The following is a 57,671-nucleotide window of genomic DNA, read 5'->3' as shown; positions in this document are numbered from 1 at the left end:
GGCCTCATCAAAATGAAAAACACCCGATCCAGTTACTCCTTGATAACTGAAAGTTGCTTTGGCTGAGTGTTCATCTAGGTGTTCCCACTTTACGTACGAACTCAGCGCTGCGGAGGGAAACCAAACCATCTCAGCTAAGTAGCGCTGTAGTGTGGCTTGATCAATTTTCTTATCCTCTTTGGCATCAGCTACGGGAATTAAGGATTGTATTTTAATAAGCATCTCCCCTTTTCCCTCTTTGTATTGATCTCTGCCTGCCACGCTCATCAAGGCATTCATATCCATGTTCATCTTCCAATGAAAAGACGGTGGTTCAATCGAAAAATACTGATCGGCTTTTCCATAGTTCCATTCAGACTGATCAGGCTTTAATCGAAGTTGAAGTTCCTGAACGAGGTAAACATTGGAAGCTCTTTTCTTACCCACCACCCCACTATTCATAAGCCATTTTTTAACGGCAGGCGGCAAGACTGAAACATCGGCCGGCCTCACTAAATTCTGATCCAGAAATTGGGTTTGATCGAACAACTCAGCCCTTTCCAAACCAAGCCTCTTCTGAAAACTGAAATCAGCATAGCCGAGTATCGTGGGTATTAGAATGAGAAGATTGAGCACTGTACCATACTTCGCATCCGACCAAAACCAGAAAACGAGAACCTGGGAAACAACTAAAGCGAAGAAGGAGATAATCCACCACCGCTCTGAGGACATCAGAAAAGCTATCGCCGTAGCGAGAAGTAAGCCAAAAGCAAGTAACCAGAATAGGCCTAAACCTTTTGTAATCGGTTGCTTTAACGCCTCGAATTCAGCGAATCCAAAGGCCTTGAGAAATCCGAATAAATGGATCGAGGCGTGGATAATGAGGAGTATGATAAATACTATTCGCATGGGTAAGTGAGAATTACTTCGCTCCTGGTTCTTGCCGATCAGACGGGTTTAGATTTGGCCTTCCACATTTCATAGTCGTCCAAAATCTTAATGAGCACATTCACCATCAGATTAATCAATGATTCTCTAATTCCCCCATTGGGTGAAATGCTGCCATGGGCCAGGGAATTCCGGTCTATTTGCCTTACATATTGGATCGTGTCGAAGGGAATAATTGGCCTTCCATCCGAGTTTAACTTTTCCATTTTTTTGGTGATTCCACCGAGTGTAATCGAGGAATCGCTCTTTTTGACTTCTCCAGCCTCAATGAGCATATTCTTGAGAATTCGCTCAATGGTCGGGGGAATGGAACGTAAGGTCAGGATGTCCCATTTTCGCTCCAAAAGATTTGTACAAATGTCTTGAAGGGGTTCCAGTTGATCTCCAACCATTTCCCGATTTTTTTCCGCCCTATCCTGCAGTTCCTTGACAACCGTTTTATCGGCGGAATTGAAGTACTCGTGGCCTGAAAGCTCAAAAGTGATTAGGTTTTCCAGCACACTCCGCAATACACTGGGAGATTCATCCAGCACACGTAGCACTATTTCTTTTCCATAATCAGTTAAAGAGGTTTCGTAAACATCGTCAGCCATGGTAAACACCTGAATTCCATCCAACTCAGGCGGTGTAGCTCTCATATCCTCGGTTCGATCCACTGTATTGGCCAATTGAAACTGTTCCAACCGATTCAGGTAATACATATTCGGATCGAACTTCCTTAGGTCATACATTTCCTCTCCGATATCTAAGTAGGATTTCCCCTCAGCCATAAAAGCCTTTAAAAACTCCTTGCTCATGTGCCATGGATTGGCATTAAATGCCGTATTGCGCTCGGGCACGTTCAAGTAATTCTCAAGCATCAATAAGAAAACAGTCCCGCTTGACAGAGAAAGAGATTTAAAGAACTTTCCCAGGGGTGATATTCTCCACCGCTCTCCATTCCAGCTAAACAGTGAATTCTCTATCCCGTAATGCAATTCTTCCCAGGGGCTGGGTAAATCCAAGTGAGTCAAATTGACTTTTGCATCCAGACTCTTTACCTCCCCGCTGGTATGAACACCCATATTGATTGGCCGCCACGATAGATGTCCCGGATAGTTCTTCACGACGTACTCCAGTACATATTGAGTGCACTCTTCCACCAGTTTTGCATCCGATTCATAAGTAACACCAACCGAAAGCAGCTTGTAAAGAATGCGCCGAACAATATCCTCCAATCTATTGGATAGAATTTCATTCTGGACAATTCGGTCGCCCTTTTCCTTTTTGCCGGCTTCTTCGAGTAGAATTTGCTTGGCCTTTTTTAAAAGTGGGTAGGAAACGGCCACATCAATATCAAAGGATTCATGGGGAAATTTCTCAAGTTGATTGAGGGTTTGATGAAGTCGGGAGGTAAGTGGGGTGATCATGGTGGCAATTTATCCATTTCGATCAAAATAGATCGGAACATTGACCCATCTTTTGAAAGAATAATTGTCAGGTTATGGCAAGCTGTGCCTTCATTCTTCACTGGTGAACAACCCTATAAAACGATCCTTCACCAATTCAATGCTTCCATCGATAACTGGTCCCAGGTATTCCCCGACAGATTCGGCCACCTGTCCCCCGGCATCATCGGCAATTTTGGAACCGAGTTTTTTGAATGCACCTTTCAACACTCCTTTGAAGGAGGCGTCGGACTCTACACCCATTTCGATGAACGCGGCCCGAATTCCCGCTTTGGATTCTTCAGGGAGGTAGGATTCAAACAAGGAGGTAAACGCATCGGTGGTTAACCTCACCAATTCGGGTGAAAAGGATCCATCGGTAATGTGATTCAAGCCTTTTAACTTGGCCCTCAGGTGATCGATCAAAAAGGGATTATCAATTTCAATTCCGATTTTGTCGTTGTTTTTATCGGGGAGAAATATGGGCTTTTTGAGCAGTTCCTTTAACTCCTGATCGAGTTCAGCTTTACTGGTTTGTCTGAGTTTGGATTCGTACAACAGATTTCTCGCCTTTGCACGGGTTACGCGGAGCTCAGATACCAATTCATAGATCTTGGGATTCCGATCAAAAATGCCCAGCTTTTGCAATTTGATAAAGAGCAGAATATCAAAATCCCGTTTGGAAATGGAGCCGTAAGCCGGAGTTAAATAGTCCTGCAGCAGTTCTTGGAAAGCTTCTTTTACTTCTTCGGCATCCAGCTCGTTCAGCCTGTTTATGATTTCGCTCATAGCGTTTGGAGATACAGTTTAGTCTGATCCGAAATTAACCAAAACCGATTGAAGTTTTACGATGGATTTACGCCCGCTATTACTTGCTCTAAATTCTCCTTGGAATAATTGGAATCAATCACCTTCCTTAAGGAATCAAAGGCATCCATTGCGGCTTCAACGACTTCCTCATATTTATCGGGATGCTGTTCTCCCCAAGCGTCAAGGGCCTGCTTAAATATGGCCCACTTCGGGTAAGCCTGCTCCCGGTAGCCGAAATAAAAATTCAAACAGGTTTTGGGAATCGTTCCATGCTGGACAAGTTTTTTGGTAATGACCCGAGCTCCTAAGGTTGAGCCTTCGATTACATAAAGATATCCCCAAAAAACGGCTGGAGTGGACAAGGCCATTTTTGAATCGGGCACTACCCTCTTGGCTCCCAATCCACCGTTTTGAATATCAGCATCCAACCAGGGAATCTTTTTCCGAGTGGCCAGATCATCCATTAAACCAGCCATTTCCTCCATCGAATTCATGGCCCGTTCAATAGGCCCCAAAAAGGATTTCCAGCACTGAAGAATCAGCAGGTATTCGGCTAAGGTTAAATCCGGCGAAAGCAAGTTCCTTAGCCCTTCGCATTTTTCAATCTCTCGATGAGATTTCGCGGTTCGTTCTTTTAAAACTTCAGACAGTAACATCATGTATTCCAAAATGATAATCCTTCAAAAACAATTCGAGCCATTCACGATTTTCGTCCTTCACAATGGATCGGGCTGGCGAATGGGTAGCGTGATGACTTTTGTATTCCCTAACCAAATCATGATCAATGCCAGAATGAGCAAGAGGATAATTGGGCGTATAAATCTGGTTGGTTGTATAGGTCAAAAAGTCATTGTACATGGCTCGCACCTCATCCATCGCTTCCAGTGTGGCTTTAGAGAATACCGACTGCGGAGAGGCGATTTCCGAAAACCATTCCGGGTAACTTTTCTGTTCCGGAAATTGGGGAGCCCAGGACTGCCTCAAATGGACCAAATCGGCCACCGCCCGATTGTCGGTCAGGTAGGATACATCCATCACAATGACATGCAGATTGTTCATCACACAAACCCATTCAGAAGCAAAAACGGGCAGCTGTTCAGGAGAAGCCGTAGGATAGATCATGATGGTGGCGATATCGATGATGGCCGAGCGAAACCGGGCATACTTCAAGCTGGCCTTACCCTTGGCGGATAGCCATCCCTGGCTCTCTACTTGAATTTCCTTGGGCCCTGGGTTCAGGAGTTGAAAACTATACTCCCCGGGGCGCATCTCGGGCTCCCAATCAAAAAGCAAGGATGTATGGCTCATCGTATCCTCAAGGGCCCAATTGAAATGATTCTTCATCCTATCCATGTTTTATCGGCCAGGTAAACCAAAATTCTGATCCATGCCCGACTTTTGAATTTAATCCAACTTCGCCACCAGCCTTTTCTACTAATTTCTTCACGATGGCCAATCCAACACCAGTACTATCGGTGCGGTTGGATTGATTGGCTGTTTCAAACAGCGTAAAGAGCTTTTCATGATACATTTCTGGAATTCCCGGACCATCATCGGAAACGGCCATTTTGAGCACCTGACTATCTACCGGCTGCACTATAAGCTCAATTTTACCGAAAGACTTATCGTGATACTTAATGGCATTGCTCAAGAGGTTAGTCAAAATCTGCCCCAATTGAATGTAGCTGCATTTCAGATCTGGGTAGTAATCGGGTAGAATCACCTGAAAACTTCTGGGCTTACTCAGGGAAAGCATTATTTCATCGATTAGATCTCTCAGGTTAAACTCGGTTATATCCTCATTCACCCGATCGGCTCGGGAGTAATCCAAAATACCCGAAATCAAATCTCCCATTCTTTGGCTCTGCTGTTTCACCAATTCAAACAGCTCCATAACTCCATCGCTCAACTCATCCCGATTTCCGTTTTCAATCAGCTCCAACAAACCAACAATACTGGTTAAGGGTGACTTTAGATCGTGCGAAACCACATGAGCAAACTGATCGAGCTGAGCATTTTTGTCGGCCAAAGCCTGGTTCAATTCCTCAAGCTTAATGTTCTTTTTAGCCAATTGACGCTGCATATTGGCCATTTCATTATTAAGTAGCGTTAAGCGATCAAAGGATTCCTGAGCAACGGGGTAAACCTCGGATAGTCTTCCATTTTCTTCACCATTTTGATGGGACATCAATCCTATACTCGGGTCTAAATTCAACCAAGAGCTAAGCCCATTTTTTGACTGCCAGCGACTTTGGGCAGCCACCAGAATATACCCTTGTCGATGAGTTCCCCCGAAAAAAACAAAGAGGCCAGACGAGATTCAAACTGCATATTGATTTCCCAACCTTCCACCTGTCCCTCATTTTTGAGGGTCGTGAGAAAAGACAGCATCTTTTTCATGCTGTAAGAATCCGCCATTTCTAATACGGTTTTGTGATACACTCCCTGCTCAAAATCGTTTCGGTGCACATTCAAAATGCATCCATTTTCATCAATCAACAAGACCAGGTAATGACCGTTGTTTCTTTTCATGATTCCAGTAATCGTGAAGCTTGTTTGTGGACCTCCAGTACGGACCCTACTGTGGCATCTGCACCAATCCGCGACCACAATTCGGGATCTTTGGTAAAAGGATAACCTCCCACCAAAATTTTCAGGGTCGGAAACTTATACCGAACGGCTTCGATGAGCTGAACGGCATTTTTGATATGCGGTGTAAGGGTAACTGAAAGGGCCAGGATATGTGCCTTGTTTCTACTTATCGATTCAAGGATGGCCTCATGCGGAACGTTGGCCCCAATGTAATAGGTATTCCACCCTTCCATTTCGAGAAAATCGGCCACCATTCGAATTCCCATTTCATGCAACTCACTTCCTACACAGGTGGCCACCACATTATTGCCATTGGAAGAGGCTGACATGATTTGGGGAAACAACAGCGACATAATCATTTGAGTAGTTGCCGTGCAATAATGCTCCTGGGCTACGGACAGCTCATTCTGTTCCCATAACCGACCGATTTCGTATTGCGCTGATTGAAAAATATCGATGTATACGTCCCGCACAGGCATGCCCTTGTGCACCAAATCCAGGATATAGTTACTGGCTTTGGTTCGATCACCTTCCAGGAGAATTTCCAAATATTTCTCAGCCTCTGGGATAAGCATGGATGATGATTCTTTCTGATTTTTCTGTTGGGCTGCAACCAGATTTTGAATGCCCGCATCCAACATAGCCGTCATACTCGGATTGTCGGGATTCAGGACCATTCGCAGGGTAGCCATAAAACGAATAATGGTTAGTGCCTCTATTCCCAAACTGCCCAAAGTAGACTTGAGCCAATTGGTGTATTCGATAAACAGAATTTCACTCTGGGCCTGAAATGCCTGATCCAAAAATGCCAAATGCTTTTCGGCATCGTTTACCATGTGCTCCTTGTACTTGAGGGCCGCGTGCTTGTCCAACCCATCAAACAACCGAATGTGAATCTGGGCAATTTGTTCGGCTTTGGAGGAGGCCGTATTCCACTCGACGAACTGATTTTTAACCAGCGCTCGTGTGGCTCTTCTGAGTACCTCCTTGTCTTCTGTGGGCATAAAAACCTGAAGACTCACAAGCATGCGCACCAAAGCTATTTTCTTGACGCCAATAGCCTCCAACAAATGACGGTGCCAATTCAAAAACAGTTCAAATAGGGAATCCTCTTTTTGGGCTCTGGACCGGTGCAGAAAATGAAGGATAAAATCTAAGTCCGATTTAATTTTGGCGGTATGATCCACATGAGCCGCTGGGTCAATATCGCTAAACAATCGAACATGGAAGTCAAAAGCCTGGGCCACTCGCTCAACATCCTTTTCTGCCCCATTGACGATTAAATGGGATAATGCCGAAAGACGTGGCCCAAAGTTCTCATCCAGGTTTATCGCTCCCATTTCCTGACAGAGCTGAAGCAACCGAAAAAAGGCCTCCTCTTCAATTTCCAGGGTACGCAGCAACTCGAGCTGCCAAATCAAAAAAGAATAGAAGTCATCTCCTCCCTTTCGGTTGTAGCGAAGAAGGAATTCAATATCGTTTAGCAAACCACGCTTGAAGGCGCTCCCCTTCCATTCGGGATACCGCTCAAGGTAGTTGAGGTAGATCTCGTGAATCATTTTCCAGGCATTTAATGCACGCGAAATATGTATAACAACATGTTGTTATCTCCTGCCAAGACACTGGACGAGATTTGACAAACAGAGCAACCTCTTAATAGAGATCGGTGTTTTCAACAAGAAGAATACAGTTTAGTTTAGTTTGACTCTAAATTAACCAATCGGATAATTCGATTCCACAAAATCTTCTCAAATGCACTTCTTACTTACCAAAACCTTACGTAAGTTCTTCCCATCGGAATATCCAACAGCTAAAGCAGCCTCCTGATACGAGACTCCCTGATCCAGAAGAACTTGTGCTTCTTTTATCTTAAGCTGAAGCAGATATTGGTAAGGCGATTTCCCGAAAATGGCTTTAAATGTCCTCAGAAAATGGAACTTGGACAAGCTGCTGTTTTGAGCGAGGGTATCCAGGTCAATACTTCCAAATTTGTGATCGTGAATGTAGTCTCTGGCCTTGAGAATTCGTCGGTATAATTCTTCCCGGGTTTGCTTTTTCACGGAAACTACCCGTTGCAAACTGGATTCTACCTCCATTTGGTCACTCACCATATGTTCGGCTAAGTTTAGGTAGAAGTCCAACCACCAGGATTCGTCTTTTGGGGTGGAGTCTTCCAGGTGATGAATGGATTGGTTTAAATAGTGGGTTAAGCCATTTCCCAAATCCAGCCGAAATACCCGGGAGGTAAAATGATAGCTTCCCTCGGGTTTCGGAGAAAATTCCAATTGCTGATCCAGGGAAGTTTTCCGATGAAAATACACCTCCTCAATAAGATCCATTGGAGGGTAAATGCAAACACCACTCGTATTCTCCCTGGAATGGACCTGAGTCTCCAGAGCCTCCCCCCGATTCACCAATAACACCTGACCCGATTGCACCTTATAAGCCTGCGATCCCACCTGATACTTTTCAGCGCCATTGCGCACAATTTTCAAGGAGAGTGGTGAAGCAGCATCGCTTTTCTCAAAACGATTCAGATTGGAGCGAACAAATCGACCTTCGCCAAACCCCAAAACGGGGCCTTGCTGCAGGTTTTGTATGGAACCGATTAAACTCATAGCCGCTAAGATCCTGCAAGATAGTGCACCCGCCCAGCAATCTAACCAGGCTATTGTACGATTGGCTTTCTCAGCGGTTGACTGGTTAATTAGCAATTATTACCCCATTGAAAAAGCGCCTTATTCGGTCTTTTGTTGCAAAATCAGATGGATGAGATTAACCGTTTTTGCTCTTCTTACGATTCTGAGCTTCCAACTGAACGCTCAGTTTCACACGCTCACGATGCCCAAGCCGAGTCCGGCAGCCAGTATGACCCAGCAGGTGGGAGTTACTTTCGTAAAAATCAGCTACCACAGTCCTTCCACCTATGGACGAGAAGTGTGGACGAATCCGGGAACCATTCCCCAAAACGGAGATCCCATCCCGTGGCGAGCCGGCGCCAATGAAAACACGACCATTAGTTTTGATACCGATGTAAAAATTGAAGGGCAAACCCTAAAAGCCGGTTCTTATGGTTTTCACATTATTCCCAATGGCCATGAGCACACCTTACTCTTTGCCCGACCCGATAACCTCTGGGGCAGTTATTACCTGGATGTAGATAATGATGTAGTTCTACGGGTAACGGTAAAAGATACCGCATCCGACTTTCACGAATACTTGACCTACGCGGTGGTAAAACGTCAGGAAAACAGTTGTCAATTTGCCCTCAAGTGGGCCGACCGTATGATTCCCTTCACCGTTTCGGTAGATCTACCGGCAACGGCGGTTGAAAAATGGCGCTACGAGCTCAACGGCACCAACACCTACCAATGGGAAGCCTGGAACGATGCCGCTGCTTGGTGTGTAAGTCACCAGACCAACCTGGAAGAAGCTCTAACCTGGGTCAACCGTTCCATTAATGGCGGCTACGGTGGATTTGCCGGCCACCTGAGTTTTGTGAATCTGAGTACCAAAATTGAAATTCTGGATGCCTTGGGAAGAACCGATGAACTGGAAGAAATTCTCCAGGGATTGGGCGACGAAGACTTCACCGCCGACGAAGCTCACTACATGGGAGCCACACTCCTCAAATTAAAGCAGGATCAAATAGCGGCCGATCTGATGAGCCAAGGACTCAAGCAACATCCGGAAGATTGGGGAATGATGCTTTACCGCGGAGTGGCCCATTATTTTTTGGGAAATCAAAAGACAGCTAACAAAGCCCTCGATCTGTGCGAAACTCATTGCCCGGAACAGTTTAAACCCAGACTGGATGCCATTCGCGGTCAAATGAAGGAAGGCAACTACCAATTCCCACAACGCAAATCCTAAAATCATGAAACGTACTATCCTCACTCTATTTGTTCTCACGGCATTCCTTCAACTTTCTTGTCAAACCTCGGATTTGAGGCGAAAAACATCATTGGGAGTCATGTTGGAATTGGTCAACGACTCCCTTGCAGCTGTCCATAAAACCACACCAGGAAAAGGGCTTTACATCCGCTCAGTGGTAGACGGGTCAACGGCCGAAGGAATGAAAATAAAAGCGGGCGACATCATTACGGAACTCAATGAAGCTCCCATCAATACCATTCAGGATATACTTTCTGAAGTCGGAAAATACCGGGCCGGAGATCAATTGGTGGTTAAACTTTACCGCGGCGGAAAACTCAAAACAGTAAAGGGGAAGGCAGTGGCCCGGCCCCAGGAGCAATCCGAAATAGCCGATGTTCATTATGGATCAGTCGAATATGAAGGTAATCGTTTACGCACGATGTTACATGTACCCAAGGGCAAAGAAAAACCTCCTGTGGTTTTCTTTATTCAAGGGTATCCCTGTCAGTCTGTGGATCTGGCCTTTGCCCAGGAAAGCCCAACGCGCAAAATGGTGGACCAATGGGTAAAGGCCGGCTTTGCTGTATACCGCATCGAAAAACCAGGCATGGGAGATAGCGACAGTAAAAAAAGCTGCCTGGAACTCAACTTTGAGGAAGAGATCGAAACCTTTAGAAACGGGTACAAGGACTTGGAATCAAATCCCAAAATTGACCCGGATAACATTTTCATTTTCGGTCATTCTATTGGCGGAATCATTGCCCCAATTTTGGGATCGGAGTTCAAGCCCAAAGGCATCATTACCTACGGAACCGTGATCAACACCTGGTTTGAATACATGCAGGAACTGACCCGGGTGCAAGGAGTTTACTTCAACAGCCCGGATTCGGTGGTGGAAATGGACATTCGAAACGCCACGCCTTTCTGGTATGAAATGTTGGTGGCTCAAAAATCGAACGAAGAAATTTTGAAGAATGCCGAAATCCGCCAGATGCTGGAAGCCGAAGGAAGCCTTAAAAGCTTTGAGCAAGGGCAATTTATTCATCGCCATTATACCTATTGGTCGGGTATTCAAAATTTGAATCTCACCCGCTATTGGTCACAGGTTGAATCCCAGGTTTTGGCGCTGTATGGTGAGTTCGACATTCAGGCTCTCCATGCAAACCATATCTACGCCATTGAAAGAACGGTGAATCACAGTCATCCGGGTAAGGCAAAAGCAGAGGTAATTCGGGGAGCGGATCACGGATTTGTACGATTCGAATCGATGGAAGCCAATGTGCAGACCCTAAACAAGGGTCAGTATGGTATCTACTCCCGCCAGCATTACCACGAAGGAGTGGCCCAAAGCACCATCCAATGGATGCAATCCCATTTAAAATAGAGTAGCCGAAACCAGCCTCTTTTATTATACCGGATAATAGACCACGAAACCCTTCCTGTTTCAGAAAGGGTTTCGCTGGTTTTCGAGTTTATTCATCGAATTACCCGAAGGGCTCCCACTTATAAAAAGTTCTCTCTATTTTACAGCTTCGGTAACCTGTAAGGAGTACATCTGCATGAGTTGATCCAGCTTAGCTTCCAACTCGTCAAATTGATTTTGTTGCTCCGCATTTGCCTGAACCAATTCTTTGTTTTTGGCTTCCAACTCTTGAATAGCTTTAACCAATACAGGCACTAATTCGGCATAATTCACTCCACGGGTCTGGGCGGAATCCTCTCCAACAATCACCACCTCCGGAATAAGCTGCTCCAATTCCTGGGCGATAAATCCAATTTTATCTTCGGTTCGCGCAGTGTCTTTCCAGTTGTAGGAAACGGCACGCATTTCCAGGACGGTAGACAGGCCATATTCCAAGGGTCGGATGTTTTTCTTTAGGCGTACATCGGAGGTTTGAATGGTTCCGTTAGTCGCATACACAGCCGCCCAGCGAGCATTGGTGGCTCCCAAACTTTGGGTATTTGCCGTTTTGGGAACTAAGTCACCATCCACCATTAACTTCCCATGAATGGTCAATTCATTGGTTAAAAAATCACCATAAATAAGCGGAGAATTGGTATTGGTATTATCGATATACAACTTGTTGCTGATGTTGGTTGCTGTATTTCCACCGGCCTGATCTCCAATAAAAACATTGGAATGCCCGGTGGTCACTTTTAACCCGGTAGCCCGACCCAATCCAACATTGTAGTTTCCAGTTACTAAATTGGATAGGGATCCTTGTCCCAGAGCACTGTTATTGCTCCCAGTAGTGATATCGTAGAAGACAAAAGCTCCAATTCCCGAATTCAAATTACCAGAGGTTAAGTTATGGGTCGTTTGATTACCTACTACGGAGTTAAAATCACCCGAAGTTGCCTTGGTAAACGAGGCTGTTCCAATGATCGTATTTCGATCGCCCCTGTCCATGGTTGTACCTGTTGAGGAGCCAATGATTACATTATCCTCGGCACCCGGCAAAATGGCATCTCCAACATCCACTCCAATAAAAATATTGTCCCAATTGTTTCCCTCTTCGAGAGCGTTTCCGTCCATTCTCCATTTTTCGTCTCCTTCAACGGTAAATCGAATCAGGTCCTCATCGATGGCTTTTTCCACTTCAATTTTGGTATCGTTATCGGTATCACTGATGTTATCACCACCCCCACCGCTGGGTAGGGTTACGGAGCCGCCACCTTTGCTTAGGGAAAGGGAAGTTCCGGAAATACTTAAAGTTTGAATCTCGTTGGTCATGCTGCTGTCTCCATCAAAAATGGAATCGTTGGGCAAGGTTACGGATCCGCCGTTGGTCAGGGAAATCACGTTATTAGCCATACTCAAGGACTGAATTTCATTAGTAGCGCTGCTGTCTCCATCGTATACTTTGTCGGCCGGAACATTGGTTAGGGAGTTGTAATTCCCATCAAATCCCGGAGGAAGTACAACCGATCCGCCATCTGTCAAATAGATGGTATCCTTAGTTATACTGAGGGTCTGCAACTCATTGGTCAAGCTGCTATCTCCGTCAAACACCAAGTCTCTTGAAAGTACCACGGAGCCTCCTTGGCTGAGGTACAAGGTGTCGTTGGAAACGCTCAACATCTGCAATTCATTTACCTGGCTGCTATCGCCATCGTATACCTTATCGTTGGTCACATTTTCGGCATGTAGGGCGAAGGGTACGGACACCAGTGGGCTCACGCCCAAAACGGTATAATTGGTTCCACCGGAAAAATCTACTGCGGTTTGTAAAACAAAGGCTCCATTGCTCCAATCCACGGTGGAAAGGTCGTCGGAGGTTGTTCCTGTTCCGATTCGTAGCGTGGCTAAGCCAAAGGCGTTGGTGGTTACGTTGTGTTCTTCTTCATAAACAGCTACACCATTGGTATCCGGTTCGAAAATCTTGATTTGTACACCTACGTTGGAATTGGCTTCTACCGTTCCAGCAGCGGTGCGTACTACAAATTGATAATTGATCTCCTGAGGAGATTGTGCTTTCAGGGCTATCCCCCAAAAAGCAAGGCAAGGGCAAGGAAAAATTGAATGTAAGTTCTCATCTTAATGGGTTTTAACTAATTGAAAGTTGACAGGTTCGGCTGATCCTTTGGTCCAAACGCTGCCTATATAAGTTCCAGGTTTCCAGTTGAGGGTTTCGATTGAATTTTGGTTTTCGAAGGAGTCGTTAAACACCTCCACTCCGAGCATGCTTCTGATCTGAATGCGCTCAATAGCAGCATCGCTTTTAAAGGTCAGCCTACTCGAAAAAGGATTGGGGTAAGCCATGATGGCGCTTAGTTCAGCTTCTTTTGCGTCAATGGCCGTGATGACCAATTCGGGCTGTAACACCCCGGTGGTAAAAGTCCCTGATCCACCTGAATAGGTTTCGATAAGGGGCTCTCCCAGGGCGTATTCAAAAACGTGATTGGATGTTTTCCAGGTAGCTCCAGCACTGGATACGGTTTCCTGGGAATACCCAACTAAGGAGACCAACAGGCTCAAGAAGCAAAGGCTTCCCCAATGGGCCAGTCTACCTTGGATTCGTTTATACTTCATAATCAATGGGTTTTGGAATTTGAAAACAAGGCTAACACAATGCTTAACCTTCTCCGCATTTATGTCCTGAACCAAGATGGTGATGAGACGGAACCGGGTGATTCAGGAATGAAGTTCATTTCCCTATTTCGTTCCCCAAAATGACTCGTTCGACCCATTTTTTTTCAGTTCTGGCCATTTTGTGCTTTCTTCGTTAGATGCCAAAAGCCCTCCTTTCCCTTGCCGGAATCCTCATCTTTTGTAGTCAGTTGGCTGTGGGGCGGGACTATTTCAAGTATGTAGATAGCCTGGAAATGGCTATGGTCGATACCAACTTTAACGATACCTCGGATTATCACCGTCTTTTTCAATTTCACGATATCCTTACCCGGGAAGATATCATGGTGCCTATTCACCCCATCTCTCAACACTATGTGGTACAACTCGAAAAAGCCCGGGACAAGGCCGAAACAGATTTCCCCACCTACCTCTCCCGGGTCAATTTTTACCTCTTTCGAATCCACTACCTGAATTCTATTCTGGAAACCCCTTTTTCGCTTGGAAAGGACTTGGTGAAAATTGAAAGCGATCTGGATTTTGAACGGAAACTGATCATTTTTGAAGCACTGATCGAAGTGTACAAAAGCTATGGCAGAAATCAGGAAGTGATTGCCTTATTAAAATCTCGGCATAGGCTCCTGAAGTACCACGAAAAACAGGTCGACTATCTTTCCGATTACATGGATCTGGGGAATGCTTATTACAGCGAAGGAAACTATGAGTTAGCCCGGGATTATTACAAAAAAGTCGCCCGAAATTACATTGATAAGGAGGCCTGGTATCATGCCAGCACCTATTACAACAATGTAGGCCTCACCTTTCGGGAAATGGGTCAAGTAGATAGTGCTACCTACTACTTTCAACAGGCCATCGAATTTGTAGATCGGGTAGATAGCATTCCCTTTGGGCACTACAAACCAGAAGGTTACAAAACCTATTTCCGGAACCTGATTCTGGCCAATATGCATTTGATGGGCTGGCAGGAAAAACCCTACTCCTTTGTGCTTAACATCTTGGAGGATGAATTGGCTTCGGCCATCTACGTCAAGGAATACAACATTCAGGTTTCGTCCATGAGAAAACTGGCCGATTTTTACCTGTATCACGGCAAGGTGGACAACGCTTTGATTATGGTTCAATCCTTAGATTCTCTGGTGGGTAAATGGGATTTTAAGGATCAGCATGCTGCGGTTCTCGAATTGTATGGAAAATGTAAACTGGCCCAAGGCAAAACAGCTGAAGCCTACGGTTATTTTCAGAAGTCGAATCACATTAGCGACTCATTGAATCGGGAGAAAGGCCGCCAGCAGCTCATTTTTGCGGCAGCCGAATTTCAAACCCAGAAAAAAGAAGAAGAACTCCAGATTCAGAAGCTGCAAGTAAACAACCTCGACCTTCAAGTCAAATCCGATCAAACCCGGCAACGCTTGCTTATCGTTATTGTGTGTCTTCTGGTAGCGGTGAGTTTGCTGATTCTCTTCTTTTTTAGAAAAGTAAAAACAGCCAACAAGATTATTGCCGAACAAAACGAGCGAACCAAAGCGGATCTCAAAACCAAAGAATTGCTGCTCAAAGAGGTAAATCACCGGGTCAAGAACAACCTTCAGGTGGTTTCCGGATTGCTACAAAAACAGGCCGGCTTGGCTCCCGACAAAGTCAAATCCTACCTCGAAGTCAGCCAGCAGCGATTGGAATCCATTGCATTGATCCACAAAAGCTTGTACGAGAATGAAGAATTTCAATACATCTCCTTTCAGCGACTGGCCGTGGAATTGGTTCGCCAAATAGAAAGTGTAAATCAACGACCTGACCAAAACATTTCCATCAACGCTGATATCGACGATATTGAATTGCACATTGATGTGGCTACTCCCCTGTCCCTCATTTTTAATGAATTGGTAAGCAATACCTACAAGCATGCCTTTAAGGGCAGAACCGAAGGTGAGATTTCGGTAGCGCTCAAAAAAGGGAAAGATGGAAAACACCTGTTGACCGTAGAAGATAACGGAATTGGACTAGATCCGAACTTAGACATCAATCAATCCAAATCACTGGGCATGACCCTGATCAAAGGACTTTCCTGGCAAATTCATGGACAGTTTAGCTATCAGAGCAAACCTGGAGAAACCCGATTTGAAGTAACCTTTTAAAAGAGCCCATGAAAAACATAAGTATACTCATCGTAGAAGACGAATTCATTACCTCCGACCTCATCAAGGATGAATTGCTACGGATGGGTTATCAGGTTTCAGGTCAGGCTCGAAGCGCTGAAGAAGCCCTGCATATTCTGGGCAAGAACGATACCGATGTTTGTATGCTCGACATCAACATCCATGGAGATATGGACGGTATCGAATTGGCGCAACAGGTTCGAAAATTACACCGGATGCCCATCATCTTTCTCACCGCTTACAACGATAAAAAAACCATCGAACGGGCGGCCCAACAGATGCCTTCTGCCTACCTGATCAAGCCCTTTAAAAATTCGGAGATCTACGCAGCCTTGGAAATTGCCATCCAAACTTTTCAGGAACAAATCACTTCGGAAACCGAAAATGGACAACCCCGTGTAGAGACTTCTTCCGAAGGCCTTCAGGAAACCTTATTTGTAAAAAAGGACGATTACTTTTCGAAGATTCAGGCCGATGATATCTTGTTTGTGAAGTCCTCTATGAAATACCTGGAAATCTATACCGAAGAGAGTAAATACTTGGTCAGAAAGACCTTTTTGCAACTTCTGGAAATGCTCCCGAAATCCAAGTTTATCCAACCGCACCGGTCCTACCTGGTTAACCTCAGTCATATCGACAAAGTGGGTTCGATGCACCTTCTCATTAATGGAAATGAAATCCCGATAAGCAGTTCAAAAAAGGAAGAGATTTACCAGCATTTTAACTTGCTGAAGTAGGTTGATGATGGTTTAATCCTAACACAAATTGGTAAGCGGATTCGCTACTCAATTCTTTACCGCATTGACGGCCTACTTACCAGGTGGCAGCACTTTCAAATCTCATCTCCAAACACCTCCTTTCGCACCTGTAAATACAGCTCAGATCCTTTAGGTTCTATAAAAGTTCGCACCTCAGGGTTCTTGTCTTTTATAAATCTGAGGAAGTCCAAGTAATCATATCCGGACACTCCAGGATTCACCTCCAATTTAAATTGTGACTGTTCATCTTGGAATACAAAAACAGACCTACTACCTCTTGAAGATTGAAAATAGTGAACCTCCATTAGTTGATCGTAAGAAAACCGCTGTTTGATAGAACCACGCTTGAATTTCCTTTCCACACCATCGGAATAAAAACTAAGCTCGAAAGCAGATGAGCGTATTTTCCTGACTCCGAAAACCATCAATCCAATCAGTGCCATGATCACCAAGCTCACGCAGAGAATATCTAACCCAGAAAAAGGCAGATAAATAACTACTGGCACCAATAAAAAGAGTAGCACCAAAAGGTCCCCATTTTGACCACCGTTCGTCACTTTATACAATGGATCACTCAAAATAGATTTCGATTAGAATGAAACACCTGAAAATTTAAAATGATCATTTAAAATTCAAGATCACCCCCGCTGACTCCACTCATCCCGAATTCGCATCATCTTAATCAGGTAGGGAATCAAGGCAACCAACTCCAGACGCACGGTAAATTCGAAGCCCAAGGTGGGGAACATAAAAGGCAGGATGATCATAGACACTGTGCAAATGGCAATTCCCAAAACGGCGTCCACCATGGCCAGGTTCACCGCCCAATTCTTTTCCGTCCAAAGTCCAAATGAAACCGCCCCTTTGATGGCGAATAAGCCAATAACCATTAAACCAATGAGTGATAACGGATCGGTCGTTTCAAATCCATACAGTGCCAGGTTAAATTCCATTCCCAACAAGCCCAAAATGAAGCCAGCTGGAGCAATGAAGCCAAACACCATAAAAATCCACAGGAATATTTTTATCCAGAGGGGTAATAGCTTTCTACGTCGTTCGGAGGAGGTGGTAAAGTCGCTGTCTAATACTTCAGGTTCGGTCATCATGAGGGGTTTACATTAAACTCGGAAAGTTTATTAGCCGCAAATTATAAAAATTCTGCCTCCCCTAAATAGCTTTGAAATCCTCCTGGGTTAAGCCCGCATTAAATTGAATATTGGACCAGGTCACTTCAATCCAGGGTTGATCATTGATTTCGGCCTCCCAGGTAGATTTTTTGTACCGCCGTTTACTGGGAATCCATAAACCATCTACTTCTTCGTATTCGAGCTGCATCAAAAGCGGTTTTTCCATCACCCCATAATCCACCACAGTAAAGAGAAACTGATCCACCAAACCACTTTTTTGATTGAGGTAGATTTGGTAAATATCCGTGGGTTTATCCGATGGAAAATCAAAGGAAATGGCCACCACATCGTATAGCTGTCCTTCGATTTGTTTTTCACCCAGGTAGTCATACTTCAGTCCAGGGTCTAATAGTTTTTGGAACATGGTAAACCAGTAGAAATTCGTAGGTCGTTTGAATGCTACTCCCTCTAAAGCCGAACTATCTTCAAGTAGTTCACCCTCATGTTTTAACCAGAACTCTTCACCATCATAAGCTTGCTCAATCGTTCCCTCCAATTTGGCCAGGGTACGATCATGCCGCTCATAGATACCATAGGATAGCTCGCCATCAAAAATGTATTTCTCGGTTGACACATCCGATTGACCGGTGGGTGAAAGGTAGGTACAGGTATAAACCACATCCTTTAGACCACGTAGCTTTTCATAATTTCCCACTCGCTGCGAGAGTTCGTAGACCAATTCATGGCCCTTGTTTTGAAAGGAGATTTCCGGAGTTTGAACTTCTTCCTGCTCCGGCTGATTCTCCTCAGCACAAGACCAGAGCAACAAACTTCCTAGGAGAAGGACCAAAAGATTGAACTTCATGTTATCGATTTAACTGGGGCTCGTGATGGGTTACATCTCCAATCAAAAGGAGAATGAAACTCCATGAGGTTGCCCTGATTTATCAAGGCCTGCAATGTATTTTGCATTGGGGGTTTTAAGTGTTGTTTGGGAGACAATTGGGGGTAACGAAATTATGGCTTAGGCTTATTGCTATAGTAAAATCCATTTAAACACGAGTTGGTTAAATCACTTTTGTAAATTCAAAATTTTGGTCAAAATAAGAAGACATCTCCATAAGGTAAACCCAATAATACACAATCCAATAATGTTAAAAAAGAAGGTATATTGGGTATAATTTGACGGTAAAAACGACTTCAAACCAAACCCAATGACTGAGATGAAAATTAAAGATTTAATGCAATTTTTCAATATCCCAATTGTCTGAAAATAAAGATCAGACACAAAAAACAACTGAAACAATGAATTATCTTCATCGTAATTATCCTTAGAGAGACTTGATGCGCTTTTAAAAGTTATTAAAACGGTTAATAACGTTAATATGAAACCTGCACTGGTGAGACCTACACTCGCAATATCAGATGTCATGGAAATCGATCTTTCCTTATCTATAAGTTCGATAAGACAATTGTCGTACAAAAAATAGACAAACACCGTTACTCCTGAACTAAACAAGTAATCCCAAAAAACAGGTCGTCTAAAGTATAAATCCAATATCGTCATTACAGAGAATTCATAAACCTGTCAAACCCCTCTTCAATTAATTCATACCAATGAACACGTTTCGTAAGCTCGTCAAGATCAACATCTTCCAAGGTTATTGTTTCTTTTCCTTTTAGAAGATTAAACACTTCTTCATTTCCATCCTTATCCTCATAACGGACGACAAAATTGTTGAAGCAATCAATATTGAAAGGTCTAGTTTTAAACTTCTTTAAAAGGCTTAAAACCATCGAATTTGCATCCTTATTCAATTCAGAACTTCTAATCCCTTTTCCTTGTGTTTGAAACAAGGCTTCAAGCTTAATATATTTTGGTTTCAATCGATTTCCAATTGTGTTGATGCCAGTAAAATAACTCCCAACAATATCCTTATCCATTTGGGCAATCTTGCTGGGCTGAATCTTTATATCAATGTTCAGGACATTCTTCAACTCGGCAAGAGTATTATCAATTTTATTGGACATATACATATCCACATCCGTTGCTTTAGATAATTTCAACATATCACGAGCCACATTTCGAAAATAAAATTCAATGTCTGAAATCCTTGGTCCGTGGTAATTGAACTCAACGCAAAGTACTGCAGTCGATCTACTGTAATCAATAAAAAAATGAGTTTCTTCTGCTATTGATCCAATAGTATCAATTGGAACCAATTCAAATTTATTTACCGGTTTAATTTTTGGAGCTCTACCAGATCTAAGAAGAGCCATTGAGCATCGAATACGATTTTCTTTGTGCATAAAAACGGCACTTGTCAAAAACAACTCTCTCGAGCCATCGCCATTCCCTCTATTCTTATCAATCAAATGGCCATTTCCATTTAATAATTCCTTTGTTAAATAGGTAATCACTCCTCTAAGTATACTATTACTATTTTCATTTGAGCTTAAATGCTTGTAGGGGGTAAACTTCAAGGAGAAGAAATGAAAATGTAGTGTTTCTTGTCTCATCTAAATGATTTATTGTCCTTTCCGACCTTTAAAATCCTTGTTGTTGAGCAATGCCAAAAGTAATTAAGCAATTACTCAAAGAATTTGGCAAAGGGGAGTACACAGTTTAGTTCAAGCCTAAATTAACCCATCCACCCGTAACAATCAACCTATTCAGAGATCCTGATTTTAAATTATGCCTCCAACCCTCCCAACCATTCCCAAACCCAATTCACCACCAATCCCCTTTTTTCCTATTTTGCGGCCCAATTAAAATTTCGTAACCTACTCACTCTAAACGATGAAAACATCATTGCACCTTTCAATCTTTACTCTTTCTGCTCTTGCTTTTATCCTCGTATTAACGGGTTGCGAGAAACCTGATGTTGAACCTACGGTGGCTATTAAAAATGTGCCTACAAACGTGAAAACGGGTGATGTAATCCAGTTTTACAATGACTGCAAGGATGTGGAAACTTACTTGTGGGACTTTGGTGTGGAATCGGGGTCGCCGGATGTAAAGACTTCTACTTTGGCAGATCCTACTCAGATGTATACTACCCCAGGGCACAAAATCGTAACGCTCACAGGAACGAGCAAGGATGGAATTTCGGAATCGGTTCAAATCGGGTTTTCGGTTCAGCAATCGGATCCGGTATCGATAAGTGTTTCGGAGATTGTCATTTTTGGAAATCCCCTACATGTAGATTGGAACACAACGACTCCTGATATCTACCTGAAAATGGTTCAGCTGGACACAGCCAAAGTACTCTATACAACGGAAATTAAGAAAGACTGCATCATGAACAGGGAATACTCTTTCAACACCTCATCGGCTCCTCCCTTCCTCTATTCCCTTTCTTCGGAAAAATACCAGATTGAGGTTTGGGAAAGTAAAACTGGAAGTCCAGACTCGATGATTGATGCCTTTAAAATCAATGGGATCCAATTTACCACTGGAATACGCTTAAACACTCAGTACTCGTCTAAAGCACATCACGTAACTGCCAAGTACGATTACAAGATGAACTACAACTATTAAGATCGAACCTTCTTGAGCCGAAGTTACCCAAAAGAGACCCCCTAAAAATACGTACGTAAACCCGGGTAAATACGGTTCCCAGGCAATCAAAACCCACTCAAACACTTAATAGACAGTTCATTTATCCAATACTTCTATTTCCAAAGACTGGAATTGAGCTGCTGGTGAAAGGTATTTATATACGATTTATTTACCGGTGTCTGCTTGATTTTCAATGCGTTTAAATTCCTCCTCTGAGGTATTTGCAAGCCAGATGTATTTTCCAGTATTTCTACGGGTAAAAAAATTAGAGGTGGACTGTAGATTTGGCCCCGCTTAAGCAAAACTTATAGATGCAATTAACCCCTGCCAAACTGTTAACTATTAAAGTTCCATTTCTATTATTTGCATCGCGAATAGTGTGACAGCAGGCGCTATAACTGAACAAGATGAATACACTTGACTTTTCACGTTTAACCCTTTTTGCCCTTGCTCTATTAATGACTGTTGCCAGTTGTAAAAAAGAGGATGATCCAGAACCGATTGAACCTACCGTTGGAATCAAATCCATGGAAACAACCTACTACACAGGAGACACGATTCAATTTTTAAACAACTGCACAGATGTGGTTACCTACCTCTGGGATTTTGGAGTACCGGACAGTTCTGGAGATGTAAAATCATCGTCAGAAGCCAATCCTAAGCAGGTTTACACAACAGCCGGAAGCAGAACTGTCACGCTCAGAGGCACCAGTAAAGACGGAGTTTCAAGAACGGCTTTAGTAGGTTTGACCATTAAGCAAAAAGCACCAACTTCCCTGGCCATTACCCAAGTCGTGCTCAAGGCCAAATCCGATAGTGTTGATTGGAACACTACCAAACCTGACGTTTACCTGAAAATAGTTCAACTGGACAATACGACGGATCTATACACCTCCGCTGTGGTTAGTGACTGCGCCGCTGGAACGGATATTAATTTCTCCATTAACCTAACATCGCCTTTGCTCTACCCCATGCCACTGAACAAGTATCAAATGCAAGTATGGCAAAAGAATGTGGGTGCCGCAGATTCAATGGTTGATGCATTCCATTTGGCCGAAGGCTTTTTTACGGATAAGCAGCCCCTGGGCACAAACTACTATTCCATTGGACGCAAACTAAGTTGCAAAATGGATTTCACTTTGAATTACTAATCGCGGTAAATAGCAAAAACTAAGGCTTTGGATAGAGGGTACGGTCGTTCTGGAAAAGGAATTGCCCCCCCTTTATCTTCTAAAGCCGCCTTCCGAATGAATTACTTGGCCAGTAATCCACTCTCCTTCTTCGCTTACCAAAAAGCCGATTAGGTTAGCTGTGTCTTTGGGCGTTCCAATTCTTCCAGTCGGGAAGCGTTCTTTAATTTCTTCTCTGAGGTCATCGTCCATCCACCCGGTGTCATTGGGTCCAGGATTAACTGCATTGATGGTGATTCCCTTAGCGGCAATCTCGCTCGAAAGGGTTTGAGTGAGGGTTTCAATGGCGCTCTTGGTCATCGCGTAGGCAATTTCATTGGGCATTTTTCCCAACGATTGCCCCGATGTAAGGTTTACGATACGTCCCCCATTTTCAAACTCAAACCGTTTGATAAACTCTACAATCAACAAGGAGGTTGCTTTCACATTCAGCTTGTAATGATTGTCCATTTCCAAGGCGTTAATATTCTCAATGGAAGTGGGCGTACTGTAAGTCGCGTTATTGATCAAAACGGAAGGAGTTCCCATCTTTTGCTGGACACTTCGGTATAGCACATCGATGGCCACATCATCGGTTAAGTCCAGCTCAAGTTTTTCACAGCGGACGCCGAGATCACAGATTTCCTGCTGAATGATTTCGGGTTCATTTTCTTCAACACCCCAGGGCATTTGATCGTCGTATTCCCGCCAATACGTGAAGAAAATATCAAATCCTTGCCTGGCTAATTCCAGACAAATTGTTCTCCCCATTCCCTTAGTTCGGCTGGCTCCAGTAACGATTGCTATCCTGTTCACTGTCTCCCTTGATTTGGCCTCAAGATTAATACATTTTAGGTCTCAGAAAAAGAAATCGACCTGAATTTAGCCGCAAAAAAAGGGGAGCAAAATGAGCAAATACGCGCAGCGCTCTGAAGACCAGAAACATTGGACCCCGAATTTTTTTTGAAAGATTTTTTACCCTACGCTTTGGGATCGAGGTAATAGATAATCTCGAGAAAATAACCGGCTCCTTCCTGATCACCATCGAACCATTCTTTGAGGATTCCTCCCACCGTAATAGGGCCTTTAGGCAGAGTATCAGTGCCCTTGGAATGAGCAACCATCACTTCGTAGGAGCCTTCAAGCTCCACGTTGTAAACCTGGTATTCGTCCAACATCGGAATGAGGGAAAAAGTAGTAACATCCCCAGTGATTATAGGAAACATCATAAATCCTTCAAACATGGATTTGGAATCTACCATTTGAGGCACTCCGTTAATCTTTGCCAGGGAAGAGAGTTCGACCTCATCGGCAGAATTCTCGGCATTCAAATCATGAACGGCAAACTTGGTGTAAGTCTGCTGGAGTGATTCATCCAAACTGGATAGAATAGCTTCTTTATCCTCAACTGATAGTTGAGCAAGCGACATGTCCAAAAACAACATCATCTGTTGCTTATCCTGAAAAATGCCACTGGCCTTTCCCAATTCAGCTGGCGTAATGACTCCATCGTGGGCTTGGGTCCACAGGTTGTAAAATCGACCTCCGTTGTCTAAAACTTCCAGGGCTTCTTCTCGGGATTTAAAGGGCTCAATCTTCTTCATAACAGCATTCTTTTCCGGCTCACTTTTTTCACCAGGTTAGGTGCTGGTAAAGGTAGTCTCCAATCGCTAAAACGGGGTCAAAAAAAAGCCCGATTTTTCAACCAGGCTCTACTCTTTTCAGAATCTATTTAAACGCTTTCGAAGCTCCTTAAAAAGCAAAGGTTCCCACTGCTTTCTCACTTCCTTCCCAGAGGACCTGAATGTTGTCTTCGCTGGACAAAAAATCTTCGGGTTCCAAATGCACAGGAAATCCTTTCCACCCAGACTCTGGCCCAAAAAAGTCTCCTGATTGAGCCTCCGGATCCAAGGTAGCTCTTATGATTCCAGTTGCACCATCTTCCGCCGATTGAGCCATGTCTTTGAATTCGGAACGCATTTCCATTCCACCATTCTCAGCCGTAGTCAACTGCAAATTGGTAATGGCAAACCCGGGATGGGCAAGCAGAACGCGAACCTGATCCGAACCAGCCTCTTCCAACTTCTGCTTCAATCCGTAAGTAAATACAGCATTGGCCAACTTGGTTTGGTGATAACGTTCCCATCTCGGACCCTGGAAATTGTTGTTTTCCTCATCTGTTCCATCACCCCCTAAGTTGCCTCCATTTTTTTCAAAGTATTTCATTTCTAACGGGCCTCCCAATCGGGCCATGGAAGAGTGATTGATAATACGTCCACCATTACCAGCTTTGAGTAAAGGAAAAAGCTCTTTGGTAATCAAAAAGTGAGACAAAACGTTGGTTTGAATTTGAACGTCGTATCCGTCTCCAGTCGCTTGATCATTTAAGGCCATCACCCCAGCATTGTTAACCAAGGCATCGATCTTATCGTACTTCGAGCGAATGGCATCCATGGCCTCTTGTACGCTGGCAAAATTTTGAAGGTCGCAATCCACGGCCTCGAATTTTCCCTTGGGTACTTCTTCTTGCAATTTGGCCAAAGCTTCCGCCGATCGTTGGCTTGGGCGGTTAAGTAAAATGATGGCTGCTCCTTTTTTAGCCACTTCACGAGCACAGATATATCCTGTGCCACTGGTGGTTCCGGTAATGGCCACCACTTTTCCGGTCATATCCTGGCCATGCTTTTCCAGCACAGAATCCAGGTGTTGGGTTTCTAATTGAATTGTCATGTTCTTGTTTTGTTAGGTAAATAAGCCATTCAAAATTCGGAAGTTGCCGCCCCTTCGCCATTCACATTTCGCAGAAGGACTAACACAAAATGCAGAAGCTCAATTCATCGAGCGATATTGAACGGGAGTTTGCCCGGTTTTGGACTTAAAAACCCGGGTAAAATAATGGGGGTAGTTAAATCCTAAATCATAAGCAATTTCACTCACCGACAACTCTGTTCCAAGCAACATGTTCTTGGCCCGCTCTATCAAAAAATCATTGATGTGATCCTTGGGAGCTCTTCCGGTTTCCTTTTTGATCAAATCACTAAAATAGTGCTGTGAGAGGTTCGCTTTTTCGGCAAATTCCTGAATCGAAGGAGTGACCAGTCGCGACCGGTTTCCTTGTTTGTAATAGGCCTTTAAGTCTTTTTCAAATTGAGTCACCACATCCTTGTGTTGACTGGTACGGGTATTGAATTGTCGTTCGTAAAACCGCAAGGAGTAGTTAAGCAACAATTCCAGGTTGGATACGATAACCCGCTGGCTGTGATTATCGATTCGTTGCTCGTATTCGTTCTTAATCTTTTCGACACAATCCGTAATCACCTGCTCCTCCTCTTCCGAAAGGTGAAGCGCTTCGTATACGTCGTAGTTGAAGAAGGAGTATTCATCAATAATATCAGCGAGGTGGGTATTTCGAATCAAGTCGGGATGGAAATGAAGTAACCATCCGTTAAGGTCTCCTTTCTTTACCGGGCTGTGGTTGGTATAAACCTGACCGGGCGCAGAAAAGACCAGAACACCCTCGGCAAAATCAAAAGAATTTCTTCCGTATTCAATGCCGCAACTTTTGTCCTTAACCGATACCATGTACAGGTCAACTGCGGTTTTGGAACCAACCTGATCTTCGGTTACTTCAAAGTGGGAGAGATCGAGCCAGGAAATTAAAGGGTGTACAGGTTTCGGATAACCCAATTTTTGATGGGCTTCGCTTAAGGTTGTCACCCGTTGAATATCTGATTTCATAGAGGTTTGATTTGCCTTTACAAACTTCTACAAGTTAGCACTTTCAGGCTTGCACAAAACGCGGATAGACTAACAATAAATGCGGAAGCCGCTTCCGCTAAAGGAGGTGCAAGATAGATTCTACTCCTTCCAATCTTGGAGTTGGTCAATATAGAGATAGCTTTCCACAAACTCCCGATGTTCCTGGCTGGTCATTTTTTCCAGCAGTTTTAAGGCGGAAATATAACTGGCTAAGTTTCCATTGGAAGAGCTAAATTTTCCATCTTCCACGAAGGATATTAAACGGTCATTCTGCACCTTCAATTTCGGATAGTCTTTTTGCAATTGCTCTCCGCCTCCTATCCAAGTGACTATCTTATGTCCATCGGCCACTCCCGACTTCCCAATGAGTTGCGCTCCGGCACAGTTACTAACCATATGGTCAGCTTCCTGATTCTTGACTCGAATAAAATCGATGATATTCTGATTGTTCACCTGAGCATGCATGTCGTAAGCGCTCGGCACAAAGAGGGCGGTTAGTTTGGGGCAATTATCAAAGCTATAATCAGGAAGAAACGTCATTCCTTCTTCCGACACAATGGGATCCAGGGATTCGGCAATCGTAATAACATTAAAAAGCTGTTTCCCGTCTTTGTCCAGTTTGGCAAAAACATCGGATGTGGCGACCACTTCACCTTGGAGAACGCCATCGTACATTAAGAGCCCGATAGTGGGCAAGTGGTCATTGAGGGGCCGAAAGTGTTTTGATTGTCTATTGGACTCCATTTCAATTTGGGTAGATTGCTCCTTTTCCGATTTATTTATGGCGTCATCCGAATGGCAGCTGGATAGCATCACACCAACTGTACAGAGCATGAATAATTTTTTCATTGTCAGAGTAGTTTGGGCAAAACTCTGCTCTTTCCGAGAGAAAAAACTTAATCATGATTAAGAAATGGAGTTATCTCTTTTTGGCTTTGATTTTACTCACGAATTCAGGCGACATGCCCAAATAAGAGGCAATCATATATTGCGGAACCCGCTGGGTGAATTTGGGGTTTGAATTCATAAATAGCTGCAGCTGTTCTTCTCCATTCAAACTGTAGATGAATTCGATTCTTTTTTGGGTCGCTACGAAGGTCCTCTCCATTATTTTTCGAAAAAGTCGCTCGGTTTGAGGGACCTTCTCACACAGCTCTTCAAATCCTTTCTGAGGTAATTCAAGAATTTCTGTAGGCTCCAGTGCCTGTATAAAAAGAGTTGAAGGTTTATTATTTATCAAACTCTCATAGTCACTTATCCACCATTGGTCAATTCCAAAATGAATAATCTGTTCATTCCCTTTGTTATCGATATAAAACAAGCGAACACAACCCTTTGTAATGAAATATCTTGATCGGCAATAGTTACCGGCTCGAAGCAAAAAACCCTTTTTCTGCACTTGAACTGGCTTCAGGTAAGATTCGAATATTTGGAATTCGACCTCCGAAATGGAAACATACCTTCTCACATAATCGAGTAATTGCTCATTCATAGCCCCTCAATATTAGGGAGATTTTTTCGAGTTCAACATTCCTTTCCATTTGTTCCTTGCTTGTGTTTACCCCTAACGACGGACCTGTTAAAGCTCACGAAAATGCAGACTCATGAGCCCTTGTTGGTAAGAACAATTCCCTAAATCAAGTAGAAATACGTAGTTCCTACTTCGGATCATTCGTTAAATTCGATCGCCTCATCATCTAACTTAAACATGCACAAACGTCAAATATCGAAGGAGAGCCAATCCGTACCCGCAAACCACAAATCCGAAAATCGAAACCCAAACCGCAACATCGCCGATTTTCGAGAACCACCAAAAGCACTCCTCGCTACCTCGATGAGCAACCCTGCCGTTCAGCGGAAAATCGATTACAAGGGGACCATCATTAAACCGGAAACCATGCACTTTATCAATGAGGTTCAAAAAAGAGACCCCCGATTGGAACCACCTGAACTCAAAGACATTACCCCGGAAATGGTGAATGCACTTGCTGAGCTTACCGAAAACCCTTTTATTTTCAAATATGATTCTGAAAACGGGTTTGAATTGGCTCACCCTGAAGATTCTCACCTTGACCTAAAACGAAGACAAGGATTGGCTCAAATCAATCACCTCGTTGCCGGAGTGAATCTGAATGGTCTGTTTGACTTTGTGGCCCATATGGATATGCACCGACTTCAAGAACAGGAAAAATTCAAAATACCGACAAACATTGACCCGGTTTCTGCCGTGTACCACTACTCTGGAGATGATCATGGTAAAGCTCAACACAAAGAGATCGGAAGTTTGTTGCCCAAGGAGGTAAAGTATGCCGGCCTCGGTCATGGAGAGCGTTGGTTTAGGGACCAATTCTACCAAACTTACGGGCTGAATGAGGAGGGCAAACCTCAATTTTTAGGAGCTCCACACTTAGATGAGATTTCCAAGGATCAAATGGCTGAAGTGGAAGAAAAGAAAAAGAACTCCCTTTTTGGCGGAGGCCAAGACACTATGAACCCGGCTCTAAAAGCGGGATTAACATCCGTGGAAGGAATGTCGGTCAAAAAAATGGATCGAGATCTCTACCTGCACCAAGGCAAGATGGCCAATTCGCAAAGACCGGAGCGAATCAAAAATTTTGCTTCCTATGGCAACTTTATGGGCGTTCCCGAAACCCAAGTTCATGGATCGCGAAGCCTGATTTTTGGAGCAGATACCAATAAGTGGGAACACGAGGGAAATCCAGTCTTTGGCCCTGGAAAGGAGCAGTTGGAATCGACCCAGCTCAATCCGGAAAATCGAATCGCGATTGACACGAGCTGGCTGAGAGTTGGCCATGCAGATGAAGTGGTATCCATCATCCCCTGGAAGGATGAAGACGGATTTAAGGTAGCCATGGCTAAGGCCGTTAACAGCGGTAAAGAAGATGGCGAGAAGGTCGCAGCAACGGTCAATGAAAAGATTAAAAAAGTGGAAGGCCAGATTCTCAAAAAACGACCTGACCTGGCCGATAAAATCATCCATTTCCCGGTGATGTTTGAGCCAATCGAGGGTGATTTTGGTGGCGCTGTATACAAAGTCATCGGTTCTAACCCGGTTAACCTAATGAGTATCCCTACCTACGAATCCGGAACTACATTGATTATTCCTACCCATCCGGATAATCCGCATGAGGAACAAATTCGTGAAACTTTGCATGGATCAGGCAACACCGTTCATTTTGTGGATGCTGAAGCTGACAATAGTCTTTCAGGCAACCTTCATTGTAAAACCAACGAAGTTCGCGCAGTTCATTCCGCCCACCTTTTGGAAGCAGATACCCGAATAGATGATTCCAAAAAATGCGTGGTCCACGAAGAAGCGCAGCCTGAATTTGGACATCAAACGTTTGAAGTTTAGCTTATCTGTTCTTCAATCCGAAGCCCATTAACCTGCCTCCATTCATTTCCACCCGCTCGGCAAAAACGGAATTTTCTGGTTGATTCCTGATCCAAGAGGTGTTTATTGGTTTTCGTTTTTCTTATTTACTCCCATTACCCATCGGGCTACCTTGGAGTAATTCATAATGAGTAAGTAACCAATGATCAGATTCATGGTAGCTATGGCCCAATCAAAATATTGGACACCCGCCGTTTCATATTGAAAAAGACTAAACAATTCGTTTTGTGTTCCAACATGTTCTTTAAAGGCGAAATAACAGTTGTAGATAAAGCTGGGGAAATAGTCAATGAAAAGTAAACCACCAATGATCAGGACAGCAAAAGACACCAATTTCAAACCATCGAAATTTCCAATAATGATTTGATCATCATCAAAGCCTTGATCCAGTCTTAGCCATCGGATCAGCAAATCTACATTTCGAATCAAAAGAGCATAAATGGCCACAGTTACGGCGACCACCACAAGGACGTATATGGCAAGCCAAATATCAAACCCGGAAATTGAATAGGTAAATAGGGACGGGACCGAATGAAACAAGGTAAGAACCAAGCCATACAATCCGAAGAGCTTGATTACTAGTCGAAGGAAATCTTTTTTTGTCATGAAGGGAATATTTTGGTTTGGGTAGGGTTCTATTCCATTTGAGGTCAAAAAGATAGAATAATTCCCTTGAAACCTACATCAACACCCCATGCTTGGGTTTGATAGCTGGCGGCAATTCGGTTTCTCCCAACATTTCGCGAAGGTCAATTTCAATGGTTCGGCAGAGGGACATCATAGGAATGTCGTTGGCCATTCCTTCAAAGGGGTTTTCGGAATAGTCTCCGATGATTTCCATCATAACGTACACCCATCCCAGCAAAGCAGTGATAGGCACAGATAGGTAGAGCCCCCAAGTGCCTAAATTCATCAATTCCGGAATCATACTAAAGGGCAACAGAGCAATGAAAATACCTACAAAATAGCGACTCATGTTGGCGTATTGTCGCGGAAGAGGAAACTTCTTGATTCGTTCGTTTTTTCCCTGCAGGGTATAGAAGCTGCGCAAAACGCTTTCCATCTCCATGTGGCGAAAATCATCAATAAGTCCTTTTTCACGCAACTTGGTCAAATCCCGGGATTGTTCATTAATGATTTGGGTTGCCGTATTTACATGGCCAATCAAGCGGTCGTGCTCTTCGGCTGGCAAAAACTGAGAAAGTTCTGAACGAGTCACGTCATCATCCAACAAACCCACTCCAAATCTTTTTTGGTAAAAACGAGCCGTCCTGGCCATCATACCTCCCTGGCTAACGTGTTCCCAGGAAGTAGGAACCAAAAGCTGACTCCGGTGGGCATACAGCCAGCCAACATGGCGGTAGACCAATCTTTTTTTGATAGCCTTTAGCTCATCATCGCTCAACTTTTCATGGGCAAACTGATTGGTCACAAATCCATCCACCATCATTCCCCAGGAGCGGCTATCGTTTACAATTCCACCCCAAATTTTGCGGGCTTCCCACATCCGGTCATAGGACTGATTGTTTTTAAAACCCACATAAAATGCCACCGCAGTACCAATAACTGAGACCGGAAGCCAGGGTATATGAAAGGAAATGTAGCCATGGGCGTAAAGGGCCGCCAAACTACTGGTCATAACTGTCAACCACAAGGTATGGTGCCAGGACCAACCAACCACTTTATACAGGGAAATGCTCTTTGTTACAATCATGTTGCTAAGCTAAAATTTTCTCCTTTCGAAATCAGGCTACTGCTTGGAGTTCTCTATTTTGAATCGGAAATGGGCTTTTTTTGAAGGACACCCTTCTTGTAAGTCTCCGATCTTATGACCTCCCCAGCCTTGTCGAATACCTGAGTTGCTCCATGCCTAACCGAACAATACCGCTTCGGAAACAACTTTAATAAAATCGAAAATCTGGGGGCCCTATACCGAACTACTGCCTTTAATTCTCCTGTTAAGTAGTAGACCTTTACCGTTCCAAACCGACAGTCTGTATGGCGGTAACCTTCTGAAAGGAGACGATCAGAAACATCATAAACCTGTAAATAACAAGGAGTGCACCGTTCCAAATTACTCCAGGCAGAAGCATAACGCTCATAAGTTTCAAAATCCACCAAACTATCGTTTACCCGATAGAAAGAACCTTCTGGTGTTTCTGTGCTAGAAAGACTCACCGAATAAAACGGGAGGCGCTCCATCTTTTTCAGGTAATTGAAGTCCTGCCCTCTTAAAGTGAAGGTGGTGAGAATTAACAGAAACAATAGATTCGTCTTCATCATTTGCACTTTCATTCTTATTGAAATGCTGCGATTTTCAAAAGCGATAAACTTACAGAAATCCCAGTTCATCATGGCCCTGTAAATCCTTAACCTTCTTCATCCCGGCGTTTTTACTAATTTGGTTCCCCAGAACTAAAAACCACGATCATGGCCGAACATATTTTAGACGAACACCTGTCTTCCGGAAACTCTCATGTCACTCCCGAACAATTCGCCACCCGTGGGCAGCGATTTGCCAACTACATCATAGATCTCATTGCAATACTTGTCATTCTTTTTGCCGTGGCTTTCGTTTTGGGCGCCTTGCGAATAATAGATGGCAAAAATGAAGCCGCTATCAACGTAATGGTCTATTCCATTATGTATTTGTACTACGCCATTTTTGAAGCTCTTACTGGAAAAACTATTGGTAAAATAGTTACCCAAACCCAGGTAGTAAAGGAAGATGGAAGTCGACCTGACTTTATGAATATTTTGGGGCGGTCTTTGTGCCGATTTATTCCTTTTGAACACTTCTCTTTTTTCGCTTCTTCCGGTCGAGGCTGGCACGACACGATTAGCAAGACGTACGTGGTAGATAACTCCAAACGCAAGGAAGCATTGGAAGCGCCGCCAGCGATCGATGTGAATGACCTTTTTCCAGATAAAGAAAAAGAAGAGTAGCCCCATTCATCGATTCCTGATCGAAGTTCTTTTTCGCCTTATTCAGGTTATTTACTTTCATAGGGTAATTAAACCCCATTGACCTTGGTAAAACGTGTCTTTCGCTTTATTGGAAAAAGCATTTTGGCCCTTTTGGTATTGGCCCTTCTTTCCTACGCCATCTTTCACCTTTCGGAATACTTGAGCGGTGGAACCTATGTAGAATACCTCGAAAAGAATTCGGAAACCGTTGATCTCGATACCCCGTTTTCCTTCTCCATGGCCGATGAAGACTTCGCCTCGAACGACTTAATTCTGGTGGGTGAAATTCATGGTTTTGATCAACCCACACATTTTGATGTCAACCTCTTTAAACATTTGCATGGTCAACATGGTGTACGCACCTACCTGGCCGAGTTGGACTATGTTCAGGGAATCTTACTCAATCAATTTTTGGAAAACGGTGACACTGCGCTTCTTCGAAGCATTCTAAAAAAATGGGTCGTCGTTCAAGGAAGAAACAACCTGGATTACGAAAACAAATATGGGAAACTTCACACCCTTTACAGCAACCTACCCGAAGATCAAAAATTTCGCTTTCTCGGCATTGACAAAATGCAGGACGCAACGCTTTGGACGACTTACCTCAATCAATTTATTGAACAGAATGACACCGCATTCGCAAATCCCATTAGAGATGGTTCGGCCGAAGAAATTCTTCAGCAGCTACAAAAAGATCCTCGTTTCGATTCCCTACCCAATCGACATCACCTAATCACCAACCTGGAATATGTGATCAACAAAAACCGCCGGGAAGAAGTACTTTTCCAAAACTTCTACGACCGCTACCAAACCGAAAACCTTCGGGGTCAAAAACTCTACGGCTACTTTGGGCTCTATCACGTATTTCAATACCGGATCAATGGAAAACATCCTATGGCTTCTCAAATACGCTCTTCTGACTTAGGACTGGAGGAAAAAATTCTTTCGATGAATTTTATGATGAATGAGAGCTACATGGTCATGAAAAGCAAGATGCTGCCTGAGTTTATGCGCGATCCTTCGACCTATACAAAAATGCCTATCTCAGCAGACAACCTGCTCTTTATGTACGTGTATGGAGTGAAGGATTTTAAACGAGTTACTCCGGAGAACAGCAAGTCGTTGTATAAAATGAATGGTAAGAATAGTCCCTACTCGCAATCTTCGAGGCTAAGTACAACCTTTCAAATCCTGCCTTTTGCGCAAACCTTTGAAATGACCGATGAAGGCAAGCCTTACATTCAATACACCATTTTCGTTCGGGGATCAGATTGGGCAGAACCTTTACCTGAAGCTAATTAGCGGGTAAGAGCTACGTAGTCTTTGATCAAGGTTTTAAGGAACTTCGCCTTGTCTTTGGGAAGTTTAATCTGCAGGGTTTCCTGCAAGCGAATCAGCAATTCCTTCATGGCTTCATTGCTGCTTTTTCCCGGATATTTTTTGGCCCGGGTCAATACTTCCTTAATCAATAAAACTTCCGATTCCTTCAAGCGAGTCACCTGAGGATAAACGGGTTCGTAGTTCTCGAGTTCAGACAATTGATAGATTCGGGCAATGCGCAGACGCTCTGCCGGATTGGTTTTGATCACTGTGGTGTTTCCAAAGTAATCACCCAGCCGTTGGCCTTTGGGCGTGGAACTTACCAGAAGAGCCGCGATAAAACCGCTTGACATAACCAGATCGATGCTACGGAAAGCCCATCGGGCGAGGTAATCAAAGAAGCCGATAGGCTGACCATTAATTTTTACCACCCGCAATCGCATCAGGTACTTCCCTGGAGTTTGTCCGTTTCTAAAAGTCTCGAACAACAAGGAATAGAACAAATAAATCAGCGAACACAGAAAAATAACCAACTCCTCAATCTCGTTGGTAATGGCTACGAAAAAGAAAAAGAGAACCAGCATCGAAGTCCAGATAATAACGGTATCTACCAGCCAAGCCAGAAAGCGATCTGTTACGGTGGCAAGACCGTATTCTATCGTTACATTTTGTGTTGTGGTTATGTCGATTGTTCTTCTCATGGCAATTTTGTGGTGGTCATTCCAACGAATAGGGTATTTTTACGGACCCAATCAAAAATTTCTATGAAGGAATCTCATTTCGTAGAGCAAAATAAAGAAAAGTGGAATGAATTCGAAGCGGATCTAAAAAGCAAAAAGAAGGATCCGGAAAAAATTCGCAAGCTTTTCATCGAAATAACCGACGACCTCTCCTTTGCGCGCACCTTTTACAAGAGCCGGTTGGTCAACAATTACCTCAATGGAGTTGCCCAATTGCTGTTTCAGGAGATCTATAAAAACGAAACCGGTCCGGCGAACCAATTCAAAAAATTCTGGACAACGGAGCTTCCTCTTTACCTCTACCAGGCTCGTAAAGAGCTATTAATTTCATTTTTGGTATTTGTTGGCGCGATGGCGATCGGTGTATTCTCCGCCATGCACGATCCTGAGTTCACCACCATGATCATGGGAGAAAGCTATATCACCATGACTGAGGAAAACATTGCCAAAGACGATCCCATGGCGGTGTACAAGGATGAACGACAACTGGGCATGTTTCTGGGCATTACCATGAACAACATCAAGGTGGCCTTTATGACCTTTTTGAGCGGAATATTGGCCAGTATCGGAACCTTGGCGGTGATCATATACAACGGCGTAATGCTGGGCGCTTTCCAGTATTTCTTTATCGAGCGTGGTTTGTTTTGGGAATCCTTCCTTACCATTTGGCAACATGGAGCTTTGGAAATTTCTTCCATCGTTATTGCAGGAGCTGCTGGTATTACTTTGGGCAAGGGCCTCATTTTCCCGGGAACTTATACCCGAAGTATCAGTTTTAGACTGAGTGCTCGTAGGGGATTAAAAATATTAGCTGGGGTGGTTCCGCTATTCATCATCGCGGGCTTCATCGAAGGTTTTATAACCCGATACACAGACATGAACAACGGAATTCGATTGGCCAATATTTTGGTATCCTTTTCCTTTATCGTCTTCTATTATGTTTGGTATCCACGGCGGGTTTATTTGAGTAATCCCGATTTGGCCGTACCTGAATCACCACCCCATCATCCTGATAAAATGGCCTTTGATAAAAGGCAGGTTAACTCCGGTTCAAAAATAATTGGACTGGCCCTTCAAAAAGTGGGAGGTCAACTGATACCGCTACTCAAATGGGGCTTTGGGGCTTCTTTGATTCTCACCCTATTGGTGATGCTCATTTCCCAGGGAATTGATCGGGATTTGATTAACAACCTGATGTATTACGAAGGATTTGATGCGCTGAGTAATCTGGAAAAACGGCCCTATTTGGCCCTGGTCTACTTCCTTTTATTTGCTTCTGCTTCGGGAACTTCCATGTATTTTCTGGAACGAGAAGAGTTGTCCAAAAACAGCCTGATTACCAATATTCGCCACATGATGCCCTATGTGGGATTATCGTCCCTCATATTGAGTTTGGTATTCTTGTTTAATTTCTTTTGGGGCATTCTCTTCCTCATCCTGTTTACCCCATTCTTGTCCGCTTTCATTTCAGGCTCCTTAATTTGGCGAGAGTCCTTTGCTACGGTTTTGAGTAGGTCTACTCAATACACCCTGTCGAATTGGATGACTCTGGGAGAAGTAATTTTAAAAATTGGAGTGATCGTCTTTTTGCTATCCTTCACCTTTACCTCACAGATCTACACCTTCTACATGAGCACGGTAGACATACTCTTCTATTCGGAGAGTCAATTCTACGATCTGGCTTATTTAGGGCTTTCCACCTCTTTGTTTTTTACCTACCTCTTTATGTCGGTAGTTCTGTTTAGCTATTGTTCCCATTACCTGCTGTACACCAATCAAGAAATTCAAACCGGTGCACACCTCAAAGATCGTATTCGACAAGTGGGAGTTCGTAACCGCATACTGGGAATGGATCAAGAATAAATGAAGGCCCAGAAAACATATCGCAGTCTGCTCAGCAGCTTGGTTCTACTGATATGGATCTTTTGCTCCCTGGGGCTATTTGCTCAGGATTCGGAAGAAGGTATTGAGATTGAAGAAGACAAATGGGAAGAGACCATTAAGGACGTTGATTACAGCGAAGATTTTTGGGAAAACGATGACGATGAAGAGGAGGATTCTCAAGCGTCAGAAGATGGAGAGTTCAATCCAGACATCCCAGCCAGCGATGGATTTTCTCTTGGACCACTCAAGTACGTGTTCATTATAGCTGTTATCATGGCACTGCTCTATGTCATCATTATTCTTGCCAGCAATTACAAAAAAGGAGCTTCGGCACACAGCAGGATTAGTGGCGCCGAGTTAGAAGAACTGGAATCGCTATCAGATCCTGAAGCCGATATCGAACAATTTAACCTGGATAGCATGCTGGCCAGCGCCCTAAAATTGGGCAACTACAAGCTCGCCCTTCGTATCCAATACCTTAAGATTGTTCAGCTGCTTTCCGAATCCGGTGCCATTGATTGGAAAAAAGAAAAAACCAACTACGATTACCTCCGTGAACTCAAAGATCACCAAGGTCGCAAAACCTTTCAAACCCTAACCCGAGATTTCGAAAAAATCTGGTATGGTGATTTGGAATTGACCGAGAAAGAATATCAAAACCGGGCTCCCCAATACGAAGCCTTTCAAAAAACCCTAACGCCTGATGAATAACAATTCAATCGTTGTGGTTCTTTTGGTAACCGTTGTTGGGTTATTGGCTGGGGCATTCTATTTTGTTTCGCAATACATCCCCGATCATGATTGGTCGGTACATTACAACCGCTACAGTGATCAGCCTTATGGCACAACCCTGTTTCGGGAATTGCTGGAGGCCCACGACTATGATTTTGACTACATTTCTTACTCCCGGGATTCCGGCTATGTGATCGACACTCCGTCGCAGGCTACCATTTTGTTTATCGGAGATTACATCTATTGCGATAGCAGCAAAGCAGCCGAGCTCAAGAAATTGGTGAATGCCGGAGCCCATGTTTTGGTAGCTTCCGAAATGTTTAACCGAAACCTAACCCGAAGTTTTAGCGAAAACTATGAGCTGAAGGCTCCACTCAAAGATCATGAGCTTCCTGAGGTTACCATGTACCTGTCCTCGGGAGATGGCTCTGACTATGAGTACCATCACAAAATGCTCAAAGACACCGTCGATTTCAACTGGATTCACATCGATCCCGCCTATTTTAAGGACACCCTTCAACCCGAAGGCTGGACGGTTCAAGGAACCATCGACAACAACCTGCCCAACTTTGTTTCTATCGACTATGGAAAGGGTGCGTTTTACCAGCACCTAACACCTCTTGTGTTTACGAACTACCACTTAATCCGTCCCGATGGGTTTAAGTATGTAAGGACTCTCCTCAAACAGTTTCCAGGTAAAAAGGTGTATTGGATTGACAACCGCACCAATGCCGCCTCATCATCAGATCCCTTTTCGCAGTCTACCAAAAGACAGACTCCCCTTCAGTTTATCATGAGCAACCGTTCGTTGCGCTGGGGCTGGTATACTTTGGCCGGTGGTGTCCTGTTATTCCTGCTCTTTAACTTTAAGCGGAAGCAACGTGCCATGCGGGTAATCAATCCTCCGGTAAACTCCTCGGTGTATTACGCCAAAACGGTGGGCCAATTGTTTTACGAGAATGGAGACCCTCGTCACATGGCAGCCCAATTGATGGATCTGTTTCACGCTTATGTACTGCGTAGATATCGAATCCAGCGAACGAAGGATGATGACCTCTACAAACAAGAAATTGCCAAGTACTCTGAATTGGACCCCGAGTTTATCAACGAGCTGTTTGACAAGGGATTCAAGATGAGATACAACGAACTTTCTACCAACAAAGACCTGGTAGAACTACATAGAAAACTCGAACTTTTTTACAAAAAATGCAGATAAAATGGAAGAGACAAACAAATCTGAACAATCGGTAAATCCGGAAGAAACTCCACGTACCGAAGGGCCTGCAGAACAGGCAAACCATGATTCTTCCAAGGAAACTGAAGCCAAAAAAGCCTTTCCTGCGGTTGAGTCACCGGAAGTTCCGAAAGGCGCTGAAATTCCTGAAATCAAACCTTTGGAAAAGGAAGAAGAGTTTAACGAAATCGCTAATGCGGTAGATCAATTAAAGGCCGAAATCCAAAAGGTACTTATTGGTCAGGATGAAACGCTGGAACTGCTTATGGCAGGTATTCTTTCCCGGGGCCATTTGCTGCTGGAAGGCGTTCCTGGAATTGCCAAAACCTTGATGATTAAACTCTTCTCGAAGGCTATTTCTACCTCCTTTAAACGGATTCAGTTTACGCCAGACTTGATGCCTTCTGATGTGATCGGTACTTCGGTATTCAACATGAAGACTTCGGAATTTCAATTTAAGGCCGGCCCGATTTTTACGAATATCGTATTGATTGATGAAATTAACCGGGCCCCGGCCAAGTCGCAGGCTGCTCTTTTTGAAACCATGGAAGAATACCAGGTGACAGTTGATGGAACTACCTACCAATTGGATGAGCCTTTCTTCGTATTGGCCACGCAAAACCCGATTGAACAAGAAGGAACCTACAAGCTTCCAGAAGCGCAGCTCGACCGTTTTTTGTTCCGGGTCAAATTGACCTATCCAGACCTCAAGGACGAGATCAGTATCATGACTCGATTCAAAGACAGCTTTGCCCTGAGACCGGAAGAGAGCATCAAACCGGTATTTTCAGTAAACGACTTAAATCGCTTTCGTTCACAGATCGAAAAGGTGCATATTAAGGATCAGCTAATCGAATACATTGCTCAACTGGTTCATAGTACACGAAACAGCCCCGATCTATTCCTGGGAGCTTCACCCCGTGCTTCTTTGGCCATAATGCGCACGTCAAAAGCCATTGCGGCTATCCGGGGACGCAATTTTGTTACTCCAGATGACATTAAACACGTGGCTAAGCCTGTGTTGAACCACCGGATTATTCTGAGTCCAGAGAAAGAGCTGGAAGGCGTGACCACTGAACAGGTGATTGATGAGTTTTTAGCAGAGATTGAAATTCCTCGTTAGTGAAGTACTTCAAAGGCATATTCATAACTACCCGTTTCCTCGGTCTTTTAGGGATTTGTTGTTTTCTATTCGTTTTATCGTTTAGTTACTCCGCTCTATTCTACGCTGGGGCACTGGGCCTTTTGTTGTTATTCGGACTCCTGGCCTGGGATATTTTCCGACTGGGTAGTTCAACAAACACGGTAAAGGCGAAGCGGACTGTAAATGGACTCCTTTCCCTTTCGGATGAAAATCCCGTTTACCTCGAAATTGAATCGGAATATTCCTTTAACGTAAACCTTCAAATTATTGACGAGATTCCTGAGCAATTACAGATTCGGAATTTCGACATGAATACCCATTTGAATCCAGGCGAAAGCAAAACCCTGGAGTACTCCATTGCCCCCAAAACACGTGGCGCGTATCTCTTTGGGCGAACCCGTATGCTGGTTTCAAGCGGATTGAATCTGGTACAATGGATGGTGGTGGAAGACAACGGGGAAGAAACCGCGGTGTATCCCTCGGTGATTCAAATGAAACAATTTGAGTTAGAAGCCTTTTCAGCGCACTCTAACTTCTACGGCATCAAGCGGATTCGAAAAATTGGGCACAGCTACGAATTCGACCACATCAAGAATTACATCCAGGGAGATGATCAACGGAGTATCAACTGGAAAGCCAGTTCGCGTCAAGCTAAGTTGATGGTGAACAAGTACGAAGATGAGCGTTCGCAGCCCGTTTATTCCTTTATTGACAAAGGGCGTTCTATGAAAATGCCGTTTGAAGGATTAACCCTGATGGATTACGCCATTAACACCAGCCTGGCCATATCCAACATTGTGTTAAAAAAGCACGACCGTTCTGGATTAGTCACTTTCTCTGATAAAGTTGGATCATTCATCCGAGCGGAAAATCGTCCGCAACACCTGCAGCGAATTTTGAGCACCCTTTACAATGAGCAAGAGCGTCAGGTAGAGGCCAACTATGAGATGCTCTATCAGCTTTGTAGGAGTCAATTGGGTCAGCGGAGTCTGATCTTTTTGTACACCAACTTTGAGAGTGTTAATGCCCTACAGCGCATTCTCCCGATTCTGCGAAAAATCAACCGCTTACACCTCTTAATTGTTATGTATTTCTCGAACTCAGAGTTGGAAGAAATGGCTCAACAGGATTGTAAGGAAGTAATTGACATCTACCATCAAACGACGGCCCGGAAAATGATCTTGGAGAAGGAATTGATTTTGGAAGAGCTGAAGCGATACGGTATTCAGGCCATTGTTTCTTCACCTAAGAAGCTTTCCATCAATACCATCAACAAGTACCTGGAGCTTAAATCTCGTGGATTGATCTAATGAAGATCTATCAGATAAGCGGATTGGGAGCCGGTGAAGAAGTATTCAAAACCACCCGCTTAGATTTCCCCACCCAATTTATTCCCTGGATAATTCCTGAACCTCAGGAAACTATCGAGCATTATGCTTCTCGTATGGCAGAGGCCATCAATCCTGACGAACCCTTTTGTTTGATGGGAGTGTCGTTTGGAGGCATCATGAGTCAGGAAATAGCCAAACTGATCAAGCCACAGCAAATATTTATTGTTTCCAGTGCCAAAAGCCGAAAGGAAATTCCGATTTACATGCGGGCCGTTGCTGAATTGGGACTCACAGCCACGCTTCCCGATAAGCTGATGAAGCAAACCAATGGCGTTACCCATTTTCTGTTTGGGGCCAAATCTGAGGGAGAAAAACAGGCCCTTAATGAAATCATGGAGAACATAAATCCTGATTACCTGAGATGGTCTTTAACTCAAATAGGTAAATGGAAACAAAAATCACCTCCACCCGATTTGATCCATATTCATGGAAACCATGATTTCCTGTTTCCCCTGCGAAACGTAAAGAATCCGGATCATGTTTTACCCGGAGGACACTTTGTTGCCGTTCAGCGCGGAGCAGAAATATCCAGGATTATCAATGATTATTTGAAAAACTAATCCAGAATTACTGAAGAACAATTTTGCGGGATTCAAGCAATTCCGCTCCGCTTCTCAATTCCAGAAAATAGATCCCTTTGGGGTAATCATCACCATTGAGTTGCCAATGGAAATTTCCAGCTGCAATGGATTCGCTCCATAGTTCCTGGCCCAATGATCCAACCAGTCGGATTTGAGAAGGAATCATCACCTCCAGATCAATGCGAACATTACCCGAGCTCGGATTGGGAAAGGAATTCAACTTCCATTCGCCGGATGAATGGTCAGGGAGGGAGTTAATGATAGTATCCCTATCTGGCACTATGCGTCGAAGCAAATTGGTGTTGTTTTCAGATATGTAAAGTGTATCACCCGTCGGACTGGCGGCAATACCATCGGGGTTCGTAAAACGGGCTGAATCTACAGGCCCATTGACCGTACCCAATTGTCCCGTACCCGCATACACCCGGAAGGTTCCATCCAGCTCCACTTCATAAATGCGGTGATTTCCCGTGGCACAGACATAGAGTTTACCTTTTGCAAAACACATAAATCCAACTGGAAGATCCGGAAGGGTGGCCACAAGAGTTTTTGCTCCTGCCGTATCGATGCGCCACAAATTGCCTTTTCGAAGACTAACCACATAAAGTCGGTGCCGATCGTCGAAAGCTATTCCAACGGGCTGATCAATTCCACTTGTCAAGGTTCTTATCACCCCGGCTGGTGATACGCGGCTCACAGTTCCATTGCCATAGTTGGTGACATATAAATAACCGGCCGTATCAAATGCCAATCCTGACGGGCTTGGAAATCCACTGGCAAATTGGGTCACCTGACCATTTGTATCCACCGTGCTCACTTCTCCACTTCCAAACTCTGCAACATAAAGCAGTCCATTAGCATCGAAAGCCATTCCAGCGGGGCGGGTCAATCCATCGGCAAAGATCTTACTGGTTTGGCCATCAGGCGAAATCTGGTAGATACGGGTTCCGTCAAAACCACTTCCAAATAGATCACATCCGTAGATGGTACCATCGTCATCAACCAGAACACCGTTATTGATTCTGGGAACCGGACCAATAACTTTTTCCACCCGCTGAGCCATCAGTGGATGCAGGGAATGAATCAGGACTAAGGAGAGGATTAAGAGTCGTGTTTTCATATAGACCAATTTAGAATGCTCGTTGGAATCAGGAAGTTATGTAGGATAAACGGCTGTGAGAATTATATGGGCGGTTGCGCTTTTCCAATAAATCACTCAAACTACACAAAACCAACACCTTACAATTATTCAATTTCTTCAAAAAACAAATTCTAAAACAGCGGCTACGAATACTAGAGCAGAGCCTGCAAATAATAAAGTTGCCCCGATTAATGGAAACAACCCTGGTATGTTTGAGTCATGAAATCAAAACAATAATTCCAGTCTCAGTCGCGAAACACACCGATCAGGACAGGATCAAAAAAAAACGGAATCATGAAAAATTTAGCTTACACCCCCGCCTCCAAAACCTTATTGAACCGCGCCATGGCCTGGCCAAAAATGCCTGTTCTGACTGCCAGAGTCATGGGCGGTTTTCTTATCCTTACCTTATTCCTTAGTTCTTGCTCTCCTAAACCAGCCGAAAAAGCACCACAAAAATTCGCCCTGGATCAAGTCACTCAAAACTACCTACGCCACGTTCGCTTGGCCGATGGAGTGCCGCTTAACATCCAGGTATCGGTGCGCTGGAAAATCGCTGACTATGAAGAGTTCAGCAACCAATTCTCAACTCCCGGTCGCTACGACTCCCTGATTCTCGCTCCGCGCCAACTCGAACTGGCCAACAAGGTGGCGAACACTTACTCAGATGTGGATTCTGTATTTACCTCTGATAAGGAACAATTCGTTACCGAAGTGAAAAATTACCTTCTCAAAAACCTGGGTGAAACTGGGGTGGAAATCAAGGAAGTAATCGTAGCCCGGGTCGATTTTCCAAAAACCTATACTACTGCTAAGGAGCAACTGGCTACTCAAGAGCAGGAACTTGCCGCCATCCGCAAACAACGGGTAATTGATCTGGAAAAAGCCGAGTCTCAACGTGAACAAGCAGAAGCCAATGGAAAGGTAGCCATGGCCCAGGCCGAAATGGATGCTAAGGTTCAAAAGATAAATGCTGAAACTGAAAAGAGCCGTCGTACCATGCAACTGGCCAAAGCTGAAACCGAAAAACAAGTGGCCAGACTACGCGCCCAATCCGATGCCGAGAAAAAAGAACTCCTGTCTAAAGCTGAACTAAACCGCCAACGTGACCTTAAAGATCTGGAAATGCAAAAGAAAAAAGAGCTGAACACCCTGGCTATCCAGAAACAAAGTGAACTGGACAAACTCACTTTCTCCCAGGACATGCAAATGGCAAAATTGTGCTCGGAGAATCCGGTTTACGCGAACTACATGGTGAACAAAGAGTTGGCCAGCAAAGTTCAAATCGCGGTCCTACCATCCACGGGTGATGCCGGCGTGTTCAGTAACCTTCTCAACAACGGAATGGCCAATAAATAAAGTTTGATTCCGATCCTGCGAGCCCGAGAAGTGACGGGATACTCGCAGCGTTTTAAGCCCCTGCCGCTCTGGTTAGGGGCTTTTTCAGGTTTGAGGGGCGAGATTCGAGATTACCTGCGGTGATCGCTTCGCTCCGAGTTCGAGATTGAATTTAGAACTGATCAAGCATCCGGATTACTTCGGCTTTTTTTCGGCTGGAGATGGGTACGTGAGAACGGTCTTTCATCACCAGGTAGCCGCCTTCGGTTTTGACAAATTCACGGATGTAGTCGCAATTGATCAAATGGGACTGATGAACGCGGTAAAAATTCTGATCGGCGAGCATCTGATCAAAAACTTTTAAGGTACGGGTCACCAGGAGTTTCTGACCATCGTGAAAATGGAACTGGGTATAGTTGCCATTCGATTCACACCGAACGATTTCTTCGAGCTCGGCGATGTGAATCTTTTCCTGGGTATGCAAGGCAATTTTCTTGGGCTTATCTACCAGGTTTTCCTTTAAGATATCCAAGGGGGTTTGATCGTTTTTTTGCTTCTCCAAAGCCTTTTCCACGGCCGTCATCAGTTCATCCGGATCAATGGGTTTGAGCAAATAATCGATGGCCGAAAACCGAAAAGCTTTGATTGCATAGGCATCCGAAGCAGTGGTAAAAATGGTGTGAAAGGATTCAGCATCGGCAATTTCGAGGAGGTCGAAGCCATCACCGTCATTCATGTGAATATCGAGAAACACAATATCGGGCTGCGTCGCTTTGATCAGCTTGATTCCAGTCAACACGCCATCTGCGGATCCAACCAATTCTATGTCAGGAAGGTAGTCCTCCAGGTCTTGTTGCAAGGCCAGCCGTGCCTCTTCTACATCATCAATAATTACCGCCGTCGCCATTCCTGTTCTTGATCGTCGAGTAAAAGTAAGGAAACGAAAGCTATCAATATTTATTCCGTAATCGGAACGCGAACGGTCACTCGGGTGCCTTGGGAAGTGCCATCGGCATCGTAAAGATCTTCGATGGAAATACTATCCTGGTTTTTGTTCGATTTAAGGAGGTCAATTCTTTCCTGGGTAATGATCAGGGCAGCGGATTTATGTCCGGCTTCCTTTTGCGCACGCATCTGTGCCGCCTTCTGTCTACCGATACCATTGTCCTCCACATAACACTCCAGGTAATCACCTACTTCCTTAAATCCGATAATGATTTTGCCCTCACCTTCTTTTCTGGATATTCCATGAATGATGGCATTTTCCACAAAGGGTTGAATAAGCATAGGGGGAATTCGAATGGCTTCGGTTTCGAGATCTTCCAGACCTTCGAACTCTACTTCAAAAGGGTTGCCGCTACAAAACTGCTCAATGGCCACATAGTCCTGCAAAGTCGCGATTTCATCACTGAGGTATATGGAAATTCTTCGGGAATTATCGAGAATGCGCCGCATCAGCTTGGAAAACTTCGCCAGGTAATAACGTGCCGATTTATTGTCTTTGGTTACGATGAGTCCCTGAATGGTGTTGAGCGCATTAAAAATGAAGTGCGGGTTCATTTGAAGGCGTAGGGCTTTTTGTTCCAACTGAAGCAGGTCGTTTTCCATTTGCAGTTGCAGCTGTACCGCTTTTGCTTTTTGTTTGACCCGACGAATTCGAAGCAATACGAGCAAGGCTAAAATCAATAACAATCCTCCTCCTACACTGGATCGAAACCACCATTTCTCCCAATAAGGAGCGGTAATAGTAAAGGAATAAGAGACTGGTTCAATATCCCACTCTCCTTCCTGGTTGGATGCTTTAACCTTAAAAACATATTTGCCTGGGGCGAGATTAGCATAGGTAATATTTCGCTGGGCGGATGGCGGTGACCACTGCTTTTCCAATCCTTCGAGCATCCAGCGATACCTCACTTTGGCGGGATTGCTTTGTACTACTCCATGAAAGTCGAAAGAGATATGGTTTTCATCATAGGGCAGAATCAATCCATCTTTAATCTGTCCCCATTTTTGACGCCAATCGGCATAGGTCGTATTTTCTAATGGAATGTAGGAAAGGCTTGTCCCGGTAATTCTTAAAACGGGTGGATGGCTCTTTCTTGAACTCATTTTAGGCGAGTATTTCAAAAGGCCATTAACGGTGCCAAACCAGGTGTTTCCTTCTCGATCCGTAGTCACAGCCCGAGTGACGGTTTCCACGCCCAAAAAGCCTTCAGACTTTCCATAATGCTTGATTTCTACAATCTCGCCGTCGTCACCAAACAACAAGCGATCAACGCCTCGTTCCGAACCAACCCAAAGCTGCCCGACAGAATCCTCTTCAAGCAAGTAAATGTTGTCGGAGGTAAGTCCGTCGCTGTGGTTGTAATTCTTAATCCAGATGGAATCGGAGTATAACGACAGGCGGCTTAAACCTCGTCCACCAGTAGCAACCCACAACCAACCTCGGCTGTCTTCAAGAATGGCTCGAACACTATTGCCCGCCAGGCCATTTCTTACATTGTAGTCCTGCTGGAGGCTGTCGGGAATGAAGTAGCCAATTCCATTTGTTCGGGTCACATACCAAATTCGTCCTCTTTTGTCTTGGTGCAATTGACCGATCCGGTTGTCTGAAATTTTTCGGGGCGCTCTGAAGATTCTAAAATCCCATCCTGTTGTGTCGCGTCTATCAATCCTGCAAATGCCTCCATCTTGGGTAGCCACCCAAACAAAGCCACTATCATCTTCAATGATGTCTTTTACCCAATCGCCGGAGAGGCCATTCTTTAACCGATAGGAAATAACCGTATCACCGTCGTAGGTGTACAGTCCTTCACCCTCGGTTCCAAACCACATCAGGCTATCTGATGTTTGAAAAACGGTTTTGGTTTTTAGGCCAGGAAATCCGGAATCGATTCCATAGGGAATGAAGGACGTCCCGTCAAAACGGGCAATTTCTTTGTCGGAAGAGGTGATCCATAAATGATTATTGAGATCCGGAAACAACGAGTAGATGTAATTGGCTGGAAGTCCACTTCGGGTGGAATAATACTTGAACAACTGCCCTGAGTATCGACTAACTCCGCCTCCTGAAGTCCCCATCCAAAAATTGCCCCAGCTGTCTCGCAGCAAAGACCGAGTATGGTTATTGGCCAAGCCATCTCTTTCGGTTAAATAAACAACAGAACTATCCCGGGGATTCCACCGACAGACGCCTTGTTCTGTGGTTGAAATCCACATACGTCCTTTTTGATCGCAAAGAAGGTCGGTGATCACGGCATCTTCTAACCCCAAGATATCGTTGAAGGAAACAATCCGATCTGTACCTACCGCACACACTCCATTTCCATAGGTTCCAACCCAAAGCAATCCGTTATGATCCGGTTCAAAGGCACGTATCAAATTTCCACTAAGTCCTGTTCGTCGGGTTAGCCGGGTCAATACCTCATTCTGGTAAACCGTAATTCCCCGATCGCTACCTACCCACAAACGCTGGGTAGAATCACTATACCACAGAGTCAAAGGGCCTTTGTTTTGAAAGCTCTCTTCCTCGACCTTACTCATTTTACCGTTTTGCCATTGAAACAAACCTTTGCTGGAACCAAACCAAAGGCTTCCATCCTTTCCAGTGGTGATGTCATCCACCACCCAGGTTCCGGAAAAGCCGGGATCAATTCGGGTAAACACCATTCCGTCGAAACGACAAAGTCCATTGCTGGTTCCTATCCAGAGATCGTTTTGCTCATCTTCATGTAGGCTTAGGATGTAGTTGCTCACCAATCCATCATTGACCGAGTAGGTCGTAAATTTTTCTCCATCAAATCGGCAAAGACCACCTCCCCGAGTTCCCATCCAGATATAACCACGGGAATCTTCCAACAAAGCATAAACCTGAGATTGGGCCAAACCTTCGCCTACTGAAAAATTGGAAAATTGGTATTGCTGTCCCCAAAGGGAAAAGGAGCAAAAAAGCCCCAGGAAAAGAAGTAGGTTAAAAAGAGAGTTGCGCAATTGACAATGAATTGATCCGTCGGAATTGCCCGAAAGATATCCCAAAAAATAGAACCGAATCTCGAAGATTCGGGACTATTCAGGGATTAATCGATTGTGATTAGCACAGCTGATCAGGACACTCCTCCAACGCTGTGGTCAGGACCTCGTCAATCCGTAAGTACTCATTCCATTCGATTTGCAGGTCTCAGGGGAGCACTTATTGATGGGATAAAGGTGCGATTTTATGCCTTTATTTCCAAGTCATATAGGTGAAATGTGGGTATGAACTAACCAATACCCGTTCTCAGTTGATTATTGATCTTTTTGTACTACACCCACCTATTTTGTCTCACTTTTTTCTGTGGAGTAACGGGGAATGGTCTTTCGGTTCGGGTTAAATACAATCCATTTGTAGCACCTCACCTTAAACCAAAAAAAACAGCGCATTAAATGCGCTGTTTACCGAATTTAGAAGGACCTATCCTCCAACTAAACTCACCCTTAAAGGGCCTGACTGGTTACTCTCCCTATTTTTGAAAAGGATAGGATTAATCGATTTCGAAATAGCGTGCAGCTCTTACTTTGTAGGATTTTGATTTAGGAGCCGAAGTATTAAAACCATCGGAAAAATCGAAGGCGTCACCATATTTAGCAGAGGCCTGATTAGAACTCCAGTACAAGGCCTTTTCGAAACTGCCCATACCGTTTTGATGCAGGTTGTTGTAAAAAGCTTCCAATTCATCCGATGATGGAAGAAACCAGTCACTTTTTCCATTTAAGCTTAAGTCAGAACATTGGCGGGCAGGAATTCCAGCATCTGAGCAGCCATCGGTTATCAAATGAGTATTGGCCGAACCCATTCCTTTTTGAGCTTTGGTTCCGGATATGGAATTGCTGTTGCATCCCCAGACTGATTCGTTCAAATCACTTGGCGCCGCAATGATTCCAATTTTCGTGTTGGCATTAAAATAAGCGATAAGTCCGCCTTCATAGGTTTTACCATACAAGTCCTTTAAATCGACTCCGGCATCCACCAGTTGTTTGGGTGTTTGCCCACCATCTAATAGTTTTTGAATATCCGATAGATCTAAGGTTTCGCAATTAGTTCCTGTAAAACCATCCGGACAGTCACAAGCACCATTAACACAGGTGCCCCCATTTTGGCAGGATACTCCAGAGGTAATACACTTATCCTCAGTTTGGCAATTCTCTCCTGAAAAGCCCGATGGACATTCACAAGTCCCATCTACGCAGACTCCGCCATTGGAGCAGCTCACTTCTTCGCACTTGTCTTTTTTACAGGATTGGGAAATAATGGCCAGGGAAAATAGGCTGGCCACAAACAAAAATTTAGTGATCGTTTTCATATTTGATTTGAATAATTTGCTGAATACAAAAAGGGCAGAACCGATGTTCTGAAGGTTAAGAATGGATGTGTGTTAGAAGTTCCTAACGCATGGAAAACGATAAAAACCTAAGGCAATATCAAGGTCCTGACTAATACCGTCTTTAAATGACCATCCGTAAATTTGGTTGGTGTCTTTGATCGAGGACGACCAATAAAGGTCATCTGAATAACCACCTAATCCTCTTTTATGAAGGTGGAGATAAATGAGCTCAATTTCATCTCTCGAAGGGATGTACCAATCATTGTGAGCATTGAAATACAGATTATGACATTCACCGATGGCCCCGCTCATCCCGCAGTATTGCAGGAACTTTTCGTTATTGTCAAATCCAGCACCTATTTCGGTCCCGTTTCCTGGAACCACAATTTGGCAACTCCAGCTCATTTCAAACACCGGTGGATTTTCAGCGGCTACTATGCCCTTGCCGCTGGTCGTATCCAGGTAAAAAATTCGCCCCCCGGCATACTGCTTACCATAAATACTATCTAAGGGCACTCCTCCATCGAACAACATTTTGGGTGTCTTTCCCGAATCCAAAAACTGCTGAGTTTTACCTGGATTTAGTTTTTCGCAATGGGTTCCGATATAATCATCCGGGCAATCGCATGTACCATCAGTGCAAGCTCCCCCGTTTTGGCAGTTAACCTTTTGGGATAAGCACTTGTCTTCGATTTCGCAGTTTTCTCCACTGAAACCCGTCTCACATTGGCAAGTTCCCTCCACACAAACTCCTCCATTGGAGCACATTTTATCTAAACACGGGTCGGTGTTGCAGGATGAAAAAAAGAGGACGATAGAGGTCATCGCCATTCCCATCCATAAAGCTTGAATCTTTGTCATAGGTCTATTGTTTTTACAATTCGATTCAAACCTATTGGCTCCAGGGGCCCATCGCCGAAATTTGGGATGAATCCCGAAAGTTTTGTTGTGAAATGAGCGAGGAGCTCAGATTGAATTTGGATTTAGGCCCAATCTTTTAGGTGATCACGATAGCCTGCAGATACTGGGATGATGTCTCCCGAGACTAATGTAATCTCTTTACCAATGGCCTTAATCTTATTGCGATTGATCACATAGGAGCGATGCACCCTCACAAAGGTTTTAGGATCCTGATCCGTCCAATCTGTAATCTTTTGGCGAATAACCTTGGCTCCTTCCTGATCAAAAACTTCGCAATAGTTACCGGAAGATTTGATGTAGAATACCTGAGATTTTAAGAAGTATAGAGTACTCTTCCCTTCCCGTATTTCAATTTGATCTTTGCCAAAGAAGTTGAGTCGGGCCATTTCTAAATTGGCAAAAAGGTTGGCTTTACTAATGGGCTTCACCAAGTACCCAATAGGTTCTAAGAGAGCCGCGCTACTAATCGTTTCTTGATCTGCATAGGAAGTTAGGTAAATGAAATGTACTCCCTTGTCTTTAAGCAATTGTGCCACTTCGATTCCCGACTTCCCTCTTCCCAAATGGATATCTACAATGGCCAGATCGTATTCTTTCCTATGGATCAGTTCCAAGGCTTCGCTGTAGTTATAAGCAATGTCTTTTACATTGAAATGCTCATACTCCTGAATATAGAGTTTGGTTTTCTCAGCAACTATGGCGTTATCCTCAACGATCAATATCTGAATCTTCATCGGGAAGTTTAATAGTAAAATGAAGGTTAAATCGTTCGCCTTGTTGATACCATTTCAGGTTTCCACCGAGCTGCTTGACCAATAGATTTACGATATACAAACCACTGGATTTGGCATCACTTATTTTGTAATTCTCCGCTAAGCCCTGTCCGGGATTGGAAATGGAAAAAGTAGCTTGCCCCGGAATAAGTTTTAATTCCATTTGAACACTTCCCAGGTTTAGATCTCCGTACTTAAAAGCATTCGTTAAAAGCTCATTCACAATCAGGGCAAAGGCAATGGTCTCCTCCGATCTCAGGTACAACTTATCCAATTGGGCATCTACAATGGAGGCTGACTTTCCAAAAAGTAGGGTTTGTGCCTCTATCAATCGCTGTAATATGGGAACCACAAGAACCCGGTAATTCTCTTCTTCTTCCAGGATGCTCTTGTAGACTTCGGATATCAGATTGATTCGGTGAATGCTCTTGTTCAGTTCATTCTCCACCACCTTGTTGACCGTTTTATTGGCTTGAATTTCCAATAAACCACTCAGCGTAGACAAGTTGTTTTTTAATCGGTGATTCATCTCCCGCATCAGGAGTTTATTCTTCTCAATAGCCTGGCCGAGTTCAATATTCTGTTGAAGGATCACCTCATTATCCAACCGAATCTGTTTCTTCTTCTGGAATTGATCCCAGGCCAAAATCAGGATAATTATGGAGAGTCCAACAATGATCAGAAGCGTGTAGGCCATGGTGCGACGTTGCTCCTCTTTAAGCTCTGCTAACTCTTGAGTTTCGTTGAGTTGCTTCTTCAATCTTCGGGTAGAAAAATCAAAATCCTTCGCCATCAGTTTCATTCTATCCCGGGTAGAATAACCTCTTTCCGTAAAAATGAGAAGGGAATCCGCCATAACCAAGGCCGAATCAAATTGATTCTTTTCCCTGAAGTAGCGCATTTGATAAGCATAGTAAGTAACCAAAGCATCCCAAAATGGGTACTCATCGGTCATCTTCTTTACCAGGTTCATGTGCTTTACATACCCTTCCTCGTTGCCTAAAAGTTGTTCGCTTCGAGCAATGTTTAGATGTTGAAGGGAAGCGTGAAAATGGTCGTTCACATCCAAAAAGATATCCAAGGCCTCTTGGTAAAACGGAATCCTTTTGTCCAGGTCTTTTAAGGTCACCGCATAGAGAAAAGTGGCCACGCCTTTAATGGTGGAATTTGGAATATCCTGAGCGAGACGGTAGGCATTTTCCGCATAAAAGATGGCGGAATCTCCATACAGTTCTTCCATGGTTCGGTGATAAGAGGACTTCCTTACATTCCAGGCTACCCATAAACTATCATTACCGCAATGCTGAGCCAGGTTTCGAGATTCTTCTAATCGCTGATGACAAAGTTCTGCGTTGTACAATTTCTCCTGTAAACGAACAAGGAGAATCAAAACATGGGCATTAAACTCGTCATCGTCAAATTTTCTATCTAACAATTGATTGGCCAATTCAACTGCCTTTTCGTTTAATTCCGATTTCTCCAAAATGAAAACGTATTGCCAGCTAAGTTTCCTGAAGTAAGTGGAAGTCGAATCCTGTAATTTGTATTTCTGATATAGATCCAGAACGATTGGAAGAGCCACGTCGGTATTGGTGGTCGATACAATGGAGTCGATCTTATGCATCTCCTTTTGGTACTTAACATGGGCCTGGGCCTTCGCCCTGGTCAAAGGCAAGCTTGCTATTCCTATACTGATCAGGAATAGAACAAGAAATTGCTTTATGGAAATGAGGTAAAGCAGGCTTTTGAACTTTCAAATTCGTCGAGGCCACAAACCTAAATCAAAGCACCTTATCGAGGTCTCATTTGTTACCAAACCTGATTTTCTTGGGGTGAATCATTATCTCCGCAAAAGAAAAAAGCAGCGCATAAAGCGCTGCTTTTAAAACTATCAGAATGGTCGGTTTGCTGCGTCAGAATGAGGTTGATTCCCTTTTGGTCAACGATGAACGATTTTTAGCATTTCCTGACCCTCTCCAATTTCCAGCAATAACATACCAGCCGGAGCATTCTCTACCGTGATGCGGTAATCAGCTGGACTCAACTCTCCTTTTTGAAGAATTTGACCTGCCAGGTTTCGAAGAGTATAAGAAATGGGCTCCTCTACCGGAACGTAAAGTTCATTTTCAAAAGGGTTGGGATAGGCCACTACCCCATCAATCGTCCAAATATCATCACCCTCAATACTTAATACGGTTTTGCATATTGGCATGTAGGTGGTTCTATCATAGTTCAGACTTCCTCTAAAACGATAGGTGGCTCTTTCCGAAACCAGGGCACCATCATCGTAGGTGAAGGATCTAAAAGAACGACCTAAGAAGTGGAGGTTAACATCGTCCCAACTATTATTTACGACGATGGAATCTATTCGTCCGTTTTGGAAGTAGTGATTTTGCTCTGAAATATCCCAGGCATGCATACTGCGTCTTTGCCGTTTTCTTTCATAAATCTTCTTTCCCTGCGCATAGCGATACTCCACTACTTCAAGCGTATCTCTAATAAATCGAGTGGTATCCCGCTCGATAGCGTAGGTAAAAAAGTGAGAGGAATCGGGTTGATAGATCCACCCGTCCAATCCAGCCGGAACAAATTGACCTGCAGTGGTATCATACTTTACCGATTGAATGCTATCCAACCTTCCTTGAGTCGATCGGAAATAAGTGAACTCCATTTGATGAAGGGTATCACCTTTGTAATTGAACATCAAAAAGCTACGATCTGTAATCAAACCATTTTGATGAACGTAGCGGTTTTCTTCACCTTTGATCAGGTTACCATTGTAGTTATAGTAGCGGGTAAATTTGATTTGATCATTACCTGAATAGACATATTCCCGGCGTTGATTTTCTTCTATACTCGCCCCTGTATAGGCATAGAGGCTATATCTCGTCACTCTTCCCTGCCCATCTCGGGTAAATACCTGTTTGGACACACTGTCTGTACTCGTAGAGTCTTGAGGATCTAAATAATGCAGCGCCAATTGGCTAAGTAAGGAGTCATTGCTATCGTAGACATATTCAAATCTGCTTTGGTAGCACCATCCGTCATACAATCCAAATCGGCAGGAAAAATCCAGGTAAGTTTTGGAAGTGGCCCGGCAGTGTTCATCAAATTCGGTAATGACCACGTCATGGGTATCCATCTGCTGGGTAAGCAGGTTTAGTTCGAAGGTAAAAGTGGTATCCGTAGTTTGTCCTTTCAAGGTGGTACTTACGACCAAAAAGAGGAAGCAAGCGGTTAAATTGAGTAGCAGTTTCATGACATTTTTGTTTTTTCGAAAGTTGAATTTCCCGGCTTTTAAACCAAGTTCCCTTTATTCGAAGACCCCTTCTTGAGGGTGAATGGCACAGCTAAACTTTGGTTTTGGGTAAGTGGTGGATTTTGAAAGTTAAATGGCGGCGCTTCTGCCTTTGACCATTTATGAATGGCTATCTTTTTTATCCCGATTGGAATTTCGAACTTTGAATATGACCTTGGCTTTCGGCTTAGTTGCTTTCGTTATTATGTACCTACTATTTCTCATCTACGAGAAACATCGGTTCCTAAAGCTTCGAAATAAATCGGAAAAGAAATTCGCAATCGTCAAAGAATACCGCAAGGAAAAAGCACAATTGCGCAACAATTATTCTCAGTTAGACTACCCTTACATTAAGGTAGAAAAAATCGGAAACGATGAATTAGTGCGGTTGCGATATGCCAACTCCTTATATCGCTATTTCAAAATCGGAGAAGTTGTTGAAGTTTTCTACATGAATGGCAACTGGCTCTACTGGAGCACCCCTGAAAAAGGAATCAATAAATACCTTCCTCCCTATTCATGAAACCACTGTCTCAAAATACGGCACAACTATCCTTCCTATTCCCCGTGTTAATTGGGCTCTTTGGAAGCTTAGCACTCTATAAATTACTTGAGTCAATTCCTGTATTAAATTACCTCGCCGTTTTTATCGGTTTAACCCTAACCGGGCTATATCTATTCAGACAAAACCAAAAGCGGGTGGATGTTTACTATGATTCGGAATTCTTGATCTTACAAAACTCAAAGAATCAACGAAAGATTTCCTTGACTCGAATTAAAAATCTCGAGGATACCCAGAACAGGCTACGGATATTCGGCATCCCTTATTCTCAATACAAGATTGAATTCCTTAATGAAGTTGGGAACTCCGAACAAGTCATTTTTTACGTGTCGGATATGTATGGCACATTGGATGATTTTAAAACCCAACTTGGAAAATATCCTCCTTTATAGGAAGTCGTCAAAAAATCAGCCTAATTCAGCTTTCTTATAGGTTCTCAACCAATTGAATGTTGTTTCCGAGGTATCGTTCAATACAGCCATCTTTATCGTTCCCATTTCGGTGGGTTTCGGCTTTATTTTGTTGTTGGCCTTCCCATTTTGGTTAGAACACTATCAACGGGCTCCCATAACTCAATTTTGTTTCCATCCGAATCCACAATGTGTACAAATTTGCCGTAGTCGTAGGTAGCAATATCATCGACAATCGTGACTCCATTGTTTTTCAATTTCTGCACTAATCCTTCGATGTTTTGAACTCTATAGTTGATCATGAACTCTTTTTCGGAAGGATCGAAATAATCTGTAGAATCTTCAAAGACATCCCAATTCAGGTAGTTAACTTCATCAGGACGATTAGCATTCCTAAATTCGAATGGAGAACCATAGGCATCAACCGCAAGTCCTAAATTATCCCGGTACCATTCTTTCATTTTTTGAGGGCTACTTGATTTAAAAAAAATCCCTCCAATTCCTGTCACTTTCGGAACGGTATCCATTGATTCAACAGGGTTTCCTTTTTCTTCTGTTCTATTATCCTTTTGCCCCTCTTCCGGGTTGCAGCTTATAAAAGTCACCGCTAAAGCTATTATTAGAATACTAAGGGATTGTCTCATCTTATCTGGTATTATCCTTTTTTAATCGGAGTGTAAATCTAAATCATCAACCCAATAAATGAATTGAATACCATAGTTCTGAACTATCTTACTCTTTCGGATTTGTAATCCGAAAGTACGAGTCGCGGATTACTCACTTCGTTCATGAGGTCGCAAGCTCAGTTTAAAATCCGCAGCTCTAACATCCGGATTACAAATCCGGATGAGTGGGGGTCAAAAAAAAAACGAGAACGTGTCTCAAACCTCGTTCTCGTTTCTGAAAAGTACCCGGGACGGGACTTCCCGCCCGAACGACGTTCAGTCGGGCGGGGAACCCGTACGGACGCGATGTCCACTGGATTTATCCAGCTAAAACATTTTTCTTGATCCATCGACGGCCTGCCGCCGTCTTTAAATACCGTTCCCTTTTGAGTGCTTCCTCCAAGGTTTCGTACTCCTCCTTATAAATCAGTTTCCATGGAATCCCAGATTTCGTCGATTTGGTCTTACCCGAATTATGTTGCTTCAATCGAGTATCCACATCTTGAGATTGACCCTTATACAAGGCTCCAGTAGATTCACTTTGAATGATATAGACGAAATACATCAGTTAGGTTTAGGTAAAAAAAAACAGCTTCAAGATTTCGCATTCATGCTGCCTCTCAAAGCTGTTTTGTACCCGGGACGGGACTTGAACCCGTACGGACGCAATGTCCACTGGATTTTAAGTCCAGCGTGTCTACCAATTCCACCACCCGGGCGGGTGATCAAATAAAAAAGGTCGCCTTGGGCGACCTTCCTTTTCTTGAGCGGGAGACGGGATTCGAACCCGCGACCCCGACCTTGGCAAGGTCGTGCTCTACCAGCTGAGCTACTCTCGCGTTTGGGGCGTCAAAAGTATAACTTTTTCACAAATACCAAAAGAAAAATCAACCTTCTAACAGGCTTTTAATCTCATTCAATTTCATCAGGGCCTCTACAGGGGTCAAAGTATTGATGTCGGTATTCATAATCTCGTCCTTGATTTGGGACAGCGTAGGATCATCCAACTGAAAGAAACTCAGCTGCATATCACTTTGTTTCTTCAATACATCTTTGTTCTGATCCTTGCTTGCATGAGTGGTTTCTAACTCCTCCAGAATTTTTTCGGCTTTATGAATAACCCGGGCCGGCATTCCAGCCATTTTGGCCACATGGATACCAAAACTGTGTTCACTACCCCCGGAATCAGCTTTCGAAGGAATACAACCTTCTTATCAATCTCCCGAATAGAGATGCTGTAATTCTTGATCCGATCGTAGCTCGTTGCCATTTCATTCAACTCATGGTAGTGAGTGGCAAACAAAGTTTTCGGGCGTGCCTTATTCTGATGCAAAAACTCGGCAATGGACCAGGCGATAGAAATTCCATCATAGGTACTTGTACCTCGTCCAATTTCATCGAGAATCACCAAACTTCGATCCGAAATATTATTTAGAATACTGGCCGTTTCGTTCATCTCCACCATAAAGGTCGATTCGCCTTGCGAAATATTATCGCTGGCTCCTACCCGGGTAAAGATCTTGTCGATGACTCCAATCTCTGCAT

Annotated in this window: 52 protein-coding genes, 2 tRNA genes and 1 pseudogene (2 of these 55 only partly in view); 17 read left to right on the top strand and 38 right to left on the bottom strand. The window is 43.9% G+C overall.

Annotation, left to right across the window (positions count from 1 at the left end):
- The 9 genes from KFE98_10510 to KFE98_10470 form a co-directional block, all read right to left on the bottom strand.
- Window positions 1-888, bottom strand: the 5' portion of a protein-coding gene (locus KFE98_10510) for a hypothetical protein (GenBank protein UTW64544.1). 219 nt of this gene lie to the left of the window's left edge; the window shows 888 of its 1,107 coding nt (coding positions 1-888); it begins with the start codon at window positions 886-888; the stop codon falls past the left edge of the window.
- A 38-nt stretch (window positions 889-926) separates the two neighbouring features.
- Window positions 927-2,336, bottom strand: coding sequence for a hypothetical protein (locus tag KFE98_10505; GenBank protein UTW64543.1), 1,410 nt, complete (start codon window positions 2,334-2,336; stop codon window positions 927-929).
- Between the two features lie 90 nt (window positions 2,337-2,426).
- Window positions 2,427-3,143 (bottom strand): hypothetical protein, encoded by a 717-nt coding sequence (locus KFE98_10500; protein UTW64542.1) that lies wholly within the window; start codon window positions 3,141-3,143, stop codon window positions 2,427-2,429.
- 56 nt (window positions 3,144-3,199) lie between these two features.
- A complete protein-coding gene (locus KFE98_10495) occupies window positions 3,200-3,823 on the bottom strand; it encodes a biliverdin-producing heme oxygenase (GenBank protein UTW64541.1) in 624 nt (207 codons plus the stop codon).
- Window positions 3,807-4,508 carry a hypothetical protein gene (locus KFE98_10490; GenBank protein UTW64540.1) on the bottom strand — a complete coding sequence of 234 codons (702 nt, stop codon included), beginning with the start codon at window positions 4,506-4,508 and terminating at the stop codon, window positions 3,807-3,809. The genes KFE98_10495 and KFE98_10490 overlap by 17 nt, the downstream gene beginning before the upstream one ends.
- Window position 4,509: 1 nt before the next feature.
- A complete protein-coding gene (locus KFE98_10485; protein UTW64539.1) occupies window positions 4,510-5,379 on the bottom strand; it encodes a HAMP domain-containing histidine kinase in 870 nt (289 codons plus the stop codon).
- Window positions 5,376-5,696: a hypothetical protein gene (locus tag KFE98_10480; GenBank protein ID UTW64538.1), complete on the bottom strand. Its 321-nt coding sequence runs from the start codon at window positions 5,694-5,696 to the stop codon at window positions 5,376-5,378. The genes KFE98_10485 and KFE98_10480 overlap by 4 nt, the downstream gene beginning before the upstream one ends.
- On the bottom strand, window positions 5,693-7,315 hold the full coding sequence (locus KFE98_10475) for a cobalamin-dependent protein (GenBank protein ID UTW64537.1): 1,623 nt from the start codon (window positions 7,313-7,315) through the stop codon (window positions 5,693-5,695). Before KFE98_10475 ends, KFE98_10480 begins: the two co-directional genes overlap by 4 nt.
- 189 nt (window positions 7,316-7,504) lie before the next feature.
- Window positions 7,505-8,374 (bottom strand): helix-turn-helix transcriptional regulator, encoded by an 870-nt coding sequence (locus KFE98_10470; GenBank protein UTW64536.1) that lies wholly within the window; start codon window positions 8,372-8,374, stop codon window positions 7,505-7,507.
- Window positions 8,375-8,525: 151 nt separating this feature from the next.
- On the opposite strand from KFE98_10470, the gene KFE98_10465 reads away from it, so the two are divergent.
- Both KFE98_10465 and KFE98_10460 read left to right on the top strand, forming a co-directional pair.
- On the top strand, window positions 8,526-9,629 hold the full coding sequence (locus KFE98_10465) for a DUF2911 domain-containing protein (protein UTW64535.1): 1,104 nt from the start codon (window positions 8,526-8,528) through the stop codon (window positions 9,627-9,629).
- Window positions 9,630-9,633: 4 nt separating this feature from the next.
- Window positions 9,634-11,016 (top strand): PDZ domain-containing protein, encoded by a 1,383-nt coding sequence (locus KFE98_10460; protein ID UTW64534.1) that lies wholly within the window; start codon window positions 9,634-9,636, stop codon window positions 11,014-11,016.
- A gap of 135 nt (window positions 11,017-11,151) precedes the next feature.
- On the opposite strand, the gene KFE98_10455 is transcribed toward KFE98_10460, so the two are convergent.
- Together KFE98_10455 and KFE98_10450 are read right to left on the bottom strand one after the other, a co-directional pair.
- A complete protein-coding gene (locus KFE98_10455; GenBank protein ID UTW64533.1) occupies window positions 11,152-12,891 on the bottom strand; it encodes a tail fiber domain-containing protein in 1,740 nt (579 codons plus the stop codon).
- A 279-nt stretch (window positions 12,892-13,170) separates the two neighbouring features.
- Window positions 13,171-13,665 (bottom strand): T9SS type A sorting domain-containing protein, encoded by a 495-nt coding sequence (locus KFE98_10450; protein UTW64532.1) that lies wholly within the window; start codon window positions 13,663-13,665, stop codon window positions 13,171-13,173.
- 197 nt (window positions 13,666-13,862) lie between these two features.
- Here KFE98_10450 and KFE98_10445 point away from each other — a divergent pair, with 197 nt between their 5' ends.
- Together KFE98_10445 and KFE98_10440 are read left to right on the top strand one after the other, a co-directional pair.
- On the top strand, window positions 13,863-15,854 hold the full coding sequence (locus KFE98_10445; protein ID UTW64531.1) for a tetratricopeptide repeat protein: 1,992 nt from the start codon (window positions 13,863-13,865) through the stop codon (window positions 15,852-15,854).
- Between the two features lie 8 nt (window positions 15,855-15,862).
- Window positions 15,863-16,612 carry a response regulator gene (locus KFE98_10440; GenBank protein UTW64530.1) on the top strand — a complete coding sequence of 250 codons (750 nt, stop codon included), beginning with the start codon at window positions 15,863-15,865 and terminating at the stop codon, window positions 16,610-16,612.
- 95 nt (window positions 16,613-16,707) lie between these two features.
- On the opposite strand, the gene KFE98_10435 is transcribed toward KFE98_10440, so the two are convergent.
- The 4 genes from KFE98_10435 to KFE98_10420 form a co-directional block, all read right to left on the bottom strand.
- The gene (locus KFE98_10435; GenBank protein UTW64529.1) at window positions 16,708-17,211 is read right to left on the bottom strand and encodes a hypothetical protein; all 504 of its coding nucleotides are present in this window, start codon (window positions 17,209-17,211) and stop codon (window positions 16,708-16,710) included.
- 60 nt (window positions 17,212-17,271) lie between these two features.
- Complete coding sequence (locus tag KFE98_10430; protein ID UTW64528.1) at window positions 17,272-17,739, bottom strand: hypothetical protein; 468 nt, start codon at window positions 17,737-17,739, stop codon at window positions 17,272-17,274.
- 61 nt (window positions 17,740-17,800) lie between these two features.
- Window positions 17,801-18,625, bottom strand: a complete 825-nt coding sequence (locus KFE98_10425; GenBank protein ID UTW64527.1) for a hypothetical protein — start codon at window positions 18,623-18,625, stop codon at window positions 17,801-17,803.
- Between the two features lie 701 nt (window positions 18,626-19,326).
- Window positions 19,327-20,280 carry a hypothetical protein gene (locus tag KFE98_10420; protein ID UTW64526.1) on the bottom strand — a complete coding sequence of 318 codons (954 nt, stop codon included), beginning with the start codon at window positions 20,278-20,280 and terminating at the stop codon, window positions 19,327-19,329.
- Between the two features lie 280 nt (window positions 20,281-20,560).
- Between KFE98_10420 and KFE98_10415 the strand changes: the two genes are divergently transcribed.
- Complete coding sequence (locus tag KFE98_10415; protein UTW64525.1) at window positions 20,561-21,301, top strand: PKD domain-containing protein; 741 nt, start codon at window positions 20,561-20,563, stop codon at window positions 21,299-21,301.
- Between the two features lie 428 nt (window positions 21,302-21,729).
- Complete coding sequence (locus KFE98_10410) at window positions 21,730-22,473, top strand: PKD domain-containing protein (protein ID UTW64524.1); 744 nt, start codon at window positions 21,730-21,732, stop codon at window positions 22,471-22,473.
- Window positions 22,474-22,545: 72 nt separating this feature from the next.
- Here the strand turns inward: KFE98_10410 and KFE98_10405 are convergent, their stop codons facing one another.
- From KFE98_10405 to KFE98_10380, 6 genes are all read right to left on the bottom strand, one after another.
- Window positions 22,546-23,307: an SDR family oxidoreductase gene (locus KFE98_10405; protein ID UTW64523.1), complete on the bottom strand. Its 762-nt coding sequence runs from the start codon at window positions 23,305-23,307 to the stop codon at window positions 22,546-22,548.
- A 164-nt stretch (window positions 23,308-23,471) separates the two neighbouring features.
- The gene (locus KFE98_10400; GenBank protein ID UTW64522.1) at window positions 23,472-24,095 is read right to left on the bottom strand and encodes a hypothetical protein; all 624 of its coding nucleotides are present in this window, start codon (window positions 24,093-24,095) and stop codon (window positions 23,472-23,474) included.
- A 148-nt stretch (window positions 24,096-24,243) separates the two neighbouring features.
- Entirely contained in the window at window positions 24,244-25,221 is a 978-nt protein-coding gene (locus KFE98_10395; GenBank protein UTW64521.1) for an SDR family NAD(P)-dependent oxidoreductase, read from the bottom strand.
- A gap of 99 nt (window positions 25,222-25,320) precedes the next feature.
- Window positions 25,321-26,229, bottom strand: a complete 909-nt coding sequence (locus KFE98_10390; protein UTW64520.1) for a helix-turn-helix transcriptional regulator — start codon at window positions 26,227-26,229, stop codon at window positions 25,321-25,323.
- Window positions 26,230-26,349: 120 nt separating this feature from the next.
- Window positions 26,350-27,099: a DJ-1/PfpI family protein gene (locus KFE98_10385; protein UTW64519.1), complete on the bottom strand. Its 750-nt coding sequence runs from the start codon at window positions 27,097-27,099 to the stop codon at window positions 26,350-26,352.
- A 70-nt stretch (window positions 27,100-27,169) separates the two neighbouring features.
- On the bottom strand, window positions 27,170-27,742 hold the full coding sequence (locus tag KFE98_10380; protein ID UTW64518.1) for a Crp/Fnr family transcriptional regulator: 573 nt from the start codon (window positions 27,740-27,742) through the stop codon (window positions 27,170-27,172).
- Window positions 27,743-27,958: 216 nt separating this feature from the next.
- On the opposite strand from KFE98_10380, the gene KFE98_10375 reads away from it, so the two are divergent.
- Entirely contained in the window at window positions 27,959-29,626 is a 1,668-nt protein-coding gene (locus KFE98_10375) for a hypothetical protein (protein ID UTW64517.1), read from the top strand.
- A 102-nt stretch (window positions 29,627-29,728) separates the two neighbouring features.
- Here the strand turns inward: KFE98_10375 and KFE98_10370 are convergent, their stop codons facing one another.
- The 3 genes from KFE98_10370 to KFE98_10360 form a co-directional block, all read right to left on the bottom strand.
- Window positions 29,729-30,271, bottom strand: coding sequence for a hypothetical protein (locus KFE98_10370; protein ID UTW64516.1), 543 nt, complete (start codon window positions 30,269-30,271; stop codon window positions 29,729-29,731).
- A gap of 73 nt (window positions 30,272-30,344) precedes the next feature.
- Entirely contained in the window at window positions 30,345-31,379 is a 1,035-nt protein-coding gene (locus tag KFE98_10365) for a hypothetical protein (GenBank protein ID UTW64515.1), read from the bottom strand.
- A gap of 53 nt (window positions 31,380-31,432) precedes the next feature.
- A complete protein-coding gene (locus KFE98_10360; protein UTW64514.1) occupies window positions 31,433-32,020 on the bottom strand; it encodes a hypothetical protein in 588 nt (195 codons plus the stop codon).
- A 75-nt stretch (window positions 32,021-32,095) separates the two neighbouring features.
- Between KFE98_10360 and KFE98_10355 the strand changes: the two genes are divergently transcribed.
- Complete coding sequence (locus KFE98_10355) at window positions 32,096-32,611, top strand: RDD family protein (GenBank protein ID UTW64513.1); 516 nt, start codon at window positions 32,096-32,098, stop codon at window positions 32,609-32,611.
- 84 nt (window positions 32,612-32,695) lie between these two features.
- Window positions 32,696-33,934, top strand: coding sequence for a hypothetical protein (locus KFE98_10350; protein UTW64512.1), 1,239 nt, complete (start codon window positions 32,696-32,698; stop codon window positions 33,932-33,934).
- Here KFE98_10350 and KFE98_10345 read toward each other — a convergent pair.
- Window positions 33,931-34,653, bottom strand: coding sequence for an RDD family protein (locus tag KFE98_10345; protein ID UTW64511.1), 723 nt, complete (start codon window positions 34,651-34,653; stop codon window positions 33,931-33,933). The genes KFE98_10350 and KFE98_10345 overlap by 4 nt on opposite strands.
- A 63-nt stretch (window positions 34,654-34,716) precedes the next feature.
- Here KFE98_10345 and KFE98_10340 point away from each other — a divergent pair, with 63 nt between their 5' ends.
- Genes KFE98_10340 through KFE98_10315 form a run of 6 tightly spaced genes read left to right on the top strand, consistent with a single transcriptional unit; the run spans window position 34,717 to window position 41,637 of the window.
- Window positions 34,717-36,555 (top strand): stage II sporulation protein M, encoded by a 1,839-nt coding sequence (locus tag KFE98_10340; GenBank protein ID UTW64510.1) that lies wholly within the window; start codon window positions 34,717-34,719, stop codon window positions 36,553-36,555.
- The gene (locus KFE98_10335) at window positions 36,556-37,287 is read left to right on the top strand and encodes a DUF4129 domain-containing protein (GenBank protein ID UTW64509.1); all 732 of its coding nucleotides are present in this window, start codon (window positions 36,556-36,558) and stop codon (window positions 37,285-37,287) included.
- Window positions 37,280-38,524: a DUF4350 domain-containing protein gene (locus KFE98_10330; protein ID UTW64508.1), complete on the top strand. Its 1,245-nt coding sequence runs from the start codon at window positions 37,280-37,282 to the stop codon at window positions 38,522-38,524. Before KFE98_10335 ends, KFE98_10330 begins: the two co-directional genes overlap by 8 nt.
- 1 nt (window position 38,525) lies before the next feature.
- Entirely contained in the window at window positions 38,526-39,665 is a 1,140-nt protein-coding gene (locus KFE98_10325) for a MoxR family ATPase (GenBank protein UTW64507.1), read from the top strand.
- Window positions 39,665-40,996: a DUF58 domain-containing protein gene (locus tag KFE98_10320; protein ID UTW64506.1), complete on the top strand. Its 1,332-nt coding sequence runs from the start codon at window positions 39,665-39,667 to the stop codon at window positions 40,994-40,996. Before KFE98_10325 ends, KFE98_10320 begins: the two co-directional genes overlap by 1 nt.
- Window positions 40,996-41,637 (top strand): alpha/beta hydrolase, encoded by a 642-nt coding sequence (locus KFE98_10315; GenBank protein UTW64505.1) that lies wholly within the window; start codon window positions 40,996-40,998, stop codon window positions 41,635-41,637. Before KFE98_10320 ends, KFE98_10315 begins: the two co-directional genes overlap by 1 nt.
- A 7-nt stretch (window positions 41,638-41,644) precedes the next feature.
- On the opposite strand, the gene KFE98_10310 is transcribed toward KFE98_10315, so the two are convergent.
- The gene (locus KFE98_10310) at window positions 41,645-42,778 is read right to left on the bottom strand and encodes an SMP-30/gluconolactonase/LRE family protein (GenBank protein UTW64504.1); all 1,134 of its coding nucleotides are present in this window, start codon (window positions 42,776-42,778) and stop codon (window positions 41,645-41,647) included.
- A 315-nt stretch (window positions 42,779-43,093) separates the two neighbouring features.
- Between KFE98_10310 and KFE98_10305 the strand changes: the two genes are divergently transcribed.
- Window positions 43,094-44,158, top strand: a complete 1,065-nt coding sequence (locus KFE98_10305; protein UTW64503.1) for a hypothetical protein — start codon at window positions 43,094-43,096, stop codon at window positions 44,156-44,158.
- 151 nt (window positions 44,159-44,309) lie between these two features.
- Here KFE98_10305 and KFE98_10300 read toward each other — a convergent pair whose 3' ends face one another.
- The 7 genes from KFE98_10300 to KFE98_10270 form a co-directional block, all read right to left on the bottom strand.
- The gene (locus KFE98_10300) at window positions 44,310-45,044 is read right to left on the bottom strand and encodes a response regulator transcription factor (protein ID UTW64502.1); all 735 of its coding nucleotides are present in this window, start codon (window positions 45,042-45,044) and stop codon (window positions 44,310-44,312) included.
- A gap of 50 nt (window positions 45,045-45,094) precedes the next feature.
- Window positions 45,095-48,127 (bottom strand): histidine kinase, encoded by a 3,033-nt coding sequence (locus KFE98_10295; GenBank protein UTW64501.1) that lies wholly within the window; start codon window positions 48,125-48,127, stop codon window positions 45,095-45,097.
- Window positions 48,128-48,657: 530 nt separating this feature from the next.
- Window positions 48,658-49,476 carry a hypothetical protein gene (locus KFE98_10290; GenBank protein UTW64500.1) on the bottom strand — a complete coding sequence of 273 codons (819 nt, stop codon included), beginning with the start codon at window positions 49,474-49,476 and terminating at the stop codon, window positions 48,658-48,660.
- Between the two features lie 72 nt (window positions 49,477-49,548).
- A complete protein-coding gene (locus KFE98_10285; protein ID UTW64499.1) occupies window positions 49,549-50,358 on the bottom strand; it encodes a hypothetical protein in 810 nt (269 codons plus the stop codon).
- Window positions 50,359-50,480: 122 nt separating this feature from the next.
- Complete coding sequence (locus tag KFE98_10280; protein ID UTW64498.1) at window positions 50,481-51,152, bottom strand: response regulator transcription factor; 672 nt, start codon at window positions 51,150-51,152, stop codon at window positions 50,481-50,483.
- Window positions 51,127-52,815, bottom strand: coding sequence for a sensor histidine kinase (locus tag KFE98_10275; protein UTW64497.1), 1,689 nt, complete (start codon window positions 52,813-52,815; stop codon window positions 51,127-51,129). Before KFE98_10275 ends, KFE98_10280 begins: the two co-directional genes overlap by 26 nt.
- A 315-nt stretch (window positions 52,816-53,130) precedes the next feature.
- Complete coding sequence (locus tag KFE98_10270) at window positions 53,131-54,450, bottom strand: T9SS type A sorting domain-containing protein (GenBank protein ID UTW64496.1); 1,320 nt, start codon at window positions 54,448-54,450, stop codon at window positions 53,131-53,133.
- Window positions 54,451-54,583: 133 nt separating this feature from the next.
- Here KFE98_10270 and KFE98_10265 point away from each other — a divergent pair, with 133 nt between their 5' ends.
- The gene (locus KFE98_10265) at window positions 54,584-55,012 is read left to right on the top strand and encodes a hypothetical protein (protein ID UTW64495.1); all 429 of its coding nucleotides are present in this window, start codon (window positions 54,584-54,586) and stop codon (window positions 55,010-55,012) included.
- Window positions 55,013-55,565: 553 nt separating this feature from the next.
- Here the strand turns inward: KFE98_10265 and KFE98_10260 are convergent.
- From KFE98_10260 to mutS, 5 genes and pseudogenes are all read right to left on the bottom strand, one after another.
- Entirely contained in the window at window positions 55,566-55,988 is a 423-nt protein-coding gene (locus KFE98_10260; protein ID UTW64684.1) for a VOC family protein, read from the bottom strand.
- A 457-nt stretch (window positions 55,989-56,445) separates the two neighbouring features.
- A complete protein-coding gene (locus KFE98_10255) occupies window positions 56,446-56,691 on the bottom strand; it encodes a GIY-YIG nuclease family protein (protein ID UTW64494.1) in 246 nt (81 codons plus the stop codon).
- A gap of 69 nt (window positions 56,692-56,760) precedes the next feature.
- A tRNA-Leu gene (locus tag KFE98_10250) sits at window positions 56,761-56,845 on the bottom strand.
- Window positions 56,846-56,892: 47 nt separating this feature from the next.
- Window positions 56,893-56,965: transfer RNA gene (locus KFE98_10245), tRNA-Gly, on the bottom strand.
- Between the two features lie 48 nt (window positions 56,966-57,013).
- Window positions 57,014-57,671, bottom strand: a pseudogene (gene mutS / locus KFE98_10240) (DNA mismatch repair protein MutS) (it continues 1,909 nt past the right edge of the window).

This window comes from bacterium SCSIO 12741, assembly GCA_024398055.1.
In the GTDB taxonomy this organism is placed as follows: Bacteria; Bacteroidota; Bacteroidia; order Flavobacteriales_G; family Salibacteraceae; genus SCSIO-12741.
The sequence above is the reverse complement of the archived record's forward strand: the minus strand, read 5'-3'. Positions and strand labels throughout refer to the sequence as shown.

What these genes read in the sequence shown, in the direction of transcription:
- KFE98_10270 (UTW64496.1), bottom strand. Translation starts at nt 54,450, where the DNA reads ATGAAACTGCTACTCAATTTAACCGCTTGCTTCCTCTTTTTGGTCGTA.
- KFE98_10315 (UTW64505.1), top strand. Translation starts at nt 40,996, where the DNA reads ATGAAGATCTATCAGATAAGCGGATTGGGAGCCGGTGAAGAAGTATTC.
- KFE98_10370 (UTW64516.1), bottom strand. Translation starts at nt 30,271, where the DNA reads ATGACAAAAAAAGATTTCCTTCGACTAGTAATCAAGCTCTTCGGATTG.
- KFE98_10355 (UTW64513.1), top strand. Translation starts at nt 32,096, where the DNA reads ATGGCCGAACATATTTTAGACGAACACCTGTCTTCCGGAAACTCTCAT.
- KFE98_10285 (UTW64499.1), bottom strand. Translation starts at nt 50,358, where the DNA reads ATGACAAAGATTCAAGCTTTATGGATGGGAATGGCGATGACCTCTATC.
- KFE98_10340 (UTW64510.1), top strand. Translation starts at nt 34,717, where the DNA reads ATGAAGGAATCTCATTTCGTAGAGCAAAATAAAGAAAAGTGGAATGAA.
- KFE98_10425 (UTW64527.1), bottom strand. Translation starts at nt 18,625, where the DNA reads ATGAAGTTCAATCTTTTGGTCCTTCTCCTAGGAAGTTTGTTGCTCTGG.
- KFE98_10360 (UTW64514.1), bottom strand. Translation starts at nt 32,020, where the DNA reads ATGATGAACTGGGATTTCTGTAAGTTTATCGCTTTTGAAAATCGCAGC.
- KFE98_10385 (UTW64519.1), bottom strand. Translation starts at nt 27,099, where the DNA reads ATGAAAAAATTATTCATGCTCTGTACAGTTGGTGTGATGCTATCCAGC.
- KFE98_10420 (UTW64526.1), bottom strand. Translation starts at nt 20,280, where the DNA reads ATGAGACAAGAAACACTACATTTTCATTTCTTCTCCTTGAAGTTTACC.
- KFE98_10430 (UTW64528.1), bottom strand. Translation starts at nt 17,739, where the DNA reads ATGATGACCGAACCTGAAGTATTAGACAGCGACTTTACCACCTCCTCC.
- KFE98_10400 (UTW64522.1), bottom strand. Translation starts at nt 24,095, where the DNA reads ATGAAGAAGATTGAGCCCTTTAAATCCCGAGAAGAAGCCCTGGAAGTT.
- KFE98_10280 (UTW64498.1), bottom strand. Translation starts at nt 51,152, where the DNA reads ATGAAGATTCAGATATTGATCGTTGAGGATAACGCCATAGTTGCTGAG.
- KFE98_10290 (UTW64500.1), bottom strand. Translation starts at nt 49,476, where the DNA reads ATGAAAACGATCACTAAATTTTTGTTTGTGGCCAGCCTATTTTCCCTG.
- KFE98_10500 (UTW64542.1), bottom strand. Translation starts at nt 3,143, where the DNA reads ATGAGCGAAATCATAAACAGGCTGAACGAGCTGGATGCCGAAGAAGTA.
- KFE98_10445 (UTW64531.1), top strand. Translation starts at nt 13,863, where the DNA reads ATGCCAAAAGCCCTCCTTTCCCTTGCCGGAATCCTCATCTTTTGTAGT.
- KFE98_10480 (UTW64538.1), bottom strand. Translation starts at nt 5,696, where the DNA reads ATGAAAAGAAACAACGGTCATTACCTGGTCTTGTTGATTGATGAAAAT.
- KFE98_10345 (UTW64511.1), bottom strand. Translation starts at nt 34,653, where the DNA reads ATGAGAAGAACAATCGACATAACCACAACACAAAATGTAACGATAGAA.
- KFE98_10415 (UTW64525.1), top strand. Translation starts at nt 20,561, where the DNA reads ATGAAAACATCATTGCACCTTTCAATCTTTACTCTTTCTGCTCTTGCT.
- KFE98_10380 (UTW64518.1), bottom strand. Translation starts at nt 27,742, where the DNA reads ATGAATGAGCAATTACTCGATTATGTGAGAAGGTATGTTTCCATTTCG.
- KFE98_10265 (UTW64495.1), top strand. Translation starts at nt 54,584, where the DNA reads ATGGCGGCGCTTCTGCCTTTGACCATTTATGAATGGCTATCTTTTTTA.
- KFE98_10255 (UTW64494.1), bottom strand. Translation starts at nt 56,691, where the DNA reads ATGTATTTCGTCTATATCATTCAAAGTGAATCTACTGGAGCCTTGTAT.
- KFE98_10495 (UTW64541.1), bottom strand. Translation starts at nt 3,823, where the DNA reads ATGATGTTACTGTCTGAAGTTTTAAAAGAACGAACCGCGAAATCTCAT.
- KFE98_10465 (UTW64535.1), top strand. Translation starts at nt 8,526, where the DNA reads ATGAGATTAACCGTTTTTGCTCTTCTTACGATTCTGAGCTTCCAACTG.
- KFE98_10275 (UTW64497.1), bottom strand. Translation starts at nt 52,815, where the DNA reads ATGCATAAGATCGACTCCATTGTATCGACCACCAATACCGACGTGGCT.
- KFE98_10410 (UTW64524.1), top strand. Translation starts at nt 21,730, where the DNA reads ATGAATACACTTGACTTTTCACGTTTAACCCTTTTTGCCCTTGCTCTA.
- KFE98_10450 (UTW64532.1), bottom strand. Translation starts at nt 13,665, where the DNA reads ATGAAGTATAAACGAATCCAAGGTAGACTGGCCCATTGGGGAAGCCTT.
- KFE98_10460 (UTW64534.1), top strand. Translation starts at nt 9,634, where the DNA reads ATGAAACGTACTATCCTCACTCTATTTGTTCTCACGGCATTCCTTCAA.
- KFE98_10330 (UTW64508.1), top strand. Translation starts at nt 37,280, where the DNA reads ATGAATAACAATTCAATCGTTGTGGTTCTTTTGGTAACCGTTGTTGGG.
- KFE98_10475 (UTW64537.1), bottom strand. Translation starts at nt 7,315, where the DNA reads ATGATTCACGAGATCTACCTCAACTACCTTGAGCGGTATCCCGAATGG.
- KFE98_10505 (UTW64543.1), bottom strand. Translation starts at nt 2,336, where the DNA reads ATGATCACCCCACTTACCTCCCGACTTCATCAAACCCTCAATCAACTT.
- KFE98_10300 (UTW64502.1), bottom strand. Translation starts at nt 45,044, where the DNA reads ATGGCGACGGCGGTAATTATTGATGATGTAGAAGAGGCACGGCTGGCC.
- KFE98_10325 (UTW64507.1), top strand. Translation starts at nt 38,526, where the DNA reads ATGGAAGAGACAAACAAATCTGAACAATCGGTAAATCCGGAAGAAACT.
- KFE98_10335 (UTW64509.1), top strand. Translation starts at nt 36,556, where the DNA reads ATGAAGGCCCAGAAAACATATCGCAGTCTGCTCAGCAGCTTGGTTCTA.
- KFE98_10305 (UTW64503.1), top strand. Translation starts at nt 43,094, where the DNA reads ATGAAAAATTTAGCTTACACCCCCGCCTCCAAAACCTTATTGAACCGC.
- KFE98_10390 (UTW64520.1), bottom strand. Translation starts at nt 26,229, where the DNA reads ATGAAATCAGATATTCAACGGGTGACAACCTTAAGCGAAGCCCATCAA.
- KFE98_10470 (UTW64536.1), bottom strand. Translation starts at nt 8,374, where the DNA reads ATGAGTTTAATCGGTTCCATACAAAACCTGCAGCAAGGCCCCGTTTTG.
- KFE98_10440 (UTW64530.1), top strand. Translation starts at nt 15,863, where the DNA reads ATGAAAAACATAAGTATACTCATCGTAGAAGACGAATTCATTACCTCC.
- KFE98_10375 (UTW64517.1), top strand. Translation starts at nt 27,959, where the DNA reads ATGCACAAACGTCAAATATCGAAGGAGAGCCAATCCGTACCCGCAAAC.
- KFE98_10365 (UTW64515.1), bottom strand. Translation starts at nt 31,379, where the DNA reads ATGATTGTAACAAAGAGCATTTCCCTGTATAAAGTGGTTGGTTGGTCC.
- KFE98_10490 (UTW64540.1), bottom strand. Translation starts at nt 4,508, where the DNA reads ATGAAGAATCATTTCAATTGGGCCCTTGAGGATACGATGAGCCATACA.
- KFE98_10395 (UTW64521.1), bottom strand. Translation starts at nt 25,221, where the DNA reads ATGACAATTCAATTAGAAACCCAACACCTGGATTCTGTGCTGGAAAAG.
- KFE98_10260 (UTW64684.1), bottom strand. Translation starts at nt 55,988, where the DNA reads ATGGATACCGTTCCGAAAGTGACAGGAATTGGAGGGATTTTTTTTAAA.
- KFE98_10310 (UTW64504.1), bottom strand. Translation starts at nt 42,778, where the DNA reads ATGAAAACACGACTCTTAATCCTCTCCTTAGTCCTGATTCATTCCCTG.